The sequence below is a fragment of the Metallococcus carri genome, assembly GCF_011440275.1.
Taxonomy (GTDB): Bacteria; Actinomycetota; Actinomycetes; order Actinomycetales; family Dermatophilaceae; genus Metallococcus; species Metallococcus carri.
Window position 1 is genome coordinate 1 of the sequence record NZ_JAAOIV010000006.1, and the last position, 55974, is coordinate 55974.

58 protein-coding genes (1 of these 58 only partly in view) are annotated in these 55974 nt (G+C 69.8%); 25 read left to right on the plus strand and 33 right to left on the minus strand.

Annotated features, from left to right (window positions below; genetic code table 11):
• Positions 1-267: 267 nt before the first annotated feature.
• Together G9U51_RS09130 and pknB are read left to right on the plus strand one after the other, a co-directional pair.
• Positions 268-660 (plus strand): lytic transglycosylase domain-containing protein, encoded by a 393-nt coding sequence (locus G9U51_RS09130; RefSeq protein ID WP_166196231.1) that lies wholly within the window; start codon positions 268-270, stop codon positions 658-660.
• 61 nt (positions 661-721) lie between these two features.
• A complete protein-coding gene (gene pknB, locus G9U51_RS09135) occupies positions 722-2647 on the plus strand; it encodes a Stk1 family PASTA domain-containing Ser/Thr kinase (protein ID WP_166196235.1) in 1926 nt (641 codons plus the stop codon).
• Here the strand turns inward: pknB and G9U51_RS09140 are convergent, their stop codons facing one another.
• Both G9U51_RS09140 and G9U51_RS09145 read right to left on the minus strand, forming a co-directional pair.
• Positions 2648-4099, minus strand: coding sequence for a class II 3-deoxy-7-phosphoheptulonate synthase (locus tag G9U51_RS09140; protein WP_166196237.1), 1452 nt, complete (start codon positions 4097-4099; stop codon positions 2648-2650).
• The gene (locus G9U51_RS09145) at positions 4053-4895 is read right to left on the minus strand and encodes a lysophospholipid acyltransferase family protein (protein WP_207948176.1); all 843 of its coding nucleotides are present in this window, start codon (positions 4893-4895) and stop codon (positions 4053-4055) included. Before G9U51_RS09145 ends, G9U51_RS09140 begins: the two co-directional genes overlap by 47 nt.
• A 97-nt stretch (positions 4896-4992) precedes the next feature.
• Between G9U51_RS09145 and G9U51_RS09150 the strand changes: the two genes are divergently transcribed.
• Positions 4993-5703 (plus strand): alpha/beta hydrolase, encoded by a 711-nt coding sequence (locus G9U51_RS09150; protein ID WP_166196241.1) that lies wholly within the window; start codon positions 4993-4995, stop codon positions 5701-5703.
• On the plus strand, positions 5700-6146 hold the full coding sequence (locus G9U51_RS09155) for a hypothetical protein (RefSeq protein WP_166196243.1): 447 nt from the start codon (positions 5700-5702) through the stop codon (positions 6144-6146). The genes G9U51_RS09150 and G9U51_RS09155 overlap by 4 nt, the downstream gene beginning before the upstream one ends.
• 5 nt (positions 6147-6151) lie before the next feature.
• Here G9U51_RS09155 and G9U51_RS09160 read toward each other — a convergent pair whose 3' ends face one another.
• From G9U51_RS09160 to G9U51_RS09190, 7 genes are read right to left on the minus strand one after another with little or no spacing between them, the layout of a single operon-like run.
• Positions 6152-6847, minus strand: coding sequence for an endonuclease/exonuclease/phosphatase family protein (locus G9U51_RS09160; protein WP_166196245.1), 696 nt, complete (start codon positions 6845-6847; stop codon positions 6152-6154).
• Positions 6844-7815, minus strand: a complete 972-nt coding sequence (locus G9U51_RS09165; protein ID WP_166196247.1) for an ROK family glucokinase — start codon at positions 7813-7815, stop codon at positions 6844-6846. Before G9U51_RS09165 ends, G9U51_RS09160 begins: the two co-directional genes overlap by 4 nt.
• Positions 7812-8759 (minus strand): ROK family glucokinase, encoded by a 948-nt coding sequence (locus G9U51_RS09170; RefSeq protein ID WP_166196249.1) that lies wholly within the window; start codon positions 8757-8759, stop codon positions 7812-7814. The genes G9U51_RS09165 and G9U51_RS09170 overlap by 4 nt, the downstream gene beginning before the upstream one ends.
• A 5-nt stretch (positions 8760-8764) precedes the next feature.
• The gene (locus tag G9U51_RS09175; protein ID WP_166196251.1) at positions 8765-9187 is read right to left on the minus strand and encodes a hypothetical protein; all 423 of its coding nucleotides are present in this window, start codon (positions 9185-9187) and stop codon (positions 8765-8767) included.
• Complete coding sequence (locus G9U51_RS17845; protein WP_166196253.1) at positions 9188-10135, minus strand: ArsA family ATPase; 948 nt, start codon at positions 10133-10135, stop codon at positions 9188-9190. It lies immediately after the preceding gene.
• Positions 10132-10572, minus strand: coding sequence for an SRPBCC family protein (locus G9U51_RS09185; protein WP_166196255.1), 441 nt, complete (start codon positions 10570-10572; stop codon positions 10132-10134). The genes G9U51_RS17845 and G9U51_RS09185 overlap by 4 nt, the downstream gene beginning before the upstream one ends.
• 14 nt (positions 10573-10586) lie before the next feature.
• Positions 10587-11264: a hypothetical protein gene (locus tag G9U51_RS09190; protein ID WP_166196257.1), complete on the minus strand. Its 678-nt coding sequence runs from the start codon at positions 11262-11264 to the stop codon at positions 10587-10589.
• Positions 11265-11464: 200 nt separating this feature from the next.
• Here G9U51_RS09190 and G9U51_RS09195 point away from each other — a divergent pair, with 200 nt between their 5' ends.
• Positions 11465-12418 carry an aldo/keto reductase gene (locus tag G9U51_RS09195; protein ID WP_171715569.1) on the plus strand — a complete coding sequence of 318 codons (954 nt, stop codon included), beginning with the start codon at positions 11465-11467 and terminating at the stop codon, positions 12416-12418.
• Here G9U51_RS09195 and G9U51_RS09200 read toward each other — a convergent pair.
• On the minus strand, positions 12415-12657 hold the full coding sequence (locus tag G9U51_RS09200) for a hypothetical protein (protein WP_166196261.1): 243 nt from the start codon (positions 12655-12657) through the stop codon (positions 12415-12417). The genes G9U51_RS09195 and G9U51_RS09200 overlap by 4 nt on opposite strands.
• Before the next feature lie 147 nt (positions 12658-12804).
• Here G9U51_RS09200 and G9U51_RS09205 point away from each other — a divergent pair, with 147 nt between their 5' ends.
• Both G9U51_RS09205 and G9U51_RS09210 read left to right on the plus strand, forming a co-directional pair.
• Positions 12805-14550 carry a DEDD exonuclease domain-containing protein gene (locus tag G9U51_RS09205; protein ID WP_166196263.1) on the plus strand — a complete coding sequence of 582 codons (1746 nt, stop codon included), beginning with the start codon at positions 12805-12807 and terminating at the stop codon, positions 14548-14550.
• The gene (locus G9U51_RS09210) at positions 14547-14828 is read left to right on the plus strand and encodes an Lrp/AsnC family transcriptional regulator (RefSeq protein ID WP_166196265.1); all 282 of its coding nucleotides are present in this window, start codon (positions 14547-14549) and stop codon (positions 14826-14828) included. The genes G9U51_RS09205 and G9U51_RS09210 overlap by 4 nt, the downstream gene beginning before the upstream one ends.
• A 4-nt stretch (positions 14829-14832) precedes the next feature.
• Here G9U51_RS09210 and trpD read toward each other — a convergent pair whose 3' ends face one another.
• Together trpD and G9U51_RS09220 are read right to left on the minus strand one after the other, a co-directional pair.
• The gene (gene trpD, locus G9U51_RS09215; RefSeq protein WP_166196267.1) at positions 14833-15888 is read right to left on the minus strand and encodes an anthranilate phosphoribosyltransferase; all 1056 of its coding nucleotides are present in this window, start codon (positions 15886-15888) and stop codon (positions 14833-14835) included.
• Positions 15889-15896: 8 nt separating this feature from the next.
• The gene (locus G9U51_RS09220) at positions 15897-16337 is read right to left on the minus strand and encodes a response regulator (RefSeq protein WP_166196269.1); all 441 of its coding nucleotides are present in this window, start codon (positions 16335-16337) and stop codon (positions 15897-15899) included.
• Between the two features lie 118 nt (positions 16338-16455).
• Between G9U51_RS09220 and ctaE the strand changes: the two genes are divergently transcribed.
• Genes ctaE through G9U51_RS09250 form a run of 6 tightly spaced genes read left to right on the plus strand, consistent with a single transcriptional unit; the run spans position 16456 to position 22036 of the window.
• Positions 16456-17118: an aa3-type cytochrome oxidase subunit III gene (gene ctaE, locus G9U51_RS09225; RefSeq protein ID WP_166196271.1), complete on the plus strand. Its 663-nt coding sequence runs from the start codon at positions 16456-16458 to the stop codon at positions 17116-17118.
• Between the two features lie 52 nt (positions 17119-17170).
• A complete protein-coding gene (gene qcrC, locus G9U51_RS09230) occupies positions 17171-17959 on the plus strand; it encodes a cytochrome bc1 complex diheme cytochrome c subunit (protein ID WP_166196273.1) in 789 nt (262 codons plus the stop codon).
• A complete protein-coding gene (qcrA, locus tag G9U51_RS09235) occupies positions 17959-19053 on the plus strand; it encodes a cytochrome bc1 complex Rieske iron-sulfur subunit (RefSeq protein WP_166196275.1) in 1095 nt (364 codons plus the stop codon). The genes qcrC and qcrA overlap by 1 nt, the downstream gene beginning before the upstream one ends.
• The gene (gene qcrB / locus G9U51_RS09240) at positions 19050-20837 is read left to right on the plus strand and encodes a cytochrome bc1 complex cytochrome b subunit (RefSeq protein WP_166196277.1); all 1788 of its coding nucleotides are present in this window, start codon (positions 19050-19052) and stop codon (positions 20835-20837) included. The genes qcrA and qcrB overlap by 4 nt, the downstream gene beginning before the upstream one ends.
• Before the next feature lie 21 nt (positions 20838-20858).
• Positions 20859-21674: a 2-phosphosulfolactate phosphatase gene (locus G9U51_RS09245; protein WP_166196279.1), complete on the plus strand. Its 816-nt coding sequence runs from the start codon at positions 20859-20861 to the stop codon at positions 21672-21674.
• A complete protein-coding gene (locus G9U51_RS09250; protein ID WP_166196281.1) occupies positions 21671-22036 on the plus strand; it encodes a metallopeptidase family protein in 366 nt (121 codons plus the stop codon). Before G9U51_RS09245 ends, G9U51_RS09250 begins: the two co-directional genes overlap by 4 nt.
• 197 nt (positions 22037-22233) lie before the next feature.
• Here G9U51_RS09250 and G9U51_RS09255 read toward each other — a convergent pair whose 3' ends face one another.
• The 10 genes from G9U51_RS09255 to G9U51_RS09300 all read right to left on the minus strand — a co-directional run bounded on the left by G9U51_RS09255 (position 22234) and on the right by G9U51_RS09300 (position 31915).
• Positions 22234-22647 (minus strand): cytochrome c oxidase subunit 4, encoded by a 414-nt coding sequence (locus tag G9U51_RS09255; RefSeq protein WP_166196283.1) that lies wholly within the window; start codon positions 22645-22647, stop codon positions 22234-22236.
• Positions 22644-24398, minus strand: coding sequence for an aa3-type cytochrome oxidase subunit I (ctaD, locus tag G9U51_RS09260; protein ID WP_166196285.1), 1755 nt, complete (start codon positions 24396-24398; stop codon positions 22644-22646). Before ctaD ends, G9U51_RS09255 begins: the two co-directional genes overlap by 4 nt.
• Positions 24398-25351 (minus strand): aa3-type cytochrome oxidase subunit II, encoded by a 954-nt coding sequence (gene ctaC, locus G9U51_RS09265; protein WP_328823401.1) that lies wholly within the window; start codon positions 25349-25351, stop codon positions 24398-24400. Before ctaC ends, ctaD begins: the two co-directional genes overlap by 1 nt.
• Before the next feature lie 68 nt (positions 25352-25419).
• A complete protein-coding gene (gene aat / locus G9U51_RS09270; protein WP_166196287.1) occupies positions 25420-26112 on the minus strand; it encodes a leucyl/phenylalanyl-tRNA--protein transferase in 693 nt (230 codons plus the stop codon).
• Positions 26113-26129: 17 nt separating this feature from the next.
• Positions 26130-27116: a carbohydrate kinase family protein gene (locus G9U51_RS09275; protein WP_166196599.1), complete on the minus strand. Its 987-nt coding sequence runs from the start codon at positions 27114-27116 to the stop codon at positions 26130-26132.
• A gap of 100 nt (positions 27117-27216) precedes the next feature.
• Positions 27217-27585 (minus strand): iron-sulfur cluster insertion protein ErpA, encoded by a 369-nt coding sequence (erpA, locus tag G9U51_RS09280; protein ID WP_166196289.1) that lies wholly within the window; start codon positions 27583-27585, stop codon positions 27217-27219.
• Positions 27586-27674: 89 nt separating this feature from the next.
• On the minus strand, positions 27675-28727 hold the full coding sequence (locus G9U51_RS09285) for a glycerate kinase (RefSeq protein WP_166196291.1): 1053 nt from the start codon (positions 28725-28727) through the stop codon (positions 27675-27677).
• Positions 28724-29536 carry a nucleotidyltransferase domain-containing protein gene (locus G9U51_RS09290; protein ID WP_166196293.1) on the minus strand — a complete coding sequence of 271 codons (813 nt, stop codon included), beginning with the start codon at positions 29534-29536 and terminating at the stop codon, positions 28724-28726. Before G9U51_RS09290 ends, G9U51_RS09285 begins: the two co-directional genes overlap by 4 nt.
• Positions 29533-30564 (minus strand): glutathione S-transferase family protein, encoded by a 1032-nt coding sequence (locus G9U51_RS09295; RefSeq protein ID WP_166196295.1) that lies wholly within the window; start codon positions 30562-30564, stop codon positions 29533-29535. Before G9U51_RS09295 ends, G9U51_RS09290 begins: the two co-directional genes overlap by 4 nt.
• Positions 30557-31915 carry a dipeptidase gene (locus G9U51_RS09300; RefSeq protein ID WP_407941434.1) on the minus strand — a complete coding sequence of 453 codons (1359 nt, stop codon included), beginning with the start codon at positions 31913-31915 and terminating at the stop codon, positions 30557-30559. The genes G9U51_RS09295 and G9U51_RS09300 overlap by 8 nt, the downstream gene beginning before the upstream one ends.
• Before the next feature lie 228 nt (positions 31916-32143).
• On the opposite strand from G9U51_RS09300, the gene G9U51_RS09305 reads away from it, so the two are divergent.
• On the plus strand, positions 32144-32731 hold the full coding sequence (locus G9U51_RS09305) for a DUF3043 domain-containing protein (RefSeq protein ID WP_166196297.1): 588 nt from the start codon (positions 32144-32146) through the stop codon (positions 32729-32731).
• Positions 32732-33107: 376 nt separating this feature from the next.
• On the opposite strand, the gene G9U51_RS09310 is transcribed toward G9U51_RS09305, so the two are convergent.
• Positions 33108-33299, minus strand: coding sequence for a hypothetical protein (locus G9U51_RS09310; protein WP_166196299.1), 192 nt, complete (start codon positions 33297-33299; stop codon positions 33108-33110).
• A 102-nt stretch (positions 33300-33401) separates the two neighbouring features.
• Between G9U51_RS09310 and G9U51_RS09315 the strand changes: the two genes are divergently transcribed.
• On the plus strand, positions 33402-34070 hold the full coding sequence (locus G9U51_RS09315) for a DUF937 domain-containing protein (protein WP_166196301.1): 669 nt from the start codon (positions 33402-33404) through the stop codon (positions 34068-34070).
• A 51-nt stretch (positions 34071-34121) separates the two neighbouring features.
• Here the strand turns inward: G9U51_RS09315 and G9U51_RS09320 are convergent, their stop codons facing one another.
• Entirely contained in the window at positions 34122-35273 is a 1152-nt protein-coding gene (locus G9U51_RS09320; protein WP_166196303.1) for an NAD(P)-dependent malic enzyme, read from the minus strand.
• Positions 35274-35386: 113 nt separating this feature from the next.
• Between G9U51_RS09320 and G9U51_RS09325 the strand changes: the two genes are divergently transcribed.
• Positions 35387-35920, plus strand: a complete 534-nt coding sequence (locus G9U51_RS09325) for a bifunctional adenosylcobinamide kinase/adenosylcobinamide-phosphate guanylyltransferase (RefSeq protein ID WP_166196305.1) — start codon at positions 35387-35389, stop codon at positions 35918-35920.
• On the opposite strand, the gene gcvT is transcribed toward G9U51_RS09325, so the two are convergent.
• A complete protein-coding gene (gene gcvT / locus G9U51_RS09330; RefSeq protein WP_166196307.1) occupies positions 35917-37014 on the minus strand; it encodes a glycine cleavage system aminomethyltransferase GcvT in 1098 nt (365 codons plus the stop codon). The genes G9U51_RS09325 and gcvT overlap by 4 nt on opposite strands.
• Positions 37015-37096: 82 nt before the next feature.
• Between gcvT and G9U51_RS09335 the strand changes: the two genes are divergently transcribed.
• On the plus strand, positions 37097-38587 hold the full coding sequence (locus G9U51_RS09335) for a leucyl aminopeptidase (RefSeq protein ID WP_166196309.1): 1491 nt from the start codon (positions 37097-37099) through the stop codon (positions 38585-38587).
• A 69-nt stretch (positions 38588-38656) separates the two neighbouring features.
• Here G9U51_RS09335 and G9U51_RS09340 read toward each other — a convergent pair whose 3' ends face one another.
• Complete coding sequence (locus G9U51_RS09340) at positions 38657-38848, minus strand: DUF5302 domain-containing protein (protein WP_166196311.1); 192 nt, start codon at positions 38846-38848, stop codon at positions 38657-38659.
• Between the two features lie 169 nt (positions 38849-39017).
• On the opposite strand from G9U51_RS09340, the gene lpdA reads away from it, so the two are divergent.
• Both lpdA and sucB read left to right on the plus strand, forming a co-directional pair.
• Positions 39018-40394, plus strand: a complete 1377-nt coding sequence (lpdA, locus tag G9U51_RS09345; RefSeq protein ID WP_166196313.1) for a dihydrolipoyl dehydrogenase — start codon at positions 39018-39020, stop codon at positions 40392-40394.
• Between the two features lie 44 nt (positions 40395-40438).
• Positions 40439-42337 (plus strand): 2-oxoglutarate dehydrogenase, E2 component, dihydrolipoamide succinyltransferase, encoded by a 1899-nt coding sequence (gene sucB / locus G9U51_RS09350; protein WP_166196315.1) that lies wholly within the window; start codon positions 40439-40441, stop codon positions 42335-42337.
• Between the two features lie 152 nt (positions 42338-42489).
• On the opposite strand, the gene G9U51_RS09355 is transcribed toward sucB, so the two are convergent.
• Entirely contained in the window at positions 42490-44019 is a 1530-nt protein-coding gene (locus G9U51_RS09355; RefSeq protein ID WP_166196317.1) for a serine/threonine protein kinase, read from the minus strand.
• Between the two features lie 312 nt (positions 44020-44331).
• Between G9U51_RS09355 and aspS the strand changes: the two genes are divergently transcribed.
• Both aspS and G9U51_RS09365 read left to right on the plus strand, forming a co-directional pair.
• Entirely contained in the window at positions 44332-45624 is a 1293-nt protein-coding gene (aspS, locus tag G9U51_RS09360; RefSeq protein ID WP_166196319.1) for an aspartate--tRNA(Asn) ligase, read from the plus strand.
• Between the two features lie 40 nt (positions 45625-45664).
• Complete coding sequence (locus tag G9U51_RS09365; RefSeq protein WP_166196321.1) at positions 45665-46819, plus strand: citrate/2-methylcitrate synthase; 1155 nt, start codon at positions 45665-45667, stop codon at positions 46817-46819.
• 150 nt (positions 46820-46969) lie between these two features.
• On the opposite strand, the gene G9U51_RS09370 is transcribed toward G9U51_RS09365, so the two are convergent.
• Positions 46970-48124 carry a citrate/2-methylcitrate synthase gene (locus G9U51_RS09370; RefSeq protein ID WP_166196323.1) on the minus strand — a complete coding sequence of 385 codons (1155 nt, stop codon included), beginning with the start codon at positions 48122-48124 and terminating at the stop codon, positions 46970-46972.
• A gap of 97 nt (positions 48125-48221) precedes the next feature.
• Here G9U51_RS09370 and lipB point away from each other — a divergent pair, with 97 nt between their 5' ends.
• The 3 genes from lipB to G9U51_RS09385 all read left to right on the plus strand — a co-directional run bounded on the left by lipB (position 48222) and on the right by G9U51_RS09385 (position 50804).
• Positions 48222-48917: a lipoyl(octanoyl) transferase LipB gene (lipB, locus tag G9U51_RS09375; RefSeq protein WP_166196325.1), complete on the plus strand. Its 696-nt coding sequence runs from the start codon at positions 48222-48224 to the stop codon at positions 48915-48917.
• A 112-nt stretch (positions 48918-49029) separates the two neighbouring features.
• Entirely contained in the window at positions 49030-50055 is a 1026-nt protein-coding gene (gene lipA / locus G9U51_RS09380; RefSeq protein WP_166196327.1) for a lipoyl synthase, read from the plus strand.
• Positions 50056-50060: 5 nt separating this feature from the next.
• Positions 50061-50804: a DUF4191 domain-containing protein gene (locus G9U51_RS09385; RefSeq protein WP_166196329.1), complete on the plus strand. Its 744-nt coding sequence runs from the start codon at positions 50061-50063 to the stop codon at positions 50802-50804.
• A gap of 111 nt (positions 50805-50915) precedes the next feature.
• Here the strand turns inward: G9U51_RS09385 and G9U51_RS09390 are convergent, their stop codons facing one another.
• From G9U51_RS09390 to G9U51_RS09410, 5 genes are all read right to left on the minus strand, one after another.
• Positions 50916-51155: a type II toxin-antitoxin system Phd/YefM family antitoxin gene (locus G9U51_RS09390; RefSeq protein WP_166196331.1), complete on the minus strand. Its 240-nt coding sequence runs from the start codon at positions 51153-51155 to the stop codon at positions 50916-50918.
• A gap of 127 nt (positions 51156-51282) precedes the next feature.
• The gene (locus G9U51_RS17405) at positions 51283-51759 is read right to left on the minus strand and encodes an RDD family protein (protein WP_166196333.1); all 477 of its coding nucleotides are present in this window, start codon (positions 51757-51759) and stop codon (positions 51283-51285) included.
• Positions 51760-51806: 47 nt separating this feature from the next.
• Positions 51807-52988, minus strand: coding sequence for a lysophospholipid acyltransferase family protein (locus G9U51_RS17410; RefSeq protein WP_166196335.1), 1182 nt, complete (start codon positions 52986-52988; stop codon positions 51807-51809).
• Positions 52989-52997: 9 nt separating this feature from the next.
• Positions 52998-53948, minus strand: coding sequence for a phosphatidate cytidylyltransferase (locus tag G9U51_RS09405; protein WP_166196337.1), 951 nt, complete (start codon positions 53946-53948; stop codon positions 52998-53000).
• Entirely contained in the window at positions 53945-54547 is a 603-nt protein-coding gene (locus G9U51_RS09410; protein ID WP_166196339.1) for a CDP-alcohol phosphatidyltransferase family protein, read from the minus strand. The genes G9U51_RS09405 and G9U51_RS09410 overlap by 4 nt, the downstream gene beginning before the upstream one ends.
• Positions 54548-54851: 304 nt before the next feature.
• Between G9U51_RS09410 and glnA the strand changes: the two genes are divergently transcribed.
• A protein-coding gene (gene glnA, locus G9U51_RS09415) for a type I glutamate--ammonia ligase (RefSeq protein WP_166196341.1) crosses the window boundary here: on the plus strand, positions 54852-55974 show its 5' portion. The gene runs 302 nt beyond the window's last position; the window shows 1123 of its 1425 coding nt (coding positions 1-1123); its start codon is at positions 54852-54854; the stop codon falls past the right edge of the window.

Genomic DNA, 55974 nt, shown 5'->3' on the forward strand with positions numbered 1-55974 from the left:
GGTCTACAACCAGCGCCGGCGACACAGCTCGCTCGGCCAAATCAGCCCGATAGCCTTCGAGAACACACTCATCACCGCGGCCGACCAAGCCGCTTAACGAGATGTCCACGAAACGGGGTCAACCCCACCGGCGAGCGCATCCTCATCCCCGGCCAGGCCGCCCCCGCCAAGCCGCCGGCCAAGCGCGCCACCCCCAAGAAGCCCGGGCCGACGACCAAGCTGCAACGCGAGATCGCGGCCTCGCGCGCCAAGCTCGCCCGCACCAGCGTGCCCAACCGCGAGCAGACGCGCGCGCTCATCGTCGCCACCGCCCGCCGGTATGGCGTGAACCCCAAGCTGGCGCTCGCCATCGGCTGGCAGGAGTCCGGGTGGAACCAGCGCGCGGTGTCCTCGACCAATGCCGTCGGCACCATGCAGGTCATGCCGAGCAGCGGCGTCTGGGCCGGTGAACTCGACGGCCGCAAGGTCGACCTCTACAAGACCGAGGACAACATCCGCGCCGGCGTGGTGATCCTGCGTTTCCTCACCACCCACGCCTCGTCGATGGACCAGGCCATCGCCGGCTACTACCAGGGGCTCGGCGGGGTCCAGTCGCGCGGGATGTACCCCGACACCAAGGCCTACGTGCGCGCGGTCAAGGCGCACATGTCCCGCTACTGACGCGCCACACCGCCGTCATACCTGACCGCCGCAGGCGCCGGCGGAATCTACAGTGGAGGGCGTGCCCGCCACCGTGAACCACTCGATCGTCGGTCGGATCGTCGACCAGCGATATCGCGTGCTGCGGCATATCGCCGACGGTGGGATGGGCTCGGTCTTCGTCGCGATGGACGAACGGCTTGACCGCGAGGTCGCGCTGAAGGTGATGCGCCGTGATCTGGCGGGCGACGAGGGTTTCGTGGCGCGCTTTCGCCGCGAGGCGCGCAGCGCGGCGCGGCTGTCGCATCCCCATGTCGTGTCGGTCACCGACCAGGGCAGCGACGAGCACTATGTCTTCCTCGCGATGGAACTGGTGCGCGGTCGCACGCTCCGCTCGGTGATCCGCGAGGACGCGCCGCTGCCGGTGGGCCGCGCGCTCGACCTGATGGATCCGGTGCTCGACGGCCTGGCCGCGGCCCACCGGGCCGGCCTGGTCCACCGCGACGTCAAGCCGGAGAACGTGCTGATCGGCGACGACGGCGTGGTCAAGGTGACCGACTTCGGCCTCGCCCGGGCGGTCAGCACCGACTCGGTCACCGCGGACAGCAACGTGCTGCTCGGCACCGCGTCGTATCTGTCGCCCGAGCAGGTCGAGCACGGCACCGTCGACGAGCGCTCGGATGTGTATTCGGCGGGTCTGCTGCTCTATGAACTCCTCACCGGCGCCAAGGCCTACCCGGGCGACTCCCCCATCCACGTCGCCTACCAGCATGTGCACGGCACGATGCCACGCGCCTCCGACACCGTGTCCACGGTCCCGCCGGAGGTCGACGACCTGATCGCCTTGGCGACCGCGAAGGATCCGCAGGACCGGCCAACTTCCGCCGCCGACCTGCTGGTCGCCCTGCGCACGACCCGGCAAAGCCTCGACCACGACACCCTGGAGCACGCCCCCGCCCGGCCGCGACAGCGCGCCACACCCGCCCCGCCCCGATCGCCGGGCCGGCCCATCGCCACCCCCGGCCGTCCGCCGGAGCCGGTGAACCACACCGAGAATCTCGCCACCGCGACCGGCCGGTTCAGCACGGCCGAGGACCTGCCCGGCCCGACTCCCCGGTCGGTCTACCGGCGTCGGCGACTGGCGCTCTTGCTCGTGCCGCTGCTGCTGGTCGCCGCCTTCGCCGGGTGGCTGTTCACCCTCGGCCCGCTCGGTCAGGTCGCCGTGCCCACGGTGCGCGGGCAGCAGCAGGGCGCCGCCGTCGCCGCGCTGCATCAGGCCGGCTTCCGCGCCAAGGTCGCGCCCGCCTTCAGCGAGCAGGTGCCCGCCGGCACGGTGATCACCACCGCTCCCGGCAGCGGCACCGACGTGCGCCGCGGCAGCACCGTGACGCTCAGCGTCTCCAAGGGCCCGGAACGGTATGCCGTGCCCGCCCTCGCCGGCAAGACCCGCGACCAGGCGGTCGGCATACTCGCCTCCTCGCACCTCAAACTGGGCGCGGTCACCGAGGCGTATGACGAGAAGGTGCCGTCCGGTCGGGTCATCTCCAGCGATCCCGCCTCCGGCGCCTCGCTCAAGCCCGGCACGGCCGTCCAACTCGTGGTGAGCAAGGGCAAACAGCCGATCCCCGTGCCCGACGTCACCGGCAAGGCCAAGGCCGACGCCGAGAGCCAGCTGAAGGGCCTCGGGCTGGCGGTGGACTACGCGACCGACGCCTACAGCGACACCGTGCCGTCGGGGTCGGTGATCAGCAGTGACCCGCCGAGCGGCACCACGCGCTACAAGGGCGATGCCGTGACGCTCACGGTCAGCAAGGGCCCGGAGATGGTGACGGTGCCGAACGTGATCGACCTGTCCTCCGGTGAGGCGCAGCAAAAGCTCGAGGCTCTCGGGCTCACGGTGAAGGTGCAGCGGGTCTTCGGCGGCATCTTCGACACCGTCCGCGACCAGAGCATCGCCGAGGGCCAGCAGGTGCGCAAGGGCACCACGATCACGCTCAGCGTGGTCTGATCAGACCGCCGACCGCTTGGCGAGCATCTCGGCGACGAGGAAGGCCAGCTCCAGGCTCTGCTGGTGGTTCAGCCGCGGGTCGCAGGCCGTCTCGTAACGCTTCTCCAGGTCGGCGTCGATGATCCGCTCCGAACCGCCCAGGCACTCGGTCACGTCATTGCCGGTGAGCTCGACGTGCACGCCACCGGGCACGGTGCCGAGCTGCTCGTGCACCTCGAAGAAGCCCTCGACCTCATCGACGATGGTGTTGAACTCGCGGGTCTTGTAGCCCGTGGAGGACTCGAAGGTGTTGCCGTGCATCGGGTCGCACACCCACACCACCTGAGCGCCCTCGGCGGTGACCTTCTCCACCAGCCGCGGGAGGCGGTCGCGGACCAGGCCGGCGCCCATCCGGGTGATGAAGGTCAGCCGGCCAGGCGTGCGCTGCGGGTCGAGCACCTCGATCATCCGCAACACCTCGTCCGGGTCGGCGTTCGGGCCGAGCTTCACCCCGATCGGGTTGTGGATGCGCGAGACGAAATCGAGGTGCGCCCCGTCGAGCTGCCGGGTGCGCTCGCCGACCCACACGAAGTGACCCGAGACGGCATACGGGTTGCCGGTGCGTGAGTCGATCCGGGTGAGCGGGCGCTCGTAGTCGAGCAGCAGCGCCTCGTGGCTGGCGAAGAACTCCACCGCCGACATCGGCGTGGACTCGAAGTCGACACCGCAGGCGAGCATGAACTTCATCGCCCGGTCGATCTCGGCCGCCATCGACTCGTAGCGGGCGTAGGCGGAGTTGGCCACGAAGCCGCGGTTCCACTCGTGCACATGGCGCAGGTCGGCGAACCCACCGGTGGTGAACGCGCGCACGAGGTTCAGCGTGGCCGCGCTGGTGTGGTAGGCGCGCACCAGCCGCTGCGGGTCGGGCGTGCGCGCCTCGGGCGTGAACGCGAAGTCGTTGACCATATCCCCGCGGTATGCCGGCAGGGTCACCTCCCCGCGCGTCTCGTCGTTCTTGCTGCGGGGCTTGGCGTACTGCCCGGCGATGCGCCCCAGCTTGACCACGGGCGTGCTCGCGCCATAGGTGAGCACCGCGGCCATCTGCAGGATCGTCTTGACCCGGTCCCGGATGTTGTCGGCGGTGGCGGAGGCGAACATCTCCGCGCAGTCCCCGCCCTGCAGCACGAAGGCGCGGCCGACGGCGGCATCGGCGAGGCGCTCGCGCAGGATGTCGCACTCGCCGGCGAACACCAGCGGGGGCAGGGACCCGAGCTCGGCCGAGGCGGCGCGCAGCGCCTCCTGGTCGGGCCAGGTCGGCTGCTGAGCCGCGGGCAGGGTGTCGTCGAAGGTGGCGCGAACGTTCACATCAGCAGGGTACGCGGCGTGTCGCGGCGCGCCGCAGGCGACCGCAGTGCGGACGGCCTGCTCAGGATCCGGACGCCCGGCTGGGCTCGTCCGCGTCGACGGCGACATCGCTCGAGTCGGCGTCGGTCGTCTCCTCCGCGGACTCGGGCGGGGCCTCGACAGCCTCCGGCTTGCCGTCGCCGCCGCGCCGCACCCGGTCGGTCACGATGTGCGCGGCAGCCCCGCCGATCTCCTTGACCTTGCCCGCGATCCGGTCCTTCACCGTGGAGGCGTAGACGTCGACATACTCCTGCCCGGACAGCAGCATCAGCTCGTACATCACCTCGTCGGTGATCGAGCGCAGCACGAAGCGGTCGTCCTGCATCCCGGCATACCGGGAGAAGTCCATCGGCTTGCCGATGCGGATGCCGATCCGCATGATCTTGGGGACGATCTGGCCGGTCGGCTGGGCCTTGTCGGTGCCGATCATCGCGACCGGGATCACCGGCACCCCGGCCTCGAGCGCGAGGCGGGCGACGCCGGTCTTGCCCTTGTAGAGCCGCCCGTCGGGCGAGCGGGTGCCCTCGGGGTAGATGCCGAAGAACTCTCCGCGGCGCAGCACCTGCAGACCGGATTTCAGCGCGCCCTCGGACGCGCTGCCGCCGGAGCGGTCGATCGGGATCTGGCCCACGCCGGAGAAGAACGCCTTGGTGAGCCGGCCCTTGAGCCCGGTGCCGGTGAAATAGTCCGCCTTGGCGACGAAGGTCATCCGCCGCGGCAGGATCAGCGCCAACAAGAAGGAGTCGGAGAACGACAGGTGGTTGCTGGCGAAGATCGCACCGCCCTTGTCGGGGATGTTCTGCTCACCATCGACCCAGGGCCGGAACATCAGGTTGAGCGCGGGGCCGATCAGGACCCGCTTCATCAGCCAGTACAGCACCGTCGCCTCCCGTGCGTCTCGTGTCGCCTCGCACCCTATCCGTCCCCGGCTATGCCCGGCCGAAGGATGCGAGGATGACCGTATGCAGATCAGGCAGGGCGCCGAACCGCTGGCCCACGACGGCGCGGCGACCTCGGTGGTCCTGTGCCACGACCTCGGTGGCACGCCCGGCGGCGTCGCGCAGATCGCGCAGGCGCTGATCGCCGACGGGCTGACCGTGCGGGTGCCTCGGCTGTCCGGTCACGGCACCACCGCGCGCGATCTCGCGCGCACCCGGTGGAGTGATTGGTATGCCGAACTCGACGCCGCCTGTGCCGAAGTCACCACTCGCGGCGGTCGGTTGGTCGTCGCCGGAGCTGGGGCCGGGGCGGCGCTCGCCGCGCTGGTGGCCTGCACCCGAGATGACGTGCTCGGCCTGGTGGCGATCGACCCGCTGGCCGCGCCCGTACCGTTGTCGCGCATCCACCGGGCTGCCCGGGCGATGGAGGGCCTCACCCGGGCGCGCCGCCCGTTCGGTGCCTCCGGCTCCGGTGGTGGTTTGCCGGTGTTAACCCGGGCCCGGCAGTGGGAGCTCGCCACCCGGGTGACGCGTGATCTGTCCGATGTGACCGCCCCGGTGCTGCTGATCCGGTCGGTGGCCCTCGGTCCGGCATACGCCGAGGCGGCGGAAATCTTCGCCTCGCGCGTCTCGAGCACCGACCTGACCGTGCGCGAGATCTCCGGCGGCGCACAGACGCGCCCCGACGAGGTGGCCCGGCACCTGCTCGCCTTCGCCCGGAAGGTCACGTCGTGACCGGCCCGTCCGACGACGACATCGACCGGCGGTTCGCCGAGATTATCGGTGAGGAATGGCCAAGCTCGCCGGTCGACTCCGATGCGAGTGCGAAGTCCGACGAGGCTGAACCTCAACCTGAGCCTGACCCCGAGCCTGCGCCGCTCGACCTGCCCGACCAGTGGCGGATGCCGACCGGTCAAAGCCTGATCGACGAGGTGGACACCTTCACCCCGCCCCAGCCGCGGCCGCTGCCGCGGGACGAGATGTTCTGGGTGATCGCGGTCTGCCTGATCGGTGGTCCACTGTGGCTGCTCTATCTGTTCCTCTTCGACCGGTATGCCGGCGGCCTGTGGTGGGTGCTCGCGTGCGCCACCAGCGTGATGGGGGTGGTGCTGCTGGTCATCCGCCAGCCGCCGAACCGCGAGGACCAGGACCCGGACGACGACGGCGCGGTCCTGTAAGCCTTCTAGCGGGCGAGGGCGGACAGGTCGAGGTCGACGACGATCGGCCGGTGGTCGGTGGCCCGGCCGAACAACGCGGGATCGATCTCCAGTTGTGGCACGGTGGCCGGCAAGGACGGCGAGGCGAAGATCGCGTCGATCCGCTTGACCGGAGCCTTGGCCGGGAAGGTCGGCTCGTCCGCGCTGACCGGTCGCAGGTCCGGTGCGAAGGTGCGCCAGACGACATTGCCCGGTGTCTCGTTGAGGTCTCCCCCGATCACGGCCGGCAGGCCCGCGCGGCGCAATTCGCCGAGCACGAGTTGCGCGTGTGGTCCACGCTCGGCACCCCGCAGCGTCATGTGCAGGCTGGCCGCGGTCAGCGGCGAGTGACCGGGCAGCGAGACCATCGCGATCGCGTAACCGCGCGGTTCGTCACCGCGGCGCACGGGCAGGTTGCGGTGCACCGCCGAGTGCACGCCCACGCGCAATCCGGTGAGCATCGTGGTGCTCATCCAGCCGCGCTTGCCGCCGCTCCAGGTCATCTTGACCGAGGCGGCGAAACTACCGATTCGACTGTCCGACAACGGGTGTCGCGGAGCCTCCTGCAGGAAGAGCAGGTCCGGGTCGATGGTGCGGACCACCTCGCGCAGCGCCGCGCGGTCGTCCTTGAACGCACGCACGTTGTAGGACGCCACGCGCAGTCGGTGGGGGTCGCGGATCATGCGTCACTTCCTTCGCGGGCGAGGTCGGCGGCCCCGACGAGGCCGGCTTCGTTGCCGAGGGTGGCGTGGGCGATCCGGGCTTCGGGGCGGTAACCGCGGCCGGACAGGTGCCGCCGGAAGGAGTCCCGCGCGGGCGAGAGCAGCATCGGACCGGCGGCGCTGACCCCGCCGCCGATGACGAAGGCGCCCGGGTCGAAGGCATTGGCCAGATTGGCCAGGCCGGTGCCGAGCCAGGTGCCGATCTCGGCGAGCAACTCGGCGGCGGTCGGGTCGCCGGCCTGGGCGGCTTCGGTGATCATCGGGCCGGTGAGCCGCAGCGGATCACCGTCGACGAGGGCGGCCAGGTCGGCACCGAGGGGCGACCCGGCGACGACCAGCGAGCGTGCCTCGCGCACCAGAGCGTTGCCGCTCGCGTACTGCTCCCAGCAGCCACGGTTGCCGCACTCGCACCGGTGTCCGTCGGGCACGACCTGCATATGCCCGAACTCCCCCGCGATGCCAAACCGGCCCCGCTGGATCTGCCCGTCGACGAGGACGGCGCCGCCGATGCCGGTGCCGAGGGTCACCATGACGACATGGGATTCTCCCTGCGCGGCGCCGAACCGGTGCTCGGCCCAGCAGGCGGCATTCGCGTCGTTGTCGACGAACACCGGCAGGTCGACCCGTTGGGTCAGGGCGTCCCGCAGCGGCTCGTGCCGCCAGGACAGGTGCGGTGCGAAGACCACGGTGGCCCGGTCGGACGAGACGAAGCCGGCAGCCCCGATGCCCACCGCGACCGGCGGGCTCGAGGCGAGCCCGACGAGTTCTTCGACGACGTCGACGATGACGTCCTCGACCACATGCGGCTTGGTCGAACGATGCGGTGTGTCGCGCCGGGCGCGCTGCACGATTCGGCCGGACTCGTCGACCAACCCGGCGGCCACCTTGGTGCCGCCGATGTCGACCCCGATCGCGAGGCGTTCGCTCACAGACGCTCCCGCACCAGCGCGGCCGCCCCGATCATGCCCGCGTCATTGCCGAGGTCGGCGGTGACGAAGGTCGCGAGCGGCCGGTGGCCGCGCCCGGTGAGCAGCCGGCCGTATGCCGCCCGCATCGGCTCCAGCAGCAGGTCGCCCGCGTCGGCCACGCCGCCGCCGATGACGAACCGCGAGGGGTCCAGCACCGAGGCGATCGTGGCCAGGCCCTCGCCCAGCCAGGTGCCGAGGTCGCCGAGCAGTTCGACCGCTGCCGGGTCGCCCTGCTGAGCGGCGGTGGTGATCATCGGGCCGTCCAGCTTGCTCGGGTCACCACCGCACGCCTCGGAAAGCGTTGCGGCATAAGGCGATCCGCTGGTGACCAGAGCACGGGCCTCGCGCACGAGGGCGCTGCCGCTGGCGTAGGCCTCGAGGCAGCCGCGGTTGCCGCAGCCGCACAACTGACCACCTGGCACCACCCGGATGTGCCCGATCTCGCCGCCGATGCCGTAGCTGCCGCGGAACAGCTGGCCGCCGATGATGATGCCGCCACCGACACCGGTGCCGACCGTGACCATCACCATGTCCGGGTCGCCGGCCCCGGCGCCGTGCGCGTACTCGCCATACGCCGCGGCATTGGCGTCGTTCTCGATGACGACCGGGACCGAGACATGCTCTTCGAGCCGCTGCTTGAACGGCTCGTCGCGCCACGCGAGGTTCGGCGAGAAGAGCACAGTGGTGCCCGCAGCGTCGATGTAGCCGGCGCACGCGACCCCCGCCCCGGCCACCTGGTCGCCGTCGGCGAGCTCGTTGATGAGCTCCGAGGTCGCCTGCACCAGCGCGTTCGGATCCTGGGCGGGCGTCTCCCGCTTGCCCGAGCGGACCACCCGCCCGTCCCCGGACACGAGCGCGCCGGCGATCTTGGTGCCGCCGATGTCGATGCCAATCGTCGAAGTCACGGGCGTCATTGTGCCGAGTCGTCGTCTTCGTCGCCGTCAACCGGTACGGATGTCGTATGCCGGGTGCCCGCGTCGCTCCCCTTGGTCTGCTCCGGCGAGGGGCCGCGGCGGTCGTTCGCCAGCGCGTGCAGCGACGCGGCGGCCATGCCGACGAAATCGGCCATCCGGTCGATGATCTCGGGGCTGAGGGCGTCCACGAAGCCCGCGACCCGGCATACCGGACAGATCCCGCAGACCCGTTCGGTGAGCGGACCCGAGCAGCACCCCTCGGCGGCCGACTGAGGTGGTGGTGCCTCCGCCTGCTGGGTGGCCGCCGATGCCTCGGCACCGGCCCAGCGCGTCAGCGACTCGACGAGCTTGCGCGCCTCGTCGGCGACGGACGCGGCGGACGCGGCCGGGTCGTCGCCGGGCGGTGGCTGGCTGGGCATCTAAGACTCCTCGTCGGCGGCCGCGCGCGCGGCGCGGAAGGTGACCTCGAGGATGCCTTGCGCCAGGCGCGCCCGGCTCGGATGGTGGCGGCGCAATGCGGACGGCAGCACCAGCACGCGATGCCAGCCATACGCCCGCAGGGTGAGCAAGTCGCCGTCGCGATCGACGGTGAGGCCGCGAAAGTCGATGTGCGGCAACGGCATTCGCCAGGTGATGGCATCACCGGTCTCGGTGATGGAGACCTCGGCGGGCGTGCGCGGTGCTGCGAGAAGTTCGATCGGATCCGCGTCCTCAACCAAGGTGACGGCCGGCACCTGCGCGAGCGACAGACCCGCGGCCAGGCGGTCGGCCTTCGCCGGTCCCTGGGGTGACCCGCCGGGCACGAGCAGCGCGACGCAGTCGGCCGTCAGCAGGTCATCGACCTCGGCAGCCGTCTGCTGCAGCGCTGGCACGCGCCGCAGCAGGTCCGCACCCGGCCAGAGCCCGTCGAGCGCGAGTGCCGCGACCGGCCGGCTGGCGCGCAACCAGCCCCGCTGCAAGGTCGCGACCCGCCCGGCGGCCAGCCCACTCGACCGGGCCGCGAGCGCCAGCCCGGCGATGGCTGCTCCGGCGTCGACGACAATGTGGTCGGTCTGGCCGGCCAACTGCGGCAAGGCGGTGAAGAGGGGCAGCAGGCTGCGGTCGCCGGCCGCCGCGACCAGGTCGGCCAGTCGGGCGTCCAGGCCGATGCCGTCCAGCGCCGCTGCCAGCCGGTCGCCACCGGCCCCGCCGCTCTCCCAGATTTGCACGTCCGGGCCGGTGAGCGCACCGGCGCCGAACTGCGAATCCGCAGCAGCGACAACGACTTTCGCGCCGCTCGCGGCCAGGATGTCGGCCAGCGCGGCCGCCGTGGTGGAGGAACCGGCACCGCCGGGTCCGCCGACCAGGATCAGCCGCGGCGCGTTCACGCCTCGGCGCGCTTCTTCAGGCCCTCCAGGGCGGTGTCGATGATCGTCCGCTCGGCCTTGCGGCGCAGCATCGCGATGACCGGCATCGCGATGTCGACCGTCAGTTGGTAGGTGACCGTAGTCGTGCGATCGCCGCGCAACTGGTAGCTGCCGTCGATGCCCTTGAGCAGGTTGGACCGCACCAGATGCCAGCGCACCTCGCCGGTGCCGTCCTGAGCGACCTCCCAGTCGTAGCCGAGGGTGTAGGTGTCGCGCACGACGCCCGCATCGAGCACGAACTCGACCTCCCGCGGCCAGCCCAGCCCGTCCTCGCGCAGCACGGTCGCGCGGCGCACGTGGTCGCTCCACTGGGGGTAGGTCGGGAAGTCGGCGATGATGGTGAGCACGGTCGCAGGGGCGGCGTTGATCGTCACCGTGGACTGGGTGCTGTCGGGCATGGCCGCGACGATACCTACCGCTTTCCGCGCAGATATGCCTGGTAGGCGCCGGTCAGGCCGGCCGGCTCGGCACCGAACGCTCGACGGAACGCCGCGGTCGTCCCGGACGCCGTGCCAGCCCCGTCCACCGCGCGCACGAAACCGGTGAATGCCGCCCGCCCGAAACGCGTCACCAGGAAGCCACACCACGCCCAGGCTTCGCCATAGGCCGGTTGCGGATTCGCCGCGGCGAAGGCCGCGTCCGCCGGTGGCCCGCTCGGCAGGCGCCCCTGCCGCACCCTCGCTGCGAGGTCGGGCGCGATCCGCGCGAACGGCAGCCTCGTGCCGTCGTATGCCGTGACCTCTGCGCTGCCTTCGACCACCCAGTCCGGCACGTCGCGCAGACCTGTTTGACCGAGCAGGACATGCGTCAGCTCGTGGGTGAGGACGACCAGCCGGCCCGGCCGGTCGACCCGCTCGAAGAGCTGCGGGCTCAGCACCACCCGGCCACCGTCCAGCGCAGTCGCGGCCACGCTCGAGCCGTCACCGTTGCCGCCCGCCGCCTGGAACTGCTCGACCGTGCGGGGCACCAGCACGGTGATCGCCGGATTCGCGGTGATGCCCCAGAAGGCGCGCACCCGTTGCCGGGCCGTGGTGGCGTCGGCAAGCACCTCGGCCAACCGCGCGGCAGGTTGTGCGCCGGTCACCGTCACCCCGGCCGCGCTCCGCGACGAGCCCGACGAGGTCGGCGAACCCGTCGAACCCCTCGAAGGCGCGGTCGAGACCGCAAAGGTGGACGAGGACCCCGGCATACTCCAGGAACAGGACGCGAGCGCCAGAACCACCGGGAGCGCCACGGCGGCGGCTCGTCCACGGCGACCTGGCAGCACCGCCACATCGTAGGGTGCGAGATATGGACTACACCCAGCTCGGCAACTCCGGACTGACCGTGTCGACCGTCGGGCTGGGGTGCAACAACTTCGGCTCGCGGATGGCCGATGACCGGGTGCAGTCGGTCGTCGATGCGGCGATCGAGGAAGGCATCACCCTCTTCGACACCGCGGACATCTACGGCGGGCGCGGTGGCTCGGAGACACTGCTCGGCGCAGCCCTTCGGGGGCGGCGCGACGAGGTGATCATCGCCACGAAGTTCGGCATGGACATGGACGGCGCTAACGGGCCGGACTGGGGCGTGCGGGGGTCGCGGCGCTATGTGCGAAAGGCGGTGGAGGCCAGCCTGCGGCGCCTTGGCACCGACTGGATCGATCTCTACCAGTTGCATCGGCCGGACCCGAAGACACCAATCGCCGAGACGCTCGGCGCACTGACCGAACTCGTCCGCGAGGGCAAGGTGCGCTATGTCGGCTCGTCCAATTTCTCCGGCTGGCAGGTGGTCGACGCCGACTGGGTGGCGCAGACCCGCGCGCTCGAGCCCTTTGTGAGCGCGCAGAACGAATACTCCTGGCTGCACCGCCAGGTCGAGGCAGAGGTCGTGCCGGCGCTCGAGCACACCGGACAGAGCCTGCTGCCCTTCTTCCCCCTCGCCTCGGGCCTGCTCACCGGCAAATACCGCCGCGGCGCGGACGCCCCCGCGAACAGTCGGCTGGCGTCGATGCCCGACCGGCTCGCCGAAGCCGATTTCGACGTCATCGAGCGGCTGGCCGTCTTCGCACAGGAGCGCGGCATCACCATGCTCGACGTCGCGATCGGTGGCTTGGCGGCCATGCCGACCGTGGGCTCCGTCATCGCTGGCGCCACCAGCGCCGAACAGATCCGCGCCAATGTCGCCGCCGGTCAGTGGCGGCCCTCTGGCGACGACCTCGCGACCTTGCGCGAGATCACCGCTCCGCCCGAGCGGGCGGCCTAACCCACCGAGCGCAGGCTCCCGTCCTCGGCGGTCTGCACGACGGCGGTCCGGGCATCGGCGGGTGCCACCAGGCCGAGGTCCACCCACGCGGTCAGCACCTGCCGCTCGCGCTCGTCCAGCGCAGGCTGCGCCGGGTCAGTCGTGGCGGTCGGGCCGTCGAGCAGTTGCAGCAACACCTGCATCGAGCAGTCGTCACAGTGCCGGCCCCGTGCGGGGCAGCCGTTGCAGTCGATCAGCATCGTCTTCGCCTCCTTCGTCCGATCTGCCCCGCACGCTATGACCGACCACCGACACACCTCCCGATCCAGCGGTCGAGGGCCGCTCCCCCGAACCCTCGGCCGCGTGTCAGAGGGGTCTTGTCGGTGGCCGGTCATACCGTCCTTTGCATGACCGGCTCGCACGCCGTCCAGGCGACCTTCGAGGACCTCGGCACCCCGCTGCACGAGGTGACCTTCGTCGTCGTCGACTTGGAGACCACCGGTGGCCGGCCCGGCGCTTCACAGATCACCGAGGTCGGCGCGGTCAAGGTGCGCGGCGGTGAGGTGCTCGGCGAGTTCCAGACCCTGGTCAATCCCGGCGAACCGATCCCCGCCTTCATCGCGATGCTCACCGGCATCAGCGACGCGATGGTCGCGAGGGCACCGCGCATCGGCACCGTGCTGCCGGCGTTCCTGGAGTTCGCGGCCGACTCGGTGCTCGTGGCGCACAACGCCGGCTTTGACATCGGCTTCCTGCGCGCCGCCTGCCGCGATCTCGACCTGGTCTGGCCGGGCCCCAAGGTGCTCGACACCGTCCACCTCGCCCGGCAACTGGTCACCCGCGACGAGGCCACCAACCACAAACTCGCCACCCTGGCCCAGCTCTTCGGCGCCACGACCACCCCGGACCATCGCGCACTGCACGACGCGCGGGCCACCGTCGATGTGCTGCACGCCCTGCTCGGCCGGGTCGGCAACCTGGGTGTGCACACCCTGGAGGAGCTGTCGTCCTACACCGCACGCGTCACTCCGGCGCAGCGGCGCAAACGGGTGCTCGCCGACGGATTGCCTTCTGCCCCAGGGGTTTACGTCTTCAAGGACGCTCAGGGCCGGGCGCTATATGTCGGCACCTCGGTCGACATCAAGCGCCGCGTCCGCAGCTATTTCACCTCCTCCGAGCAGCGCACCCGGATGTCGCAGATGGTCGGCCTCGCCACCGAGGTCACCCCAATCGTGTGCCAGACCGCCCTCGAGGCGCAGGTGCGCGAGCTGCGGCTGATCGCCGAGCACAAGCCCCGGTTCAATCGCCGCAGCCGCTTCCCCGAGCGAGCGATGTGGCTGAAGCTCACCGACGAGCTCTTCCCCCGCCTGTCGATCGTGCGCGAGGTCCGCGACGACGACGCGACCTATGCCGGCCCCTTCACCTCCCGCTCCGCCGCCGAGTTAGCGATGGCGGCGCTGCACGAGGTGCTCCCGCTGCGGCAGTGCACCCGCCGGCTGGGCCGGCGGGCGGGCGAAACCGCTTGCGCGTTGTTCGACATGGGCCGCTGCGGCGGCCCGTGCATCGGCCAACAAACCCCTTCCTCGTATGCCGAGGTGGCGGCCGAGGCCGAGCGCATCCTGGCTGCCGACGCCCGCCAGGTGACCACCGCCCTCGACGCGCGCATGTCGGCGCTCAGCCGCGACCAGCGGTTCGAGGACGCCGCGGTCGTGCGCGACCGGATGCTGGCGCTGCTCAAGGCCGCCGCGCGGTCCCAGCGGCTGGCGCCGCTCGCCCGCAGCCCCGAGGTGGTGGCGGCGGCGCGCAGCGCCCTGGGCGGCTGGGAGATCGTGTGCGTGCGCTACGGCCGGTTCGCCGGCACCACGCTCGTGCCGCGCGGGGCCGATCCCACGCCCTATATCGAGGCGCTGCGCGAGTCCGCCGAGCAAGTCGCCCCGCCGACGGCACCCGCCCCGGCCGCGCTCACCGAGGAGACCGAGAAGGTGCTCGCCTGGCTGGAGCGGCCGGGCGTGCGGATGGTGCACGTCGACGGCGAATGGGCCTGCCCGGTGAATGGCGCGGGCGCCGCCCGCCATCGCCTCGCGCCACCGTCCGGCGTGGCCGGCTTCGACCGCGGAGGCTGGGAGGTCGGCGCCGCTACAGTGGCCTCGTGATCTCCGCGATTGTCATGATCCAGGCCGATGTCGACAAGATCCCCGAGGTCGCCGAAGCGATCGCCGAGGTCGACGGCGTGGCCGAGGTCTATTCGGTGACCGGCGAGTGCGATCTCATCGCCCTGGTCAAGGTCCCACGGCACGAGGACTTCCACGACGTCATCGCCGACCGCATCAACAAGATCCCCGGCATGCGCGAGTCGCGCACCCACATCGCGTTCCGCACCTATTCCAAGAACGACCTCGGCGCGGCCTTCGCGATCGGGCTGGACGAATAACGCCTCAGCGGGCGGTCGCGCTGATCCAGCGGTCCAGGGCCGCCCGCGCCGCGCCCGAATCGAGGGCCTCGCCGGCGCGCGCCATACCCGCCTCCAGTGCGTCCTCCAGCGTCCCGGCACCAAACCGCTGCGCGCCGGCTCCTGAGGCGACCACGGCGAGCGCCATACCGGCATTGAGCACGACCGCGTCGCGGACCGGACCCTTCGCTCCGTCGAGCAACTCGCGCACCACCTGCGCGTTGTAGGCCGCGTCACCGCCGCGCAGCGCACTGATCGGCACCGTCGTGAGTCCGTGCCGGGCGGGATCGACCGTATGCCGGCTCACCTGCCCGTCGCGGACCCACCAGAGGGTGGAGGTGGTCGACAAGGTGAGCTCGTCCAGGCCGTCGTCGCCCCGGAAGACCGCCGCATGGTCCCCGCGCTCGGCGAAGACCCCCGCCACCAGCGGCGCGATCCGCGCGTCGGCGACCCCGGCGGCCCGATAGCGCGGTGCGGCCGGGTTGGTGAGCGGGCCGAGCACGTTGAACGCGGTTGGCACGCCCAAGGCGGCGCGCACCGGACCGGCATGGCGGAAGGAGGGGTGGAAGGTCTGGGCAAAGCAGAAGGTGATGTCCGCCTCGCGGGCCACCTCGGCGACCCGGGCCGGTTCGAGGTCGAGCCGCACACCCAGCGCCTCGAGCACGTCGGCCGCTCCCGAGGAGGAGGTGGCGGCCCGATTGCCGTGCTTGACCACTCGCGCACCGGCTCCGGCGGCCACGATCGCCGACATCGTGGAGATGTTGACCGTGTGCGCCTTGTCGCCGCCGGTGCCGACGATGTCCAGGGTGTCGCCGTCGACGTCGATCAGGTGGGCGTGCGCGAGCATCGCGTCGGCGAGGCCGCGCAATTCGCCCACCGTCTCCCCCTTGGCGCGCAACGCGACGAGGAAGCCGGCCAGCTGGGCGGGGTCGGCCTCACCGCGCATGACGGTGTCCATCGCCCAGGCGGTGTCCTGGGCGGAGAGGTCCTGCCCGGCGAGCAACGAGGTCAGCACCTGCGGCCAGGTGCGCTCGGCGGCCATCGGGGGCGTCAGTCGCCCTGGCGGGCGAGGGTGGCGATCGTCGAGGTGAGCAGCAGCGGGTCGAGCGGGTGCGGGACGGCTGCGTCGGCCTGCGACCAGGACGCCAGCCAGCCGTCCGCGGCGCGCCCGGTGAGCACCAGCACCGGCGGGCAGTCCTCGATCTCGTTCTTCAATTGCTTGCACAGACCCATGCCACCGACCGGGGTGGCCTCCCCGTCGAGGATCAGCAGGTCGTAGCGCTCCTTCTCGACCGCCTCGATGACCGCCGGGGCGGTCGCGCACTCGCGCCAGGCGGCGATCTCGACGTCACGAGCCGGGCGGCGGCCGACACCGACGCGCACGGCGTCCCGGGTCGAGCTGTCGTCGCTGTAGAGGAGCACGGTGAGGCGGTGCTCGGCGGTGCGGGCGGCCGGGGCGATGGCCTCGGCCTGGGGGCTCGTCGACGTCATACTCCGATGCTACCGACGCCGGGTGGAACCCGCTGCGCCGCATCATCGTTGGACACTACGGCGCGATGGCTCCAACGTCGGGGGGTCGGGAGGCAATCGCGATACCGATGGGGCCATAATGGCGGACGTGGCGACCGCAACGACTGCTTCGCGCAGCAACCATGGCATCCCCGCCGGGCACGGCCCGGTGACGCGACCCAATATGACCGCCGTCGGCACGATGGTGTGGCTGTCCAGCGAGCTGATGTTCTTCGCGGGTCTGTTCGCGATGTACTTCACGATTCGCGCGGTCGCCCCCAACCTGTGGGCCGAGCGCACGGCCGAGCTGAATGTGCCGTATGCCGCCGCCAACACCCTCGTGCTCGTCATTTCCTCGGTGTGGTGCCAGCTCGGGGTGTTCAAGGCCGAGGCCGGCATCCCCTCCCGCACCGGCAAACTGCTGCAGGTCGGCAGCTGGGGCATGCGCGAGTGGTACGTGCTCACCTACATCTTCGGCTCGATCTTCGTCGCCGGTCAGGTGCTGGAGTACTCCGAGATGTTCAGCGCGGGCATCTCGCTCGACTCGGACGCCTACGGCTCGATGTTCTACCTCACCACCGGCTTCCACGGTCTGCACGTGACCGCCGGCCTGATCGCCTTCCTGCTGATCATCGGGCGCACCTTCACCAGCAAGAAGTACACCCACCACCAGGCCACCGGCGCGATCGTCACCTCCTACTACTGGCACTTCGTCGACGTGGTGTGGATCGCGCTGTTCGCGACCATCTACCTGCTGAAGTGATCAGGCCCGCCATGACCCGCCCCTTCCGAACCGTCGACGACAGGACCCAACCGTGAGTGCCCTCGCCGCCCGGCGCCGTCATCCGGCCGCGCTGCTGATCGTGCTGATCTTCGCCATGGCCGTGTTGGGCGGGCTGTATGCCGTGCTCGCGCCCAAGAGCGCCGATGCCGCGGAGGCCACCGCCAACTCCGGTCAGATCACCGCTGGCCGGCAGTTGTTCATCTCCAACTGCGCGAGCTGCCACGGCAGCAACGCCGCCGGTGGCCCGGCCGGTCCCTCGCTGGTCGGCGTGGGTGCGGCCTCGGTCGACTTCCAGGTCGGCACCGGCCGGATGCCCTTGCAGCAGCCGGGGGTCCAGGCCCAGCGCGCCAACAAGCCGCAGTTCACCCAGGCCGAGATCAACCAGCTCGCGGCATACGTCGCCTCGCTCGGCACCGGCCCGGCGGTGCCCCCGTCGCAGTACACCAACGGTGGCGGCAATATCGCCAAGGGTGGCGAGTTGTTCCGCGTCAACTGCGCGATGTGCCACAACTTCGCCGGCTCCGGCGGCGCCCTCACCCGAGGCAAATACGCCCCGAGCCTGATGGACGTGTCCGGCAAGCATGTCTACGAGGCGATGCTCACCGGGCCGCAGTCGATGCCGGTCTTCAACGACACCAACCTGTCGCCGCAGGACAAGAAGGACATCATCTCCTATCTGAAGAACGTCAAGGAGGAGCCGTCGCAGGGCGGCCACAACCTTGGCCTGTTCGGCCCCGTGCCCGAAGGCATGTTCGCTTGGACCATCGGCATCGGCATCCTCATCGGCGCCGCGGTCTGGCTCGGACGGAAGGCCGCCTGATGACGATCGATCAACCTCGCAACGACAAGGACGGTGCGGTGAGCTCGCACGACGGGCATTCCGAGGTCGCCACCCGCGACGGCGCCCCGGCACAATTCGAGAACCCCGGGCTGCCGCCCCATGTGCACCGTGCCGGTGACCATGACGAGAAGGCCGCCAAGCGCTCGGAGCGCCAGGTCGCCGCGCTGTTCACGATGTCGATGCTCGGCACGGTGCTGTTCATCGTGTCCTATTTCGCGATCAGCGCCGACGATGTCGTCACGCTGCCGCTGATCGGCCCGATGAAGGCGCTGCACGCGGCACTCGGCACCACCCTCGCGATGTCGCTGCTCGGCATCGGCCTCGGCGCGGTCCACTGGGCCAAGACCCTGATGTCCGACGAAGAGGTGGTCGAGGAGCGGCATACCCTCCGCTCGCCCGACGAGGCCCGCGACGGTGCGCTGAAGATCCTCGAAGAGGGCGCGGAGTCCGCGCAGTTGAAGCGCCGTCCGCTGGTGAAGTACACCCTCGGCGCCTCGATGGGCCTGTTCGCCCTCCCCCTCGGCCTGCAGCTCGTCGGCTCGCTCGGGCCGCTCCGCCGCTCCAAGGTGGTCGGCGACCTGCAGACCACGCTGTGGGACAGCAAGCTGCCGAACGGCAAGCCGCGCCGCCTGATGCGCGACCCCGACAACACCCCGATCCGCCTGTCCGATGTGACGCTCGGCTCGGTCTTCCACGTGCTGCCCGAAGGCATCGACGAGGCCGCCCACCCGCAGAACGAGAAGGTCAAGGCGTCGGTCATCCTGGTCAGCCTCGAGGAGAGCGTCATCAAGAGCGCCCGCGAGAAGGCGTGGGGCATCGGTGGCGTCGTCGCCTACTCCAAGATCTGCACGCACGTCGGCTGCCCGGTCGGCCTCTACGAACAGCAGACCCACCACCTGCTCTGCCCGTGTCACCAGTCGACCTTCGACATGACCGACGACTGCAAGGTGGTCTTCGGCCCGGCCGGCCACCCGCTGCCGCAGCTGAAGATCTCCGTCGACACCGAGGGCTATATCGTTGCTGACCAGGGCTTCAAGGAGCCGGTCGGCCCGAGTTTCTGGGAGCGTTCATGACCACCTCGCGACCTGCTGACGACCTGCGCAAGGACGACAAGCGGGACGAGCCCAAGGGCAACGGCGGTCCCGCCGGCGCCATCGCCAACTGGGTCGACGAGCGCACCGGTGCCGCCAAGGGCGCCCGCTTCTTGATGAAGAAGGTCTTCCCCGACCACTGGTCCTTCATGCTCGGTGAGATCGCGATGTACTCGCTGATCATCCTGCTGCTGACCGGCACCTTCTTGACCTTCTGGTTCGTGCCGAGCATGGGCGAGACGGTCTACAACGGCTCCTATGTCCCGCTCAAGGGCGTGCAGATGTCGGAGGCCTTCAAGTCGACGGTCAACATCTCGATGGACGTGCGCGGCGGCCTGCTGATCCGCCAGATCCACCACTGGGCGGCGCTGCTGTTCCTCGTCTCGATCATGTTGCACATGGCCCGGGTCTTTTTCACCGGCGCCTTCCGCAAGCCGCGTGAGATCAACTGGATCATCGGCCTGCTGCTGTTCATGCTCGCGATGGTCGAGGGCTTCGCCGGCTACTCACTCCCCGACGACCTGCTGTCCGGCACCGGCATCCGGGCCGCCGAGGGCTTCATGCTCTCCATCCCGGTGATCGGTTCGTATGTCGCCTCCCTCGTCTTCGGTGGCGGCTTCCCCGGCGAGGCGATCATCCCCCGCCTGTTCACCGTGCACGTGCTGCTGCTGCCGGCGATCATCGTCGGGCTGTTCACCGCGCACATCATCTTGGTGATGGTGCACAAGCACACCCAGTACCCCGGCCCGGGCCGCACCAACAAGAACGTCGTCGGCTTCCCGCTGATGCCGGTCTACACCGCCAAGGCGGGCGGCTTCTTCTTCATCGTCTTCGGTGTGACCGCGCTGATCTCGGGCCTGGTCACGATCAACCCGATCTGGATGTACGGGCCCTACGAACCGACGATGGTGACCGCCGGCTCCCAGCCGGACTGGTACATGGGCTTCGCCGACGGTGCCTTGCGCCTGCTGCCGGGCCGGCTGGAGTTCACGCTGCTGGAGCACACCTTCGTGTTCAACGTGTTCATCGGTGCCATCCTGCTGATCCCGCTGATGTGGACGGCCATGGGCATCTACCCCTTCCTGGAGAAGTGGGTCACCGGTGACAACGAGGAGCACCACCTGCTCGACCGGCCGCGCAACGCTCCGACGCGCACCGGCATCGGCATGGCGTTCTTCGTGTTCTACTTCGTGCTCTTCTTCGCCGCCGGCAACGACCTGATGGCGATCAAGCTGCACCTGTCGATCAACGACATCACCTGGGCCTTCCGCATCCTGACCTTCCTCGGCCCGGTCATGGCCTTCTGGATCACCAAGCGGCTGTGCCTGTCGTTGCAGCGCCGCGACCGTGACCTGGTGTTGCATGGCCGCGAGACCGGCCGGATCATCCGCACCGCCGAGGGTCGCTTCTTCGAGGCGCACGAGCCGCTCAACCGCTACCAGCGTTGGCCGCTGGTCTCCTTCGCCTCGCACGCGCCGGTCTCGTTGCCTGCGGGCATCGACCGCAACGGCGTGCGCCGCCGTAAGGCTGCGGCCGACAAGATGCGGGTGCGGTTGTCGCACTTCTTCTTCAACGACCGCATCGAGCCGGTGACCCCCGCCGAACTCGAGGCCGCGCACCACCACGACGAGCCGGTCCGCGAGGAGATCGACCACACCGTCGAAGAGGCCCGTCGCCTCGAAGGTGACGACTTCGGCGGCAAGCTGCACGGCGGAGCCGAGGAGCTGTCCTCCTCCAGCGCGTACGGCCACCCCGACCAGCGCTGACCCGCACCCATCGAACCGGCCATGACCGCTGCTGTCTGTGGGGCGCTGCCCGCCCACCAGCAACGGTCCTGGCCGGTTCGTGCTGTCTGGGGCGGCATCGGGGCGCGTTATCTGCTGGGCGACATCGGCGACGACCGGCCGGTGCTCGCGGTGGTGGTCGACGTGTTGAGCTTCAGCACCTGCGTCACGATCGCGGCGGACCGTGGGGCGAGCGTCTATCCGTATCGGTGGCGCGACCAGGGTGCTGCCCGGCTCGCCGAACGGGTGGGAGCGCAACTGGCGCGTCCGCGCCCCATCCCGGCCCCGGCTCGGCATACCGAACTCTCGCTGTCCCCCGCCGCGCTGTCCGGCACCACCCCGTATGACGCCCTCGTGCTCCCCTCCCCGAACGGGTCCACCATCTCCACCATGCTGCGTTCGTCCGGTGCGTCGGTCGTCGCGGGCTGCCTGCGCAATGCCCGCACGGTCGGCGAGTATGCCGCGGCGCATGTCGCGAGCGGCGGTGCTGTGCTGCTCGTCCAGGCAGGTGAGCATTGGCCGGATGGGTCACTGCGCCCGTCGGCGGAGGACCTCTGGGGCGCCGGCGCGATCCTGGCGCACCTGAGCGAGGCCGACCGCTCCCCTGAGGCCGAATTGTCGGTCGACGCCTGGCGCGCGGTGAAGCGCACCGTGGTGCCGCACCTGAAATCGTGCAGCAGCGGCCAGGAGCTGATCGAGAAGGGTTATCTCGACGACGTGCTGATCTCCGGGGCGCTGAACGCGAGCGACGCTCTGCCGGTGCTGCAGGACGACGGCGCCTATCGCGACCTGCGCCGCACGGTGGCGCCGGCGTCGTGATCACGCTGTCGGACGAGGATTTCGACGCATGCGTGGACGATGCGCTCGACTCGATCCCGACGCAACTCACCGACCGCCTCGACAATGTCGCCGTCCTCATCGAAGACGAACCGTCGGCCGACCAGCTGCCGCCGGAGGGCACGCTCTTCGGGCTGTATGTCGGCACGCCCCTGCCCCAGCGGATGAGCGGCTGGGAGTATGGCGCGCTGCCCGACCGCATCTACATCTTCCGCGGACCGTTGCGGCGAGCCTGTCGATCGGTGCCCGAACTGCGAGAACAGATCCGGGTCACCGTGTTGCACGAGATCGGCCACTATTTCGGCATCGACGACGACCGGCTGCACGAACTCGGCTGGGCCTAGCGTCGTTCGTCGTGGTGCGTCCGCGTCTGCGCACGAACGGTGGTGCGAATCTGCGGACGCTGGTATGCCGCGGTACCGGTGTGTCCGCGTCTGCGCACGAACGGTGGTGCGGATCCGCGGACGCTGGCATGCCGCGGTGCCGGTGTGTCCGCGTCTACGCACGAACGGTGCTGCAGATCTGCGGACGCTGAGCGGGCTCAGATGGCGTCTTCGCCCTTGAAGTACTCGAACGTCCAGCCGATCACGGCCAGGACGAGCAGCGGCATCGCCAGGATGACCAGCCACCAGCCGACGGCCGCGCCGAACATCACCAGGCCGCAGGCGGCACCCAGGAAGAGCGGCCACCACGAGTGCGGGCTGAAGAAGCCGTAGTCACCCTCGATCGCGGCGATGTCACCGTCGGGGTCGTCGTCGGGGCGCAGGTCGGTCTTGCGGCCGGTCCACCAGAAGAAGAACCCGCACATGATGCCCAGGCCCGCGGTGAGGATCAGCGCGACCAGGCCGACCGGCTCCAGCCCCTGCGGGCTCTGCGCGGTGAAGATCCCGTAGATGACCGCCATCGTGACCGCGAACAGGCCAATGAAAACGAAGAGTTTGGCCTCGGTCTTCATCGGGTGCCCTCACTGTCACGGGAGTCGGTGCCGGATCGGGCGCCGAGCTTTTCCAGCACGTCCTGCGACGGGCGCACCGCCTGACCGGAGGCGACCTCCGGGTGGTGCAGGTCGAAGGCCGGCCGCTCGGAGCGGATCCGCGGGATCGAGTCGAAGTTGTGCCGCGGCGGCGGGCAGGAGGTGGCCCACTCCAGCGACGCGCCATAACCCCAGGGGTCGTCAGTCTCGACCAGGGGCGCGGTGCGCCAGGTCTTCCAGACGTTGTAGAGGAAGGGCAGCATCGACAGACCGAGGATCAGCGACCCGATGCTGGACAACTGGTTCATCCAGGTGAAGCCGTCCTCGGGCAGGTAGTCGGCATACCGGCGCGGCATCCCTTCGACGCCCAGCCAGTGCTGGATGAGGAAGGTCATGTGGAAGCCGATGAACAGCATCCAGAAGTGGATCTTGCCGAGCGGCTCGTTGAGCATCCGGCCGGTGAGCTTGGGCCACCAGAAGTAGAACCCGGCGAACATCGCGAAGACGACCGTGCCGAACACCACGTAGTGGAAGTGGGCGACCACGAAGTAGGAGTCGGTCAGGTTGAAGTCCAGGGCCGGGCTGGCCAGGATCACGCCGGTCAGACCACCGAAGAGGAAGGTCACCATGAACCCGAGGGCCCACAGCATCGGGGTCTCGAAGGTGAGCGAGCCGCCCCAGATGGTGCCGACCCAGTTGACGAATTTCACGCCGGTCGGGACCGCGATCAGCATCGTCATGATGGCGAAGAAGGGCAGCAGCACCTGGCCGGTGGCGTACATGTGGTGCGCCCACACGCTCACCGACAGCGCCGCGATCGCGATGGTCGCGAAGACCAGCGACTTGTAACCGAAGATCGGCTTGCGCGCGAACACCGGCAGCACCTCGGAGATGATGCCGAAGAACGGCAGCGCGATGATGTAGACCTCAGGGTGACCGAAGAACCAGAACATGTGCTGCCACAGCATCGCGCCGGCGGTCTGCGGGTCGAAGACGTGCGCGCCGAGCACCCGGTCGGCGCCCAGGCCGAACATCGCCGCGGCGAGCACCGGGAAGACGACCAGCGCCAGGATCGAGGTGATCAGCACCGTCCAGGTGAAGATCGGCATCCGGAACATCGTCATACCGGGCGCGCGCATGCACACGATCGTGGTGATGAAGTTGACCGAGCCCAGGATGGTGCCGAAACCGGTCAGCGCGAGGCCGAAGACCCACAGGTTGCCGCCGAGGCCCGGGCTGTAGGTGGCGTTGGACAGCGGCGAGTAGGCGAACCAGCCGAAGGCCGCCGCGCCCTGCGGGGTGAGGAAGCCCGCCGAGGTGATCAGCGCGCCGAACAGGTAGAGCCAGTAGGCGAACATGTTCAGCCGCGGGAAGGCCACATCGGGTGCGCCGATCTGCAGCGGCATCAACGCGTTGGAGAAGCCGGCGAACAGCGGCGTCGCGAAGAGCAACAGCATGATCGTGCCGTGCATGGTGAACAGCTGGTTGAACTGCTCGGGGTCGTCCACGACCTGCAGGCCTGGGGTGAACAGTTCCGCGCGGATCATCAGCGCGAGCACACCACCGAACAGGAAGAACGCGAAGGAGGTGATGAAGTAGAGGTTGCCGATCACCTTGTGGTCGGTGGTGGTGATCCACTTGACGATCGTGCGGCCCGGGTGCCGCTCGAAGGAGGACTTGGTGCGTGCCGTGCCACCGGTGCCCTCAGCAGTATGCGGAACGGTGGTAGCCATTACTTGCTCCCCTCGGTGACGATGTCCGAGTTGTCGACGCCCGGCGGCAGGTACTGCTGCTGGCCTCGTTCGAGACCGGAGCCCGCGCGAGCCATGGCGTTGCTGAGGAAACCGCTTTGTCCCCGCGCCTTCAGGGTGGCGATCTGCTTGTCGTAGTCGGCCTGGCTGACAACCTTGACGTTGAACAGCATCTGCGAGTGGTAGGCGCCGCACAGCTCGGCGCACTTGCCGCGGTAGGTGCCGATCTCGGTCGGGGTGACCTGGAATTTGTTCACCTTGCCCGGCAGCATGTCCATCTTCTGCAGGAACGAGATGACCCAGAAGGTGTGGATGACATCGCGCGAGGTGAGGACGAACTCGACCCGCTTGTTCACCGGCAGGTAGAGCGTCGGTATGGCGGCCTCCGCGCCGGGCTTGCCGGACAGCGTGTTGGCCTGGATGCCGTAGTCGTAGACCTTCTCATTGACGTAGTTGAAGTCCCACGACCATTGCTTGCTGACCACGTTGATCGTGACGTCAGGTTTCTGGCTGGTGTCCAGCATCTTGTTGTCGAGGTGCACCGTCTTGCCGAACAGCACCGCCACCATGATCACCGGCACGACGGTGAACAGGATCTCCAGCGGCATGTTGTAGGCGATCTGCGGCGGCAAACCGGTGTCGGTCTTGCGCCGGCGGAAGCGTGCCATCGCGTAGAACATCGCGCCCCACACGGCCACGCCGACGGCGAGTGCCCACAGCCAGGTGCCGACCCAGAAGCGCTCGATCTCGCGCGACAGGGAGGTCACGCCGTGCGGCAGGAAGCCACGCTTCTGCTGCTCGGTGCAACCGGTCAGGGAAATCGCGATCAGGCCGATGACCAGCGCCGATGCCAGCCGGCCGGGTCGCCGGCCGCGGCTGGACGAGGCCACGCCGGGGCGCTTGTCACGGGAGCGTGAGATGTGGGATGCGGGCACGGGGAAACGATATCCCAGGCCTATTCGTTCGTGTCGGCGGCCCGGCCCATGTCGGTCACCTCGAGCGTTCAGGTCCGGGTGTCCGCGAACGGCTCCGGCGCCGGCGCCCGCAGGGCGGTGTCCAACAGCCCGAGGTATGCCGACCGCGGCACCTCCCGCACGCCCTGTCGCGCCAGGTGGTCGGTCTGCCACTGGACGTCGATCAGCCGGTCGGTCGCGGCCGGACCGGAGAAGACGATCTCGACCAGGGCCCACAGCGCCACCTTGCTGGCGTCGGTGGCGATGTGGAACATCGACTCCCCCGCGAACAACCCGCCGATGGCCACGCCGTAGAGGCCACCGACAAGACGGTCATCGCCGTCGCGCACCTCGACCGAGTGCGCCCACCCGAGACGATGCAATTCGGCATACGCCCCGATGATCTCGCGGGTGATCCAGCGCCCGTCCCGGCTCGGGTCGGCGCAGGCGACCATGACCGCCTCGAAATCGTCGTCGACCGACACGCTGAACCGGCGCGCGCTGCGGCGCAGGGAACGCGACACATGGTGGTCGCCGGCGAGCAGCACGCCACGGCGTTCCGGCGAATACCAGCCATAGGGCGGGACGCCGTCGTGGCCGAGCCCCATCGGGAACAGGCCCCGGCGATAGGCGGCGAGCAGCGTGCCGGGTGCGAGATCCGCGCCGACTCCGGCCAGATCGCCCCGGACACGGCCCAGGTCGAGGTCGAGGTTGTAGGGCGACGGGGGCGGCTCGACCGGCATACCGGCTTGGGGTGCTCTCAGTCGCGGGGGGCCCGCAGGTGGCGGCGGACCGCTTCGCTGGTCTCCGGGCCGTAGGACTGCTCGAGCCGGCTGAGGAAGTCGGCCGAGCGCAGGTCGTATTCCTGGGTGCCCACGGTCTCGATGACATAGGTCGCGAGCATGGAGCCGACCTCGCCGCACTGCTGCAGCGGTAGGCCCCAGACCAGTCCGGCGAGGAAGCCGGCGCGGAAGGCGTCACCGACGCCGGTCGGGTCGGCGCGGCGCACCTCGCGGGCGACCGGGATCTCGATCGGGTCATCGCCCTTGCGCTGGATGACCGCGCCGTCCTTGCCCTTGGTGGTCACCTGCACCTCGACCTGGTCGAGGATCTCCTCGGGGCTCCACCCGGTCTTCTTGGCGACCAGGTCGGCCTCATATTCGTTGGTGAACAGGTAGGCCGCCCCGCGGATCAGGTCGCGGATGAACGGGCCCTCGCCGAAGGCCAGCTGCTGGGAGGGATCGGCGACGAACGGGATCCCGCGCGTGCGGCATTCGGCCGTATGCCGCAGCATCGCGTCCGGGTCGTTCGGGCTGACGACCACCAGGTCGAGGCCGCCGACGCGCTCGACGATCGGCTGCAACTCGATCGAGCGGGCCTCGGACATCGCACCGGCGTAGAACGTGGCGATCTGGGCCATGTCCTCGTCGGTGGTGCACACGAACCGGGCGGTGTGCTGGGTGGTGGACACGTGCACCGACTCACAATCCACGCCGTGCCGGTCCAGCCACGAGCGGTATTCGACGAAGTCCTCACCGACGGCGCCGACGAGCACCGGTCGCACCCCGAGGTTGCCCATTCCGAAAGCGATATTGGCCGCGATGCCGCCCCGGCGGATCTGCAGGTCCTGCGCCAGGAAGGACACCGAGATCTTGTCGAGCTGCTCGACGACCAGGGAGTCGGCGAACCGTCCGGCGAAGGTCATCAGGTGGTCGGTGGCGATCGAGCCGGTGACGGCGATATTCATGGCTTCCTCGGGGTCGGCGGTGACGGGCGACATCAGCACGACGCCCGCGACCGCCGAGAGTACGGCGGTCGCGGGCGTCGGTGCGGCTTTTCGGTGCGGCTCAGCTGAACGAGTCGCCGCAGGCGCAGGAGCTGCCGGCGTTGGGGTTGTCGATCGTGAAGCCCTGCTTCTCGATGGTGTCGGCGAAGTCGATGGTCGCGCCGTCCAGGTAGGGCGCGCTCATACGGTCCACGACGACCTCGACACCGTCGAAGTCGCGCGTGAGGTCGCCGTCGAGCGTGCGCTCGTCGAAGTAGAGCTGGTAGATCAGGCCGGAACAGCCGCCCGGCTGCACGCCGACGCGCAGGCGCAGGTCGTCACGGCCTTCCTGCTCCAGCAGGCTCTTCACCTTGCCGGCGGCGACGTCGGTGAGCACGACGCCGTGCGTCGCGGTCTCGGTCTGCGTGGCGTTGCTGCTGTCGATGCTCATGCAAGATCCTTGCCTCGGGTGCGGCCCCCTCTGCTGCAAGGGGCGGTCACTGGGGCAACCAGGACCGTGGTCCGGTTGTTCCCACGTCTCTAGGGTACGTCGCCGCGCGGGCCAGGCGTCCAGGTGCCCGCGATCCGTCCGGCGAGTCGCTCCAGCCCCGCCCGCGCGGCCGCGGCATCCGGGCGCTCGCGCCGGATCACCCCGGTCGCCGCGACCGAATAGGCGCCGGACAATCCGGTCGACATCACCTCGCGGCGGCCCACGTGCACCTCGTCGGCGAGCACGACCCCAGGCGTCGCGTCGGCGGCCGCGGCGTCGGCGACGGTGCGCAGGACGCTGTGCTCCATCAACCGCCAGTCGAAGACGGTCTCCACGATCACCACCAGTCCCGCCACCGCCACGCGCTGGTCCAGCCGGGCCAGCGTGGCCCAGTAGGACGGACCGGGGACGAGAGCCGCGCCGAGCGCGGCGAGACCATAAGCGAGACCTCCGCCGGCACCTGACCCCGGCATACGGTCGAGGTGAATCTGCTTGCCGGACAACAGGTCTCGGCTCGCGGGGACTGCGCGGCGGACCTCATCGACCCACTCGCCCATCTCGGTCTCCAGCCGCTGGGAGTCGGCCGGGTCGAGCCGCAACCGCTCCCCCGCTGCGGCCGCCGCGCCCTGGAAGCCGAGCAGTCCGCGGTCGTCGTCGACGACGGCGGTGAGCCGGGTGCCGGCGAGCCGCTCGCGCGCGGCGACCGGGCCGCCGAGCGCCTCGACCGCTCCCCGTCCTCCGTCGACCGTGGTCACTCCCCCGGTCGCGAGCACGATGTGCCGTATGCCGGCCCGCGCGAGTGCCGCGATCAGCTCACCGACCGGGGCGGTGTCGGGGGCCGGGACCGCATCGAGCACCTCGGCCGCCTCGACCCAGGCGGTGTCGCCGTCGCGCAGATAGGGCGCGCCGTCGTCGGCCAGCACCTGCTCCCCGCCACGCAGGGCACGCACCACATCGGCGAAGCCGCGCCCGCCGTCGGTGGCCGGCAGGGCCTCGACCGCGACCTGCGGCGCGGCCTGCGCCCAGGCGTCCCGGGCGGTCCGGGTGGCCTCGACCGGGCCGAGGCCGCCGAACCGGTGGCCGGTGACCAGCACCCGCTTCACGTGGCCAGCCCGTGCCGCCGCCAGTAGCCCTCGATCGCGTCCGCCGCTTCGGCCGGCCAGCTGCCGCCCGCAGATTCGTAGGCGGCTCGCCCGTGGGTCAGCATCGCCTCGCGGGCCGCGCGCATCGCTGCGATCACGCTGTCGCGATCGGCCGAGGGCAGCGGCAGCGCGGCGAGCAGCTCGGCCTGTGCGGGAGTGAGTTTGGCGCTCCACTGCTTGACGCCCATCGCGGGCAGCGGCCGATTGGCTTCGACGAAGATCAGGTAGAGCATCCGGTGCACGTTCTGCACTCCGACGCGGCCGAGCAGCCAGTCCTCGCGCGCAACGATCGCGGCCGGGAAGATCGCCTGCTGGCGCAGGAAGTCGGTGACCTGCCACTCCATCAGGTCGCGGTCCGGGCCTGGGTCGGACGGCGCGTCCGGCACGGGCGTGTCGCCGACGATCGGCAGTCGGCGGCGGTAGGGCGTGTCCGCCAGGTCGGCGGCGCGTTCGACCACGATGTCGCAGCGCAGGCCGTCACGGGTCGTGAAGGCGAAACTGCCCGGCATCGACGGGATCTCGAAGGTGATGACCGGGTCGATCGCCTTGTGCCACAACGTTTCTCCGGCCGCGGCGACCGCGTCGAACGCCTCGTCCGCCGCGGTCACGATCAGGTCGAGATCGCTGCCCGCGTCGGCGACACCGCGCGCGGCCGAGCCGCTGAGCCACAGCCCCACGAGCCGCTGGTCGCCCTCGACGACCTCGCGCACCCGGGCGAGCAGATCGGCATACCCCTGTTCCAAAGGTGCGATCGCCCGCTCGAGGTTCATCGCACCAGACCGTCCGGCCCGAGCAGCGGGTTGCCCTCGGGAGAGACGCGCTCGCCCTCCGGAATCGCGCCGGGCGGCGTGCCCTGGCCGAACGGGGAGCCGCCGAGCTTCTCCCGGCCGTGGGGGTCCAGCCAGTTCGACAGGTCCGGGCCGTCGGGGACGATGCCGGTGGGGTTCACGTCGTGATGCACGACGTAGTAGTGCTTCTTGATCTGGGCGAAGTCGGTCGTGTCGCCGAAACCGGGCGTGGTGAACAGGTCGCGGGCGTAGGCCCACAGCACCGGCATCTCCGACAGCTTGGACCGGTTGCACTTGAAGTGGCCGTGATAGACGGGGTCGAACCGCGCCAGGGTGGTGAACAGCCGCACGTCGGCCTCGGTGATGCTGTCGCCCATGAGATAGCGCTGGCCCTCGAGCCGCTCACTCACCCAGTCCAGCGCGGTGAACAGCCGGTCGTAGGCCTCGTCATACGCCTGCTGCTCGCCGGCGAAGCCGCAGCGATAGACGCCGTTGTTGATCTCGGTGTAGATCCGGCGCATCACCTGCTCCATCTCCTCGCGCCGGTCGGCCGGCCACAGGTCGGGAGCACCCTCGCGATGGAACTTCTTCCACTGGAAGAAGAAGTCCTCGGTGATCCGGGGGAAGTCGTTGGTGACGACCTCGCCCGAGGGGATGTCGACGATGGCGGGCACGGTGATGCCGCGCGGGTAACCCGGCTGCCGCTTCTCGAAGGCGTCCTTCAGGCGAGGTATGCCGAGCACCGGGTCGACGCCACCGGGGTCGAGGTCGAAGGTCCAGCTGTTGGCGTCGTGGGTCGGACCGGCCAGGCCCATCGAGATGGCGTCCTCCAGGCCGAGCAGCCGGCGCACGATGATCGTGCGATTGGCCCAGGGGCAGGCGCGGGCCGCGATCAGCCGGTAACGCCCCGGCTCGACCGGCCAGCCGCTCGAGCCATCGGCGGTGATCCGGTCGTTGATGTAGTTGGTGTCCCGGTTGAAGGACTTCTCGACATAACCCTTTTCAGCCACGGTGTTCTCCTAGCCGTTCGAGCAGCAAAGCCTCTGCGACACAGACCTTTTCGAATTCCCCGAGGTGCAAACTCTCGTTGGCTCCGTGCGCCCGGCTGTCCGGGTCCTCGACCCCCGTGACGAGGATCGCGGCGTCCGGGAAGCGCTCGGCGAAGGCCGCGACGAACGGGATCGACCCGCCGATGCCCATGTCGACGGGTTCGGTGCCCCACGCGTCGGCGAAGGAGGCCCGGGCTGCGTCGTAGACCGGCCCGGTCGCGTCCGCAGCGAATCCCTCCCCCTCGTCGTCCAGTTGTATGTCGAGCTGGGCGCCCCACGGGGCGTGCTCGCGCAGGTGCTGGGCCAACAGCTCGTATGCCGCCTTCGGGTCCTGGTCGGGTGCCAGCCGCATCGACACTTTGGCCCGAGCAGTCGGCACGAGGAGGTTGGCGGCGCGGTCCACCGCGGGCGCGTCGATGCCGATCGTGGTGATCGAGGGCTTGGTCCACATCCGGGTCAGCAGCGAGCCGGTCCCGACTGTGCCGACCCCGTCGAGCAGACCGGATTCGTCGCGCAACCGGGCTTCGTCATACGGCAGGTCACTGGCTTCGGACGCCGAAAGTCCTTGCACCGCAACGGTTCCGGCGTCGTCGTGCAGGCTGGCGAGGACGCGGATCAGGGCCATCAGCGCGTCCGGCACCGCGCCGCCGAAGATGCCGGAGTGCACCCCGTGGTCGAGGGTGCGGACGGTGACGACGACGCGGATCATGCCGCGCAAGGTGGTCGTGAGAGCTGGGGTGCCGATCTCCCAATTGGTGGAGTCGGCCAGCACGATCGCCTCGGCGCGCAGGAGCTCGCCGTGCTTGTCGAGGATCGCCGGCAGGGAGTCGGAGGCGATCTCCTCCTCACCTTCAACGAAGATGTTGACGCCGCACGGCGGCCGGCCGCCATGAGCCCGCAGCGCGGCGATATGAGCCATGACGCCGGCCTTGTCGTCGGCGGCGCCGCGACCGTAGAGGCGGCCGTCGCGTTCGGTGGGTTCGAAGGGCGGGGAGTCCCAGTCGGCGTCATCGCCGGGCGGCTGCACGTCGTGGTGGGCGTAGAGCGTGATCGTCGGCGCACCCTCGGGTGCCGGGATCCGGCCGATGACGGCGGGCCGGCCGCCCTCGCGCACCACCTGCACCTGCATGCCTTCGGCCTCGAGCAGGGCGGCGACCGCGGCGGCGCTGCGGTCCACCTCGGCCTGGTCGAAGGAGTCGAGCGAGACGCTGGGGATGCGTGCGAGATCCTTCAGATCCGACAGCACACCGGGCATGGCCGCGTGCACTCGATCGGTGAGTTCGGTCCGGCGCTGCAGGTCAAGGTCCACCACGGCGCCCACGGTAGCCGTGGCGCGCCGGCGTCGGTGGACCGCCTGGGCCTCTCGCCGGTTGAGGGAGCGGAGCGAGTCGAAACCCGCGCCGCGCACCGCCTAGGCCTCTCGCCGGTTGAGCGAGCGGAGCGAGTCGAAACCCGCGCCGCGCACCGCCTAGGCCTCTCGCCGGTTGAGCGAGCGGAGCGAGTCGAAACCCGCGCCGTGCACCGCCTAGGATGGTGAGTTGTGTTCGGCCGCAGCAAGAATGACGCCCCTCCCGCCACCGAGGCCGTGGAGGTGAACGAGGTCGCCACCAAGCCGGGTGGCAAGGGCCGGCCGACCCCCAAGCGCAAGGACGCCCAGGCCGCCCGCCGGGTGCCGATCGTCCCCACTGACCGCGAAGCCGCCAAGAAGGCAGCCCGCGAGCAGGCCCGCGCCCAGCGCATCAAGCAGCGCGAGGACATGGCCAAGGGCATCGAGAGTGCTCTGCCTCCGCGCGACCGCGGGCCGGTGAAGCGGTTCATCCGCGACAGCGTCGACGCGCGCTGGAATATCGGCGAGATCCTGATGCCGCTCATGCTGGTCGTGCTGGCGATGTCGATCGTGCCCAACCGGATGATCCAGAGCTTTGCGCTGCTGTTCGTGTGGCTGATCATCATGATCGGCGTGATCGACAGCGTGCTGCTGTGGCGCCGCCTGAAGAAGCGCATCACCGCCAAGTTCGGCGAGGAACCGCCGAAGGGCAGCGCCGCCTACACCGTGATGCGCGCTTTCCAGATGCGGATGGCGCGGATGCCCAAGCCGCAGGTTAAGCGCGGCACAAAAGTCTCCTGACCCGGAGGCGAGTGTCCGCACCTACGCACGAACGGTGGCGCACATCCGCGGACGCTGGGCGGGGACGGGTGCGAGCGTCCGCACTTGCGCACCAACGGTGCTGCACATCCGCGGACGCTGAACGGGGCCACCAGCGAGCGTCCGCACGTGCGCACGAGCGGTGGTGCGATTCTGCGGACGCTGGGCGGGGACGGGTGCGAGCGTCCGCACTTGCGCACGAACGGTGGCGCACATCCGCGGACGCTGCGCGGGACCGGAGGCGAGTGTCCGCACTTGCGCACGAACGGTGGCGCACATCCGCGGACGCTGAACGGGGCCACCAGCGAGCGTCCGCACTTGCGCACGAACGGTGGCGCACATCCGCGGACGCTGAGCGTTATGCCGGGTCGAGCGGCATCGGGCCGTAGACCACCTCGTCGCCGTGCACCAACGTCACGGCCGTCACACCCTCATCGGCGAGCTGCTGCCACGACTCCCCCAGCCAGGCCTCGGCGTCGGACTGCGTCGGAAACACCGGGGCCTGCGCGCCGGAGGCGCCGTCATACCGCCATGTCCATTCATCACTCACGCCCGTCAGCGTAGGGCGAACCCTCGCCGAGAGCTGCCCGCGCGCTCTAGTGTCGGAGGCGGGCGCCGGATCCGTCGGCGCCACGACACGGAGGACTAACCGATGAGTGCAGTGGACGACGCCCTGTCGCAGGTGCCGATGGACCAGCTCGCCGCGCAGGTGGGAGCGCCGGAAGACCAGACCCGTCAGGCCGCGCAGCAAGCGGCGCAGGCGCTGCTCGGCGGCCTGCAGGCCAACGCCCAGGACCCCGCTGGAGCGCAGTCGCTGATGGGTGCGCTGAACGACCACCAGGGCCGCACCCCCGATGTCAGCTCGGTGGACACCGGTGATGGCGCAGCCATCGTCAACAACATCTTCGGCGGCCAGCAGGACGAAGTCGCCAACCGCCTCGGCGGCCTGCCCGGCGGCAACAACGACCTGGTCAAGAAGCTGCTGCCGATCCTCGCGCCGATCATCCTCAGCTATATCGCCAACCAGGTGCAGGGCAAGGTCGGCGGTGGTGCCGCGCCACAGCCGACGCCGCAGCAGCCGGGTCAGCCGGCGCCCGCTCCCGTGCCGACCGACCCCTCCCAGCCCGCGCCCGCCCCGGGCCAGAACCCGGGTGACCAGGGCGGCGCGGCCGGCGGCGGACTCGGCGACATCCTGGGTCAGATCCTCGGTGGCGCCGCAGGTGGAGGCACGACCGGAGGCGCTGGTGGCGCGACCGGTGGTCTCGGAGGCGGCCTCGGCGGGATCCTCGGCGACATCCTCGGTGGCGGTCGCAAGGCCTAATGCCGTATGCCGAACGAGGGGCCGGTCCCAGCGGACCGGCCCCTCGTCGCGTCAGGCGCGGGCGACGACCGCTTCGGCGACGGCCGGGGCCACCCGCTCGTCGAACACGCTCGGCACGATCTCCTCGGCGGTCGGCTCGTCCACGAGGGCGGCGATCGCCTCGGCCGCGGCCAGCTTCATCTCCTCGGTGATCTGCTTCGCGCCGGCATCAAGCGCTCCGCGGAACAGCCCCGGGAAGGCCAGCACGTTGTTGATCTGGTTGGGGAAGTCCGAGCGGCCGGTCGCCACGACCTTGGCGTATTTGCGGGCCAGGTCGGGATGCACCTCGGGGTCGGGGTTGGCGAGCGCGAAGATGATGCAGTCGTGCTTCATCTTGGCCAGGTCCGACTCGGGCACCGTGCCGCCGGACACGCCGATGTAGACGTCGGCGTCAACGAGCGCGTCGCCGAGGCCACCGCGCAGCCCGAGCGGGTTGGTGGTGCGGGCGAGCTGGTGCTTGTGCTCGACCAGGTCGTTGCGGTGCGGCTCGATGATGCCGCGGGAGTCACAGACGATCACCTCGCGCACACCCGCGCGGCCGAGGATGTTGGCGATCGCGACTCCAGCCGCGCCCGCGCCGCCGATGACGACGCGCAGGTCGGCGAGCTGCTGGCCGGTCACCTTGACCGCGTTGATCAGCGCGGCGAGCGCCACGATCGCGGTGCCGTGCTGGTCGTCGTGGAAGACCGGTATGTCGAGCCGCTCCTTGAGCCGCCGCTCGATCTCGAAGCAGCGGGGCGCCGAGATGTCCTCCAGGTTGATGCCGCCATAGGTCGGGGCGATCCGCACGACCGCGTCGACGATGTCGTCGATGGTGCCCGGCTCAAGGCACACCGGCACCGAGTCCACCCCACCAAAGTGCTTGAACAACACCGACTTTCCCTCCATCACCGGCAGCGCTGCGACCGGGCCGATGTCGCCCAGGCCGAGCACCGCGGTGCCGTCGGTCACGACCGCCACGGTGTTCTTGCGGGTGGTGTAGCGGAAGGACAGGGACGGGTCCTCGGCGAGCGCCCGGCATACCTGCGCGACACCCGGGGTGTAGAGCTTGGACAGATCCTCGCGGCCGGCCAGCGGCTTGCTCGGCACGGACTCGAGCTTGCCGCCCTCGTGCGCTTCGAAGATCGGGCCGGAGGTGTCGACGGGGCCGGACGGTTCGGACATGCGGGGATCACCTCGTGCGTTGGGGGAACTGGCTCCCACTCTTGCAGATCGCCGGACGCGCCTGCCGGCGGTCCCACCGGGCGAACGCCGGACCCGCCATTAGAATCCGCTCCATGACGACGACCCTGGTCCTCGGCGGTGACAGCCGCAGCACTCTGCAGCACGCTCGCACGCTCCTGGGAGCCCAACCCGCGCTCGTCGTCCAACCGCGTGCCGAGGGCACGCCCGACCTGCGGTTCCTGCGCCGACCGACCGGCGATGTGCCGAAGGAGTGGCCGGTGGCGCAGGAGCTCGACGTGACCCGCACGATCCTGCGCGCCCGCCAGCCGGTGCTCGTCGACAACATCCCCGGGTGGGTCGCCGCGCAGCTCACGACCGCCGGCGCCTGGGGCGATCGCGACCGCGCCGCACAGATCGTCGACAACGCCGCCCACGAGTTCGCCGCCCTCTGGAATGCCGCCCCGTATCCCGCCGTGGCGCTCACCGATGACCTCGACGTGCAGGGTCCGGGCGAGAGCCCGGAGGCGCGCCTGCTGCAGGAGATGGTGGGCCGCGCCAACGGCATCCTCGCCGCGGTGAGCACGAATGTGCACTGGCTGGTCGTCGGCCGCGTGGTCGACCTCAGCAACGCCCCCCTGGTGCGTTAGGCCGTCTCGGTCTGCACGAACGGCGGTTTGACGACCGTCATCGGCAGCTCCCGGCCGCGCACGTCGACGACCACCTCATCGCCCTCGCCGACCGTCCTGTCCAGCAGCGCCAGCGCGATTCCCTTCTTCAGGGTCGGTGACATGGTCCCCGAGGTCACCTCGCCGATCACCTTGCCGTCGGCGTCCTTCACCTCGTTGTGAGCCCGAGGTATGCCGCGACCCGTGGCGAGCAGGCCCCACGTGAGCCGATAGTCCTTGGCGGCCTTCTGCTTTTCCAGCGCGTCCTTGCCCCAGAAGGCGTCCTTCTTCCAGCCGACGGCCCAACCCGCGCGCGCCATATTGGGCGTGATGTCCATGGACAGGTCGTTCCCGTGCAGCGGGTAACCCATCTCGGTGCGCAAGGTGTCACGCGCACCCAGCCCGCACGGCAGCCCGTCATACGGCTCCATGGCCTCGACGAGCGCGTCCCAGAGGGCGGGCGCGTCGTCCCACTTCGGGACCAGCTCGAAGCCCTTCTCCCCCGTGTACCCCGAGCGCAGCACGATCACCTCGCGCCCCTGCCAGGTCGCGGTCGTGAACGACATGTACTCCAGGTCGGTCGGCAGCCCGAGCGCCTCGACCACCTCGAAGGACTTCGGCCCCTGGACCGCGATGATCGCGTAGTCCTGGTGCTGGTCGGTGATCTCGATCCCTTGCGGCGCAACGGCTTTCAGCCGGCGGACGACCTCGGCGGTGTTGGCCGCGTTGGGCACCAGGAAGACCTCGTCGTCGGAGTGGACGTATTGGATCAGGTCATCGACCACGCCACCGGTCGCCTCGTCGCAGCACATCGTGTATTGCGCCTTGGGCGGCGCGACCTTGCGCAGGTCGTTGGTGAAACACGCGTTGACGAAGTCCGCCGCGCCCGGCCCGCGCACGAGCGCCTTGCCCAGGTGACTGACGTCGAAGATCCCGACCCGCTCACGGACCGCGGTGTGCTCACGCAGCACGCCACCACCCGGATATTCGATCGGCATCTGCCAGCCGCCGAAGTCGGCGAGCTTGGCTCCCAGAGCGACATGACGGTCGTGCAACGGAGAGGTGAGCAAGGTCATATCCCGGGAGGCTAGCGCGCCACCGTCGGCGTACAGTCGCCGAGGCAGCCCATCCACTTCCTGCGAGAGGACACGAACCATCGTGACCACCCTGACCGTCAGCGACCGCGCGGGCACGCGCATCACCCACCTGGCCGTGCTCACCGTCAAGGACGGCGACCGCGCTCGGGTCGCCGGCGCGGACGGCGTTTCCACCGAAACCGCTACCGCCGTCGATGCAGCCCTCAAGACCCTCAAGGCCACCGCCGACCCCGACGAGGTCGTGCGCCTTGCCGGCATCCCCGGCGCGGATGTCGTGCTCGCCTCCGGCAGCGGTCTCACGGCCGAGCCGACCGACGCCGACGCCGAAGCGGTGCGCCGCGCCGCCGGTGCGGCCGTGCGTGCGCTGACCGACGTCGCCGCGGCCACCTTCGCCTTCCCGGCGGGCACCGAGACGCTCGCAGCAGCGGTCGCCGAGGGCGCGCTCTTTGGTGCGTACACGTTCACGGCATACCGCTCGGGCAAGGCTCCGCAGCCGGTCGGCAAGGTGACCGTCGTGTCCCCGATCGGCCGCACGGCGGGCGTGAAGAAGGCCGCCGAGCGCGCCGCCGTCGTCGCCGAGGAGCAGGCCTGGGCGCGCGACCTGGTCAACACCCCGCCGCTGGACCTCTACCCCGCCTCCTTCGCCGACCTGGCCAAGAAGCACCTCGCCCCGCTCGGGGTGAAGGTGTCGATCATGGACGAGAAGCAACTGGCCAAGGCCGACTGCGGCGGCCTGATCGGCGTCGGCCGAGGCTCGGCCCGGCCGCCGCGGCTGGTCACGCTGAGCTACAAGCCGGCCAAGGCGAAGACGCATATTGCGTTGGTGGGCAAGGGAATCACCTTCGACTCCGGTGGTCTGTGCATCAAGCCGGCCACCGGCATGGTCACGATGAAGTGCGACATGGCCGGCGCCGCCGCCGTGGCCGCCGCGACCGCCGCGATCGCCCGCCTGGGATTGCCGGTGCAGGTCACGACCTACCTATGCCTCGCCGAGAACATGACCGGCGCGGACGCCCAGCGCCCGGGTGATGTGGTGACGATGCCCAACGGCAAGACCGTGGAGATCATCAACACCGACGCCGAGGGCCGCCTGGTGATGGCCGACGGGCTCAGCTTCGCCTCCAAGCAGCGCCCTGACCTGGTGCTCGATGTCGCGACCCTGACCGGTGCCGCGGTGCTCTCGCTCGGCCCGCGCACGACCGCGGTGCTGTCCAATTCCGACGAGACGCGCGCCGAAGTGCTCGACGCGGCGGCGGCCGCCGGCGAGGCGATGTGGCCGATCCCGCTGCTCGACGAGCTGCGCGCGGGCATGAAGTCGACCGTCGCGGACGTCAAGCACACCGGTGAGCGTCAGGGCGGGATGATCACCGCCGCGCTCTTCCTGCGCGAGTTCGTCGGCGACGACAAGGCCGGCAACCCGCTGCCGTGGGCCCACCTCGACATCGCCGGCCCGGCCTTCAACGAGGGCAGCGGCGCCTACGGCTACACCCCGGTCGGCGCCACCGGCCACCCGGTGCGCACGCTGGTCGCGCTCGCCGAGGCGCGCGCCTGATCTGATCCGGTATGCCGGAAGGGGCGGGGTCCGCGTCGGACCCCGCCCCTTCTGGTGTGTCTGGTCGGCTCAGCCGCCGGCCTTGCGCCGGAACATCTGCTGCGCGCCGGAGGTCTCCGGACCGTGCGAACCGGCCACCTTGGACTGGGCGGAGTGGTCGGAAACGTCCTTGCCGCCGTGCGCGTGCTTCTTGTCCAGAGCCTCGCGGAACTTGCGCTTCATGTCCTCGCTCGGCCCGTTGTCCTTCGCGCTGTCGGTCATGGGCGCCTCCTCATGGAATCGTCGACGTGCGTGTCGCACCACCTTCGCATCCGGCGAGCGCCACGGCCAGCGATATACCTGCACCGATCGCGGGCCCAGCCGTGGTGGCGCACCGCGGCAGTGCCAAGATGGGCCGAGCATTCACCGACACGCAAGGAGCGTTGTTCGCATGGCGCAGGCCGAGGCCACTCACGACATCGTCATCCTCGGTGGCGGCAGCGGGGGCTATGCGTGCGCCCTGCGCGCCGCCGAGCTCGGCCTGAAGGTCGCCCTGATCGAGAAGGACAAAGTGGGCGGCACCTGCCTGCACCGCGGCTGCATCCCCACCAAGGCGATGCTGCACGCGGCCGAGGTCGCCGACAGCGCCCGGCACGGCGAGACCTTCGGGGTGCGCACGACGCTGGCGGGCATCGACCTGCCCGGTGTCCACTCCTACAAGGACGGCGTGGTCGGGCGTCTGTACAAGGGTCTGCAGGGCCTGATCCAGGCCGGCGGCATCGAGTATGTCGAGGGCGAAGGACGCCTCACCGGCCCGCGCACCGTCACCGTCGGCGGCCGCGAACTCACCGGCCGCAAGGTCGTGCTTGCCACCGGGTCCTATGCCCGCACGCTGCCCGGGCTGGAGCTCGGCGAGCGCATCGTCACCAGCGACGGGGCCTTGCAGCTCACCGCGGTGCCCGAGCGCGTGGTCGTGCTCGGCGGCGGCGTGATCGGCGTGGAGTTCGCCTCGGTGTTCGCCTCCTTCGGCGCTCAGGTCACCATCGTCGAGGCCTTGCCCCGGCTGGTCGCGGCGGAGGACGAGGCGGTCTCCAAGCAGTTGACGCGCGCCTTCCGCAAGCGCGGCATCAAGGCGCTCACCGGCGTGCGCTTCGCCGGGGCCACCGAGACCGCCGACGGCGTGCAGGTCTCCCTCGAGGACGGCACGACCCTCGAGGCCGACCTGTTGCTGGTCGCGGTCGGCCGCGGCCCGGTGACCGAGGGCCTGGGCTATGAGGACCAGGGTGTGCAGATCGAGCGCGGCCACGTGATCACCGACGAACGCTGCCGGACTAGTGTCGAGGACGTGTACGCCGTCGGAGACATCGTCCCGGGGCTGCAACTCGCCCACCGCGGCTTCGCGCAGGGCATCTTCGTGGCCGAGGACATCGCCGGGCTCGACCCGCGGCCGGTGACCGAGTCCGGCATACCTCGGGTGACTTATTGCGATCCGGAGATCGCGTCCGTGGGACTCACCGAAGCGCAGGCGCGCGAGCAGTATGGCGACGTGGTCACCTACGAGTACAGCCTCGCCGGCAACGGCAAGAGCCAGATCCTGCAGACGCAAGGGTTTGTGAAGCTGGTGCGCACCACGGACGGCCCGGTCGTCGGCGTGCACATGGTCGGCGCGCGGATGAGCGAGCAGGTCGGCGAGGCGCAGCTGATCGTCAACTGGGATGCGCTGCCGGACGATGTTGCCGCCTTCGTGCACGCCCATCCCACCCAGAACGAGGCTCTCGGCGAGGCGCACCTCGCTCTCGCCGGGAAGCCGTTGCACGCCCATGCGTGAGATACCCCTGGACCACCGCCACACCGCACAAGGAGACTGCTTCCATGGCTGAACGCGTGACCATGCCCGCTCTCGGAGAATCCGTCACCGAAGGAACCGTGACGCGCTGGCTGAAGCAGGTCGGTGACGAGGTGGCGGTCGACGAACCGTTGCTCGAAGTCTCGACCGACAAGGTCGACACCGAGGTGCCCTCGCCGGTCGCCGGCACCGTGCAGGAGATCCTGGTCGAGGAGGACGAGACCGTCGCGGTCGGCGCCGACCTGGCCGTGATCGGCGACGGCCCGGCCGAGTCGGGTTCCGACTCCTCGGGTTCGTCTGGTTCGTCGGACTCCTCGGGTTCGTCCGACTCGTCTGGTTCGCCGGCCGAGCAGTCGGCCCCCGCGGACGAGCAGCCTGCGCAGGAGCCGGCGCAGGAAGCCGCACCGTCGACCGAGCAGGCGCCGCAGGAGGAGCCCACCAAGGACGACGCCAAGCAGGCGGCCCAGGGCGAGGACACCGGCGACGGCGAGACCGTCAAGATGCCCGCGCTCGGCGAGTCGGTCACCGAGGGCACCATCACCCGGTGGCTGAAGGCCGAGGGTGACGACGTCGAGGTCGACGAGCCGCTGCTCGAGGTCTCCACCGACAAGGTCGACACCGAGGTGCCCTCCCCGGTCGCCGGCAAGCTGTCCAAGATCCTGGTCCAGGAGGACGAGACCGTGCCGGTGGGCGCGGACCTCGCGGTGATCGGTGGGTCATCCGGTGGATCGTCTGGGGGTGCTGCCGCCGAGGCCCCCAAGCAGGACGAGGCACCCAAGGAACAGCCGAAGGACGAGGCACCCAAGGAGCAGCCGAAGGACGAGGCACCCAAGGAACAGCCGAAGCAGGAAGCTCCGAAGCAGGAGGAGAAGGCGCCCGAAGCGCCCCAGCAGGAATCTGCCCCGGCTCAGCCCGCCCCGCCTGCTCAGCCCGCGCAGCCGGCAGCTCCGGCTCAGCCCGCTCAGACCTCAGCTCCCGCGCAGTCCTCCGGCGGGGACTCCTCGGCATACGTCACTCCGCTGGTGCGCAAGCTCGCTCAGCAGCACGGCGTCGACCTGTCCTCGGTGCAGGGCAGCGGGGTCGGTGGCCGGATTCGCAAGCAGGACGTGCTCGCCGCGGCCGAGGCCAAGAAGGCGCCCGAGGCTGCTCCGGAAGCTGCGGCGCCGACCGGTGGCGAGACGACCCCCGCCAAGCCAACGACGGTCCCGGAGGTGTCCGCCAAGCGCGGCACGACCGAGAAGATGTCGCGGCTGCGCAAGATCATCGCCCAGCGGATGGTCGAATCGCTGCAGGTGTCGGCGCAGCTCACCGCGGTGGTCGAGGTCGACCTCACCAAGGTCGCCAACCTGCGCGCCCGGGCGAAGGAGAGCTTCAAGGCTCGCGAGGGCGTCAACCTGTCCTATCTGCCGTTCATCACGGTCGCGACGGTCGAGGCGCTCAAGGCGTTCCCGCAGGTCAACGCCAGTGTCGAGGGTGACGAGATCATCTACCACGCGCAGGAGAACATCGGCATCGCGGTCGACACGCCGCGTGGCCTGGTGGTGCCGGTCGTCAAGGACGCCGGAGACCTGTCGATCGCCGGTGTGGCCAAGAAGATCGCCGATGTCGCGGCTCGCACGCGGGACAACAAGGTGGCCCCGGACGAGCTTGGCGGTGGCACCTTCACGATCTCCAACATCGGCTCGAACGGCTCGCTGCTCGACACTCCGATCATCAACCAGCCGCAGGTCGCCATCCTCGGCACCGGTGCGCTGGCGAAGCGTCCGGTGGTGGTGACCGATGAGTTCGGCAACGACTCGATCGCGATCCGGCAGATGATGTACCTCGTGCTCACCTACGACCACCGCGTGGTCGATGGTGCCGACGCGGGGCGCTTCCTGTCGGCGATCAAGGCGCGGCTGGAAGAAGGCGCCTTCGAGGTCTGACGAAGCACGCAGCGCAGGTTGTCGGCGAGCGCAGCGAGTCGGCGGCCGAAGCGGAGTGCGAGGAAGACTGAGCAAAAGGCCCGAGGTCTGACTACACCCGTAGTAGAGGATTTCGGCGGTGATAGCGACCGCCTCCGGACTGGCGCACCGCCTCACGCGGTGCGCCAGTCCCATATCCGCCATCCGTCGGCCGTGCGGGCCAGGGTGAGCACCACCGCAGTGCTGCTGGCCGCGACGGGCCGGTCGGCGCCGCCTCCGGTGATGGTGAACGCCGATCGCTGGAGTCGCGCCCTCGCCGTGACCCGGTCTGCCGTGACGCCGGTGAGCCGCACCCCGGCCACGGTGAACCGCAACCCGCGGTAGCCATAGCCCTGGGCCTTGGCTCCGCTCACATCTGCCCGATCACGTTGGGCGGCAGGCGAATTCGGGGCGAGGCCGCGGCCGAGTGCGGTCAGGTCGCCGGTCGTCCAGGTTTGGGCGCGCGCATCGACCAGCGCCTGTATGACGACCGTCGGGTCGCCTCCCAGCGGAGCGCTCGGTCGGGTGGGGGCCGCGCCGCTGGCGACGCGTGACGACGTCGGCTTGGCCGCAGAGGTCGGCGGCTTTCGGGCGCCGGTGCCCGGGGTTGGCGGCTCTTGCACCGACGTCGTGGCTGACACCACCGACTGCGTTGCGGCCGCGCCGCTTCCCGATGGCTCGCTCAGCGCCCGCGCGGCCAGCGCACCGGCGAACACCACGATCGCCGCGACCGCGCCGACGAGCACCAGCCGTCCCGCCCGCAGCGAACCGGAGCCGGAGCGGTCCGCCATACGCGCTGCTTCTTCTTCGGCAGCGGCGGCCGCGGCTTCTTCACGACGGCGACGACGCGTCAATAGCTCCTCGGGAGCGGTCGACGCACCGCGCCTGCCGGGCGACCCCTGCACCGGGGCAGGCTCGGCAATTGCGCTCTCCCACAAGCGAATTGCCACAACACCCGGCTCCGGACGTGTGCTCGGCGTGTGTGCGAGACAGGCGGTGATCAGGTCGACGAGAGCAGCATCGAGATCGGGCAGCAGGTCGCTCAGCGGATCGCGCAGCGCTGCCGGTTCGGGTGGTGCGCCGACGAGTGCAGCCCAGGCGATCGCGCCGATCGAATACACATCAGACGCCGGCGTCGGCGCCTCCCCTGCCATCACTTCCGGGGCCGCCCAGGCCTCGGTCGCCCACACATCCTCGGTGCCATAGCCGCCGACCCGCGCCACGCCGAGGTCGGCCACCATCGGCTTGCCCGCGACGGTGAGCAGGATGTTGCCCGGGCTGAGATCGCCGTGCACCAGCCCGAGGCCGTGCAGGTCGTGCATCGCCCGGGCGATCGGGCAGAGCACGGTGACGAGCTCGCCGGGAGTCAGATGGCCACGTGCGGCGAGGCAATCGGCGAGCGAGCCCCCGGCCGCGAGGTCGGTGATCATCACGGTGCGGCCGTCGGCCGTGACAGCCGAATCCACAAGTCGCACAACGTGATCGTGCTCGATCGACTGCAGCAGCTCGGCTTCCGCGGTGAGGTCGGCAACCTCCCCGTCGACGACTTTCGCGGCGAGCCGCACCCCGTCGCCGCGGTGCACGACATACACGCTGCCGGTGCCGCCGGAGCCGAGCAGGTCGACCACGGTGTAACCAGGGATCTCGGGCAGTTCGTCGGTCATACCAGCGAGACTGGCACGATCCGGCATACCGGCTCCGAAGTTATCCACAGGGCCCGGTTTGGTATGCCGCGCCGCCTCGCCTTACGCTTCCTCGCACGGCGTCGACGGGACCGAGTAGCCCGCGGATCCGGTGGTCACGAGAGAGCCGCTCCCAGGCTGGAAGAGCGGCGGCCATCGCGCGAGCGAAGACACCCCTGAGCCGAGCAACACCTTGAGGCCGAGGCAATTCCGTCGCGGCGAAGGTGCGGTGGCACAGCGAATGACCCCGTCGCCCGCACCCCTGGGGCTGGTTACTCCCAGGAGGTGAAGCACATGCAGCGACGCATTCTCAGTCGTGAACTCCCGACCGTCCCGCCCGGCGAAACGGTCACCCTCGCCGGTTGGATCCACCGCCGACGGCAACTGGCTTCGGTCAGCTTTCTCGTGCTGCGTGACCGCTCTGGCCTCGCGCAGGTCGTCGCCCGCTCGGATGACGAAATCGCTTGTGTCGCAAGCCTTCCCGAGGAAACGGTCGTCGAAGTGACCGGCCGGATCGTCGCCAACGAAGCTGCCCCCGGTGGCGTCGAGGTCGTCGAACCGCGCATCACTGCGCTCACCGAACCCGCGGCCACTCCCCCGGTCGAGCTGTGGCGTCCCGAACTCACCGCCTCGCTGCCGACGCTGCTGGACCACGCGGCGGTGACCCTGCGGCACCCGAAGCTGCGGGCGCGAGCGCAGCTCGCCGCGGCTTCGTTGCGCGGATTGCGTTGTCGCTTGGGTGAATTGGACTTCACCGAGATCCAGACGCCCAAGCTGGTGGAGATGGCGACCGAGTCGGGCGCGAACGTCTTCGAGGTCGACTATTTCGGCCGCACGGCCTATCTCGCGCAATCGCCGCAGCTGTTCAAGCAGATGATGGTCGGCGTCCACGAGCGGGTCTTCGAGGTCGGTCCGGTCTTCCGCGCCGAGCCGCACGACACGGTGCGGCATCTCGCGCAATACACCTCGATCGACGTCGAATTGGGATTCATCCGCGACCACCGCGACGTGCTCGCGGTGCTGCGCGAGGCCGTCGCAGCGATGGTCTCCGGTATCTCGGATTATGCCGGTGACGCCGCCTCCCTGCTCGACGTCACCCTGCCAGTCGTGCCGCAGGAGATTCCGGTGATCCACTTCGCCGACGCGCTCGCGCTGGTCGGTGCACCGGCCGACGAGCCGGACCTGGAGCCGGCACACGAGCGGGCCCTGTCGGAGTGGGCGCTGGCCGAGCATGGCTCGGATTTCCTTGCGGTAGAGGGATATCCGATGGCCAAGCGGCCGTTCTACACCCACCCACAACCCGATGACGGGCGCTGGTCCAACAGCTTCGACCTGCTCTTCCGCGGGCTCGAACTCACCACGGGTGGCCAGCGGCTGCACCGCCCGAGCGACTACCGGGCAGCCCTGGCGCGCACTGGTCAGGACCCGGCCGCGTACACGGCATACCTCGAGGCTTTCGAGCACGGTATGCCGCCGCATGGCGGCTTCGCGATCGGGCTGGAACGCTGGGTCGGACGACTGGTCGAGGCGCCGAACATCCGCGAGGTCACCCTCTTCCCGCGCGACCTGCACCGCCTCGCGCCCTGAGTGAAATGTGCCCGCTCGGCGGGCGTGGGAGCATCGAGGCGTGGCTGAGCAGTGGGTGACGACGCAGGAGGCGGCCGACCTGTTGGGCGTGCGCCCGCAGACGGTCTACTCCTACGTCAGCCGGGGCATCCTCGAACGCGTCGGAGGGTCGCGCCATAACGGCTCGGCCTTCCGGCGCGGCGACGTGTTGGCGCTACGCGATCAGCGTCGCCGGTCGCGCAGTGGCGTCTTCGAGGTCGCCGTCGAGACCTCGATCACCGACCTCGAGCCGGACGGGTCGCTGCTCTTCCGCGGCCGGGACGCAAGCGAGTTGGCGACCAGCACGGCATACGAACGCGTCGCCGAGCTGCTCTGGCAGACCGGCGAACTCGATTGGGCGCCAACGGAACTCACGCTCGAAGTAGCCGAGGAGGTTACGCGGCTCAGCCCGCCGGACCTGCCGTATGCCGACCGCGCTCGGCTGGCCGTGCAGCTTGCCGGGCTGCGCCTGAAGGCGGACTTCCCGACGTCTGCTGTCGCGGCGATCAACGCCGCCGTGCACTCGCTGGTTGTCGCGCCCGGTGGTTTCGACTCGCTCCGCTCGCTCAACCAACGGGATAGGTCGGTCGCCGAACGTTTCGCGAATGCCGTTGGTGCTCAACCCGATTGGGCGCCGGTGATCAACGCGGCGTTGGTGCTGCTCGCGGACCATGAGTTGGCGACTTCGACGGTCGCCGCCCGTAGCGCAGCAAGCACCGGCGCCGGGCCGTTTGACGTCATCCTGGCCGGGATGCACGCGATGGCCGGACCCAAGCACGGCGGCGCGTCTCGAGCAGCTCGACAGCTGCTCGATCGGGCAGCCGAATCCGGTTGCGCCACAACGGCCAACACCGAGCCCGCCGCCGGTTTCGGCCACTTGGTCTACCGCACGACGGACGGTCGAGCCGACACCCTGCTCGAGCTCATCAAGCCACTGGCACCCGTGGAGGTCGAGCTTGCCGACAACCTCGCGCTCGAGATGCGGCGTCGCCATTCACTCGTCCCCAACGTCGACCTCGCCCTCGCCACCCTTGAGCGCGCCGCAGGTTTGAAGGCCGGCACCGGAGTGGCACTCTTCACCATCGCGCGCGTTGCCGGATTCACCGCTCACGCGCTCGAGGAGCAGGGCGAGCCGATGCGGTTCCGCCCGCGGGCGTCATATATCGGCGAGCGATAGCCGGGCCGGGCAGTCCGATCGGCTCGAAAGCCCCTAAGCCGCAATTGGTTTCGACGCGCTCCCCCGCTTCGCTCCTCCGCTTGCCCTTCGACTCGCTGCGCCCTTCGACTCGCTGCGCTCGCTCAGGACAGCGCTCGCTCAGGACGGCCCTCAACCGGCGAGGTTGGGGCCGGTGGGGTTGTCGAGGACGGGTGGGCCGACATACCGCGAGGACGGGCGGATCAGCTTGCGCTGCTCGCACTGCTCGAGGATGTGCGCGGTCCACCCGACGGTCCGGCTGCACGCGAAGGTCGCCGAGAACAGCGACCGCGGTATGCCGCAGGCCTCCATCACCACGCCCGCGTAGTACTCGACGTTCGCCCGCAGCTGGCGACCGGGCTTGTGTTCGTCGAGCACGGCGACCACCCGATCCTCGACCTCGAGCGCGAGTTCCGCTGTGGGACCGCCGATTTCGCGCGCCGTCTCCTTCAGGAGTTCCGAGCGCGGGTCAAGTCCGCGATAGACCGCATGCCCGAAACCCATCACCCGCTCCCCCGCCGCCAGCTGCTCACGCGCCCACGGCTCGGCCCGTTCGATGCTGCCGATCTCGTCCAGCGCGTCCAGCGCACGCGACGGAGCACCACCGTGCAACGGCCCGGACAGCGCACCCAGCCCGGCGACCACACACGCGGCCAGGTCCGCACCGGTCGAGGCCACCACCCGCGCGGTGAAGGTCGAGGCGTTGAAGCCGTGATCCACCGTCAAGCACAGGTAGCGCGACAACGCCCGCACCGCCTCCTGCGACGGCTCCTCGCCGGTCACCAGCCACAGGTAGTTGCCGACGAACCCGAGCGAGGGCCGGGGCGAGCGCGGCTGCTCACCCGCGCTCACGGCATACGACCCCGCAACGAGCCACGGCACGATCGCCGCGATCCGCACGGCGGTCTCCTCACGTTCCGCGGCCGACTGGTCCCACAGCGCGGGCAAGCCCGCGAGCACGCCGTATGCCGAGACGAGCGTCCGCAACGCGGCCATCGGCTCGGCACCTCGCAAGGACGACATGACCGCGGTGAGTGACGAAATCATCTGCGGCTCAAGCGAACTCGCCGCCTCGATGCGGCGTGACCACGCGGCGCGTTCGGTCGCATCCGGCAGCGACCCGGCGATCATCAGATGCCACACGTCCTCGAAGGAGCGCGTGCGAGCGAGCGTGGTCGCGTCGTACTGGCGGTAGTGGAAGAAGCCCTCGGTGCCGCGCACGTCACCGATCGTGGTGTCGGCGACGACGACTCCGGAGAGCCCGGGCGGGGCGATGAAAGTGTCCATGCCAGCACCCTGCGCGCGATCAGAGCAACCTCCAACGTTGACGACGTCCAGATAGCCGTCCACACGCTGCGGGCAACCTGGCCAAGCTCGCAACCGGATGCAACCCGTGGGACTCCGTCGAGCCAGGCGTACGCTGACAAACATGCGTATCGAGCACGTCGGCTTCGACCCGGACTTCGTGGATTACCAGCGCGCGTGGGACCTGCAGCGTGAAGTGCACGACCGCGTCGTGGCCGGTGAGCAGGAGGACACGGTGCTGCTGCTCGAGCACGCCCGCGTCTACACCGCCGGCAAGCGCACCGAACCGCACGAGCGCCCGTTCGACGGCACGCCGGTCATCGATGTCGACCGAGGCGGCAAGATCACCTGGCACGGCCCCGGTCAGATCGTCGGCTATCCGATCCTGCGGCTGCCCGACCCGATCGACGTCGTGGCTTATGTGCGCCGCCTCGAGCAGATGATGATCGACGTGTGCGCCGAGTTCGGCCTGGACGCCACCCGCGTCGAGGGCCGCAGCGGCGTGTGGTTCCCCGCCGCGAACGGGCGCCCCGAGCGCAAGATCGGCGCGATCGGCATACGGGTCAGTCGCGATGTGACGATGCACGGCTTCGCGTTCAACTGCAATTGCGATCTGTCGTGGGCACAGGCGATCATCCCGTGCGGCATCCCCGATGCCGGCGTCACGACCTTGAGCGCGGAGCTCGGCCGGGACGTGCCGGTCACCGAAGTCCTGCCGTATGTCGAGCGCCACCTCCCAGCGATCCTCGCCGCCGCGCCGGCGCCGGTGAGGTGATCCGAGCCCAGGCCGAGGCCCAGATGCCCCGGCGTACGCTGGAACAATCAGCGTCACCGTGGGCTTGGACCCTGGTGACCGCACCGCACCACCGACAGGGAGTTCGCCCGCGATGACCGTCGCACCGGAGGGACGCCGGCTGCTGCGCGTTGAGGCGCGCAACGCCGAGACGCCGATCGAGCGCAAGCCCAGCTGGATCCGCACCACGGCGAAGATGGGCCCGGCATACAGCTCGTTGCACTCGCTCGTGAAGAACGAGGGGCTGCACACGGTCTGCCAGGAGGCCGGCTGCCCCAACATCTTCGAGTGTTGGGAGGACCGCGAGGCGACCTTCCTCATCGGCGGCGATGTGTGCACGCGGCGCTGCGATTTCTGCGACATCGCCACCGGCCGCCCGACCGCACTCGACATGGACGAGCCGCGCCGGGTCGCCGAATCGATCCAGCAGATGAACCTGCGCTACGCGACCGTCACCGGTGTCGCGCGCGACGACCAGCCCGACGGCGCCGCCCGGCTGTATGCCGAGACGATCCGGCAGATCCACACGCTCAACCCCAACACCGGCGTGGAGATCCTGCCGCCCGACTTCGGCGCGGTGCCGGAACTCGTCGGTCAAGTGTTCGACGCGCAGCCGGAAGTCTTCGCCCACAACCTCGAAACCGTGCCGCGCATCTTCAAGCGGATCCGCCCGGCGTTCACCTACGACAAGTCGCTCAAGGTGCTGTCGATGGCGCACGAGCGCGGGCTGGTGACCAAGTCCAACCTGATCCTCGGCATGGGCGAGCAGGATCACGAGATCGAGCAGGCGCTGCACGACCTGCACGACGCGGGCTGCGACATCCTCACGATCACGCAATACCTGCGTCCCTCTCCCCTGCACCACCCGATCGATCGCTGGGTCAAGCCGACCGAGTTCGTGCACTGGTCGGACCTCGCCCGCGAGATCGGTTTCCTCGGCGTGATGGCCGGGCCGCTGGTGCGTTCGTCATACCGGGCCGGCCGGCTTTACGCGCAGGCGATGGCGGCCTACGGGCGTCCGCTGCCCGAGCATCTGGCCCACCTGGGCGACGGTGCGGGCGAGCCGGCCCGTCAGGAGGCGGCGTCGCTCGTGGCCAAGGCGCAGGCCGCCGTATCCTGAGCACCATGCCCAAGGACCCCAAGCCCCAGCGCGAGAAGAAGCCACGCGGCGAGCGACTCCAGCAGTTCAAGACCCTCTACAAGGGCGCCGCCGCGCAGAACCCGAAGATCCCGTTCTACATGGCGGGCGCGTTCATCCTCGGGTTCGTGCTGGTGATGCTGGTCAACCTGGTCTGGTATCACCCGATTTACCTGGGCATCCTCGGTGTCATGGTGGGTCTGCTGCTCGCCGTGGTCGTCTTCGCGCGGGTGGCCGAGCGTTCGGCGTATGCCGCCCTCGAGGGCCAGCCGGGCGCGTCCGGTGCCGCTCTGCAGGGTTTGCGGCGCGGGTGGTTCTACGAGCAGGAGCCGGTCGCCGCCGAGGCCGGTCGCGCGCGCAATGTGCAGGACATGGCGAATGCCGCGATGGTGTTCCGCGCTGTCGGCAAGCCGGGTGTGGTGCTGATCGGCGAAGGGCCGCGCGGGCACGCGACCAAGTTGCTCGCCGCCGAGCGCAAGCGGGTGGCGCGGGTCGTCGGGCCGGAGGTGCCGGTGACGACCTATCGCGTCGGCGAGGGCGACGACGCGATCAGTGTGCGTGAGTTGCCCAAGGCGATGGGCAAGCTGGACAAGAAGCTCACCGATGCCGAGGTCGGCCAGGTCAACAAGCGGCTGAAATCGCTCGGCTCGAAGCGCCCGCCGATCCCGGCCGGCATGGACCCGCGCGGTCGCAACGCGAAGGTCGACCGAAGGGCCATGAGGGGCCGTTAGACCCCCTCTCCGCCGGTTGAGCAAGGGCCGAGCTCGCGAGGCCCGCGTCGAAACCACTCTCGGCATACGCCGAGCTCGCGAGCAGGCGGGGGCTTTGATCAGGGCGCCTTCTCACGACCCGGCGAGATCGTCTTCGTCAATGTCGCGCAACGAGATCGTCTCACCCCTCGCCTCGTGGACGCTGAGACGGTCCTCCAAATCCTCGATCAGATCGATCATCGCCTGAAATCGCTGCGCCCCGACGATCACAGCAGCCGGTTGGCCGTCTTCGAGCAGCACGACGTCTCCGCCTTCGGTGCTGGCTACGTGGACGAGCGCTCCAAGCCGCACCTTGGCCTCGTTGATCGACACGCTGAGGTTGTTCCCCATCGCCCTCCCCTTGAACACCCGAGCACCAGTGACGTCTCGGCGCACATTACTGACGTTTCGCGGAGAACTACTGACGTTTCGCGAAGCATTCGCGACGTTTCGCGAGGATTTAGTGACGTTTCGGGGAGGTGCGGAGCAGGACGGTGCCGGCGGCCTTGTCGTGGAAACCGCGCTGGTCCTTGTCCCAGATCACTGCCGGTATGACGAGTGCCAGCAACACGGTCCGGATGAGGGCTTGCAGTGGTTTGGCCGGTCCGCCGTCCACGCCGACCACCCGCATCCCGAAGAGGCGGTGCCCGATCGTCGAGCCGAGGGTGCCGACGAGCAGCACGTTCTCAACCATGAAAACCAGCAGCGGCATGAACCCGGCACTCCCCTGGGCGCCCCAGCGATAGCCCAGCAGCGCCGCGGCGATGAGCGAGCACAGCGTCCAGTCGACGAAGATCGCGCCGAGGCGCGGCGCGATGCGCGCCACCGACCCCGGACCTTCCGCCGGCAGACCGAGATCACTGCCGGGCAGGTATGCCGGGTCCGCGGGTTGCGTGGGCCCCTCGAGCCAGCTGCCGACATCCTTGCGATCTACCACGGTGCCCAGCCTAGGTGGCAGGCCCGCGACCTGATCCGGCCACCGGGTCAGGCGGGCCGGTCCCACGCTCGAACTACCCGCCGCAGGCCAACCGCGAACGCGCTGCCCATGACCACCAGATAGCTCCCGTAGAGCCGGCGAACGATGGGTCGCGCCGGGTGCTCGGCGACCATGATCCCGGCGGCGCAGGCCGCCATCCGGGCGCCGCGCTCGGCCAGCGTCGCCGCAGCAAGCCGGCCCATCGGCAGGCCGGCCTCCCCAGCCACCCGGGCATAGACCTTGACCGGTATGCCGCCGAGCGCCTGATGCCAGATGCCGACCGGGCCTGCCTCGAGGTGCCGAGCAGCGGCGGCATACATCGCAGGGGTCGTGAGCGGCGCTGGCGCACGCACGCCCCGCTTCGCCAAAGTAGCGGTCAGCAGCACGCCGGACACCGACCCGGCGGTGATCGCAGCGGCCATCGCCGGAATCCGCCTGGGCTCGGCGACCCCGACGAAGACGAGCGCCATCTCGGCCATGATCGGCCAGCTGACCGCCTCGGCGAAGCCCCAGGCGCAGCCGAAGATCACGCCCTGCGGCACATCGGTCAGGCGACGGACGGCCCGCCATACCGGCGACCGGCGCACGCGGACCGGGTGTTCGGCCAGCAACGAAACGACGATCGAGCGCAGTTCGTCCGCCTCGACCGACGCGGGATCCACCGGCGCGCCGAACCGTACTTCCATCGGTGTCGCCCGGAACGCTCCGTGCTTGGCGAGGACGTCGCCGGTGCCGAGCACCGCGACCGGTATCACCGGCACCTTGCAGTCGCGCGCGAGACGCACTGCGCCGGAATGGAATTCGGCGACCGAGCCGTCTGTGCTGCGCGTGCCTTCGGGGTAGATCACGACCGTCCGGCCGGCCGCCAGCGCCGGGCGCGCCGCAGCGAGGAGCTCGGCATACCCGCCGTGCTCGCCGCGGTGCACGGCCAGTCCGCCCGCGAGCCCGGTGATCAGGGCGCGCCGCCACCACACGTCGAACCAATAGTCGGCTGCCGCCGCGAAAACCGGTCCATCCTTCGCCGGTATGGCGGCCAGTAGCGCGGCCGTGTCAGCGTGCGAGGCGTGGTTGGCGACGACCACCTTGCCACCCGGCTCGGTCGGCCAGGCACCGGTGGTGGTCAACCCTCCGGCCAGCGAACAGATCGTCCGCCACAGACGGCGCCGCAGGATCTTCGAGATGGATGCCATCGTGCCGTCCTAGGTGAGTGCGACCGCTGCCAGCGGGAGCACCAGCAGCAGCGAGTCGATCCGGTCGAGCAGGCCACCGAAGCCCGGCAGCCATTCCCCTGCGTCCTTGACTCCGGCCTGGCGTTTGACCATGGATTCGAGCAGGTCGCCGAGCACGCCACCGAACGCGACCGCGAGCAGCAGGCCGAGCGAGATGGTGCCGAGCAGCGTCAGCACCACGAAGGCCCCGATGACCGCGCCGGCGAGCCCACCGACGGTCTTGTTCGGACTGAGCGGCGACAAAGACCGGCGCGCCCACGCGAACCTGCGGAACCCCTTGCCACCGCACCACGCCGCCACGTCGGTGGCCGCCGCGGCGAAGCACACGAGGAAAGCGTCGCGCCAGATCAGCACCATGCTCGCCAGCGACCAGCAGATCCAGATCGAGCCGAAGCCGGTGAACGCCGCCCGCCGCACCCCGTGCTCGAGGTCGCCCGCCAGGACCGATGGCAGTCCGCACAGGAGCACTACGAGCGGCACGAGGTGCAGCCACCCGGGTCGCAGCCACGCGGCGAGCGGATAGGCGACCGACAGGGCATAGAGCACCGCGGTGTCGACCGGGCGCAGCTGCACCAGCCGCGCATACTCCCGCACGCTGATCAGCGCGAGCACGGTGCACAGCACGGCGGTCGGTCCGCGTCCGATCCAAATGGGTATGCCGACGACCGGCAGGATCATCACCCAGGTGACCCACTTGGTGATGAGTTCCCTTTTGCGAGAAGCGAATACGGCGATCCCGGCGAGTGTGAGGATGCCGAGCGTCACCCAGAAGAAGAAGACTCCGCGCCCGGTGATGTGCAGGTGCACGAAGAGGAAATCAATGTCGAGGCGCATCGAGCGGCGGTCGAGATGCAGGATCCGCAGATAGGTGTCGAGGAGTTGGTGTGGCAGCGATTCTTCGGTCGCGACGGTGCCGGTCATGCGGCCGTTCCCCTCAGTTCACGGTGGGCTGCCCGCAACCGGAGCGCCGCGGTGAGGAGTGACCCGGCGATGACGATCGCGCAGATCCACACCAGGAGCCCGGGCAGCGCGGTGGCCACCACGACCGCCAGGCAGCGCTCGGTCTTGCCGAACGGGCCGCCGTTGCGCCGGGTCGCGCCCGCACCGGCCGCGGCGAGGGAGGCGGTCGTCGGCAGGGTGGCCGCCGCCGCAGCGACGCAGGTGAGTATGGCGGCGCCGCTCGTCACGCCCGCAGTGCGCGCGGCCAGCACGAAGAGCCCGCCAAAGACGATGAGGTCCGAGCTCCGGTCGCCGATCTCGTTGAGCACGAAGCCCCAGGGCCGGCTGACCTCCCGCGCCCGCGCCACCGCACCGTCGAGGTTGGCACCGCCGAGGCGGACTCCCAGCATCAGCAGGGCGGGGAGCCAACAGCCCAGCGCTACGCAGACCGCGGCCAGGACGGCGCCGACGATGCCGACGAGGGTAAAGACGTCCGGGGAGATGTTGCGGTCGACGGCGAACCGCACGATGCGCCCCAGCCGCCGGCTGTACCACGGCTTCAGCGCGTAAAGACCTTGCACTCGATCCCCCTTCCGCTCTCGGTCGCACGCAGCGCGCACGGGGATGCGACGTTGCGAGCGCGCCACAAGTTTCGCGGAACCTCGCCCGTTGAGCGACCCATCATCGCTGGTTGAGCGGTGTCCTGAGCAAGACGACGAAGGAGCCGCGTCGAAGGGCGAGCTCAGCGAGTCGAAACCACTCGGCATACGTAACACGGGCGAAACAATGGAGTCATGGGCGCGATACCGCGCCCCACTACGGTGGGTGTCGTGCCAGGGCGGTGCATCCTGCCCGGGCCGGTCCGATCCCACTGACGGAGGTTCCATGTTCAACAACGCCGATGAGGTGCTGAAGTTCATCAAGGACGAACAGGTTGAGTTCGTCGACGTGCGCTTCTGCGACCTGCCGGGCGTCATGCAGCACTTCAATGTGCCCGCCTCGACGTTCGACGCCGACGCCTTCGAGAACGGCGCGATGTTCGACGGTTCGTCGATCCGCGGGTTCCAGGCGATCCACGAGTCCGACATGAAGCTCGTGCCGGACGCGCAGTCGGCGTTCGTCGACCCGTTCCGCGCGCACAAGACGCTGGTCATGAACTTCTCGATCGTGGACCCGTTCACCGGTGAGGCCTACAGCCGCGACCCGCGCAATATCGCGGCGAAGGCGGAGGCCTACCTGAAGTCGACGGGCATCGCCGACACGGCGTACTTCGGCCCGGAGGCGGAGTTCTACATCTTCGACGACGTGCGCTTCGAGACCAAGCAGAACGCCGGCTATTACTTCATCGACTCGGTCGAGGGCGCCTGGAACACCGGGCGCGAGGAGGAGGGCGGCAACCTCGGGTACAAGCCGCGCTACAAGGGCGGCTACTTCCCGGTGCCGCCAGTCGACCACATGGCCGACCTGCGCGACCAGATCGTGGTCAACATGGCCGCCGTCGGCCTCGAGGTCGAGCGCGCCCACCACGAGGTCGGCACCGCCGGCCAGCAGGAGATCAACTACAAGTTCTCCACGCTACTTGGCTCGGGCGACGACGTGATGAAGTTCAAGTACGTCGTCAAGAACACCGCCTTCGCCGCCGGCAAGACTGCGACCTTCATGCCGAAGCCGCTCTTCGGCGACAACGGCTCGGGCATGCACACCCACCAGTCCCTGTGGAAGGACGGCGAGCCGCTCTTCTACGACGAGAAGGGGTATGGCGGCCTGTCCGACCTCGCGCGCTGGTACATCGGCGGTCTGCTCAAGCACGCGCCGTCGCTGCTGGCGTTCACCAACCCGACCGTGAACTCCTACCACCGCCTCGTTCCTGGGTATGAGGCCCCGGTCAACCTGGTCTACTCGGCCCGCAACCGCTCGGCGTGCGTCCGCATCCCGATCGCCGGCACCTCCCCCAAGGCCAAGCGCATCGAGTTCCGCATCCCCGACCCGTCAGCCAACCCCTACCTGT

What these genes read in the sequence shown, in the direction of transcription:
- G9U51_RS09140 (WP_166196237.1), bottom strand. Translation starts at nt 4,099, where the DNA reads ATGTCGCCGTCGACGCGGACGAGCCCAGCCGGGCGTCCGGATCCTGAG.
- G9U51_RS09145 (WP_207948176.1), bottom strand. Translation starts at nt 4,895, where the DNA reads ATGAAGCGGGTCCTGATCGGCCCCGCGCTCAACCTGATGTTCCGGCCC.
- G9U51_RS09150 (WP_166196241.1), top strand. Translation starts at nt 4,993, where the DNA reads ATGCAGATCAGGCAGGGCGCCGAACCGCTGGCCCACGACGGCGCGGCG.
- G9U51_RS09160 (WP_166196245.1), bottom strand. Translation starts at nt 6,847, where the DNA reads ATGATCCGCGACCCCCACCGACTGCGCGTGGCGTCCTACAACGTGCGT.
- G9U51_RS09175 (WP_166196251.1), bottom strand. Translation starts at nt 9,187, where the DNA reads ATGCCCAGCCAGCCACCGCCCGGCGACGACCCGGCCGCGTCCGCCGCG.
- G9U51_RS09185 (WP_166196255.1), bottom strand. Translation starts at nt 10,572, where the DNA reads ATGCCCGACAGCACCCAGTCCACGGTGACGATCAACGCCGCCCCTGCG.
- G9U51_RS09195 (WP_171715569.1), top strand. Translation starts at nt 11,465, where the DNA reads ATGGACTACACCCAGCTCGGCAACTCCGGACTGACCGTGTCGACCGTC.
- G9U51_RS09200 (WP_166196261.1), bottom strand. Translation starts at nt 12,657, where the DNA reads ATGCTGATCGACTGCAACGGCTGCCCCGCACGGGGCCGGCACTGTGAC.
- G9U51_RS09205 (WP_166196263.1), top strand. Translation starts at nt 12,805, where the DNA reads ATGACCGGCTCGCACGCCGTCCAGGCGACCTTCGAGGACCTCGGCACC.
- trpD (WP_166196267.1), bottom strand. Translation starts at nt 15,888, where the DNA reads ATGGCCGCCGAGCGCACCTGGCCGCAGGTGCTGACCTCGTTGCTCGCC.
- G9U51_RS09220 (WP_166196269.1), bottom strand. Translation starts at nt 16,337, where the DNA reads ATGACGTCGACGAGCCCCCAGGCCGAGGCCATCGCCCCGGCCGCCCGC.
- ctaE (WP_166196271.1), top strand. Translation starts at nt 16,456, where the DNA reads ATGGCGGACGTGGCGACCGCAACGACTGCTTCGCGCAGCAACCATGGC.
- qcrA (WP_166196275.1), top strand. Translation starts at nt 17,959, where the DNA reads ATGACGATCGATCAACCTCGCAACGACAAGGACGGTGCGGTGAGCTCG.
- qcrB (WP_166196277.1), top strand. Translation starts at nt 19,050, where the DNA reads ATGACCACCTCGCGACCTGCTGACGACCTGCGCAAGGACGACAAGCGG.
- G9U51_RS09245 (WP_166196279.1), top strand. Translation starts at nt 20,859, where the DNA reads ATGACCGCTGCTGTCTGTGGGGCGCTGCCCGCCCACCAGCAACGGTCC.
- G9U51_RS09255 (WP_166196283.1), bottom strand. Translation starts at nt 22,647, where the DNA reads ATGAAGACCGAGGCCAAACTCTTCGTTTTCATTGGCCTGTTCGCGGTC.
- ctaD (WP_166196285.1), bottom strand. Translation starts at nt 24,398, where the DNA reads ATGGCTACCACCGTTCCGCATACTGCTGAGGGCACCGGTGGCACGGCA.
- aat (WP_166196287.1), bottom strand. Translation starts at nt 26,112, where the DNA reads ATGCCGGTCGAGCCGCCCCCGTCGCCCTACAACCTCGACCTCGACCTG.
- G9U51_RS09275 (WP_166196599.1), bottom strand. Translation starts at nt 27,116, where the DNA reads ATGAATATCGCCGTCACCGGCTCGATCGCCACCGACCACCTGATGACC.
- erpA (WP_166196289.1), bottom strand. Translation starts at nt 27,585, where the DNA reads ATGAGCATCGACAGCAGCAACGCCACGCAGACCGAGACCGCGACGCAC.
- G9U51_RS09290 (WP_166196293.1), bottom strand. Translation starts at nt 29,536, where the DNA reads ATGAACCTCGAGCGGGCGATCGCACCTTTGGAACAGGGGTATGCCGAT.
- G9U51_RS09315 (WP_166196301.1), top strand. Translation starts at nt 33,402, where the DNA reads ATGAGTGCAGTGGACGACGCCCTGTCGCAGGTGCCGATGGACCAGCTC.
- G9U51_RS09320 (WP_166196303.1), bottom strand. Translation starts at nt 35,273, where the DNA reads ATGTCCGAACCGTCCGGCCCCGTCGACACCTCCGGCCCGATCTTCGAA.
- G9U51_RS09325 (WP_166196305.1), top strand. Translation starts at nt 35,387, where the DNA reads ATGACGACGACCCTGGTCCTCGGCGGTGACAGCCGCAGCACTCTGCAG.
- gcvT (WP_166196307.1), bottom strand. Translation starts at nt 37,014, where the DNA reads ATGACCTTGCTCACCTCTCCGTTGCACGACCGTCATGTCGCTCTGGGA.
- G9U51_RS09340 (WP_166196311.1), bottom strand. Translation starts at nt 38,848, where the DNA reads ATGACCGACAGCGCGAAGGACAACGGGCCGAGCGAGGACATGAAGCGC.
- lpdA (WP_166196313.1), top strand. Translation starts at nt 39,018, where the DNA reads ATGGCGCAGGCCGAGGCCACTCACGACATCGTCATCCTCGGTGGCGGC.
- sucB (WP_166196315.1), top strand. Translation starts at nt 40,439, where the DNA reads ATGGCTGAACGCGTGACCATGCCCGCTCTCGGAGAATCCGTCACCGAA.
- G9U51_RS09355 (WP_166196317.1), bottom strand. Translation starts at nt 44,019, where the DNA reads ATGACCGACGAACTGCCCGAGATCCCTGGTTACACCGTGGTCGACCTG.
- aspS (WP_166196319.1), top strand. Translation starts at nt 44,332, where the DNA reads ATGCAGCGACGCATTCTCAGTCGTGAACTCCCGACCGTCCCGCCCGGC.
- G9U51_RS09370 (WP_166196323.1), bottom strand. Translation starts at nt 48,124, where the DNA reads ATGGACACTTTCATCGCCCCGCCCGGGCTCTCCGGAGTCGTCGTCGCC.
- lipB (WP_166196325.1), top strand. Translation starts at nt 48,222, where the DNA reads ATGCAACCCGTGGGACTCCGTCGAGCCAGGCGTACGCTGACAAACATG.
- lipA (WP_166196327.1), top strand. Translation starts at nt 49,030, where the DNA reads ATGACCGTCGCACCGGAGGGACGCCGGCTGCTGCGCGTTGAGGCGCGC.
- G9U51_RS09385 (WP_166196329.1), top strand. Translation starts at nt 50,061, where the DNA reads ATGCCCAAGGACCCCAAGCCCCAGCGCGAGAAGAAGCCACGCGGCGAG.
- G9U51_RS17410 (WP_166196335.1), bottom strand. Translation starts at nt 52,988, where the DNA reads ATGGCATCCATCTCGAAGATCCTGCGGCGCCGTCTGTGGCGGACGATC.
- G9U51_RS09405 (WP_166196337.1), bottom strand. Translation starts at nt 53,948, where the DNA reads ATGACCGGCACCGTCGCGACCGAAGAATCGCTGCCACACCAACTCCTC.